Source organism: Paraburkholderia sp. SIMBA_054 (assembly GCF_046534875.1).
Taxonomy (GTDB): Bacteria; Pseudomonadota; Gammaproteobacteria; order Burkholderiales; family Burkholderiaceae; genus Paraburkholderia; species Paraburkholderia hospita.
Window position 1 is genome coordinate 57672 of record NZ_JAWRXV010000035.1, and the last position, 51355, is coordinate 109026.

Sequence of the window (51355 nt, forward strand, 5' to 3'; positions counted from 1 at the left end):
CGTTTTTTTGTGTCGTTCCGATTGCTGCCGTCGCCCTCGCCTGGAAGCTCATTAGTTTTCCGTCAATGAAAATCGCAGGCGGTCAACGTATTGGAAATGTTTTTCGCTTGATGAACCGCCGTCCTGTCGCACTGGGAATGATCGCTGTCAGCCTGTTCTTCATGGGGCAATTCTCCCTCTTCACGTATTTGAGGCCCTTCCTTGAAGCAGTAACCGATCTGAGCGTCTCGGCCCTTTCGCTTATGCTGCTGCTTATGGGAGTGGCCGGGTTCGTAGGAACAACGTTGATCGGAACGTTCCTGAAAGAACGTCTCTATCGAACGCTGGTCATCATCCCTGCACTGATGGCTCTAATCGCACTAGCGCTGATTTTGATCGGGAGCTCCGCAGGCGCCACCGCTGTCGTCTTGGTCGCTTGGGGCTTGATCGCCACGGCCGCGCCTGTGGGCTGGTGGACCTGGCTGGCAAGGACTTTGCCCCAAGACGCTGAAGCTGGTGGCGGGCTGATGGTGGCGATTATTCAACTTGCAATCACACTAGGCGCAACGATGGGTGGGGTATTGTTCGACCTCGTGGGCTATAAAGCAACGTTCGGTACGAGTGCGGGGATTCTTGTGATCGCTGCAGTGCTCGCAAGACTGGCAGGCCACGATGCTGTCAAAAGAATGGCACCGGCCCGTGGATCAGAGACGAAGCGGCATCGAGGGTAGCCACGCGGCACGTCTGCGATCCGGTGTATGCAGCAAACACCACTTCAGTCCCGGTTGTGAATTTGCAGCGTCACTTCGGTTGGCAAAAAAGTCGACCGAAACGGCCAACGCGGTAGGCCCATGCTGGGCCTTCGTCCGTCTCGTAGGCCAAAACCCCCGCCAACATACCGAAAGGCTCGATATAGCGGGCGATCTGCAACGGACCTGCATCAACAGGATCGAATCCGACCTGCACAATCAGATCTGAAGCGACAGACTTGCTGTTCGAATCGTTTCCGCAAAAAATAAGGCTTGGTCGTAGTGACTCGCTCCTGCGTTCGAAGACAGGCATTAACGCCTCGCTAGGGACAGTCTGAAAAGCAGCGACCACGTGCGCATCAGGTATCTTTTGCGAAAGGACCTCAGCTCCCGAACACGTGTGACCGATAGTCAGTTGAGTGTCTCCAGCATTTAGCGGATTGCAGCAGCTTATAACCGTCTTTCCCGCCAGACTGCCAGCCGAAGATAGCACTTCATCGATATTCAGCCAGTGTACGGCGAGTAGTACGAGGTCCGCGTCCTGCACTGCATCGCGCGGATTGCCCGAGCACGCGGAGTCACCGGCATCACGAACCAGTTGGACAAGTTTTTGCTCACTGCGAGAATAGCTGAATGTCACCTGGTGGCCCACTCGGGCGAACATTGTGCCAAGATTGCCACCCATGCGGCCAGAACCCAAAATCCCAATTTTCATCTTTCGACTCCTGGATAAGATCATCGACGCGGCAGTGGAAGAAGCGCGAGTAGTCTACCGATGCAATAGTCGTGTCTCGCCATGCCCACAACATGCGAGGGGACGAACGGCGTCGTCACGCAGCAGTACATTAGGTGGGACCTGTTCACCTCATCGTGGTAGAAGCCATCCCTGCTCTGAAATCATGCAGTGCCTTCGATTAGAAGCCGACCATGCCAGTAGAGTAAAGCGGCCTCTTTTGTATGCAACTATGAATGAGATTCATAAGTACATACGTCGATCAAGAATGAACCTTGATATATGGCCACCGCATCCATGCTAGACTTACTCCCTCATCATGCACCCGATCGATAAATGCCTCGGGAAAACTACAGCGAGCTACTTGCGCTAATCTCGGTCGCGCGTGAGCGCAGCTTCACACGTGCTGCCGCCAAACTCGGCATGTCGCAATCAATGCTCAGCCTCACGATCCGCAAACTTGAAGCGCGGCTTGGAGTGCGATTGCTCACGCGGACCACACGTAGTGTCTCGGTCACAGAGGCCGGCGAAAGACTGCTACGAGTCACTATCCCCAGGTTTGACAGCATCGAATCCGAGCTGAAATCGGTAGCGGAGCTACGGGATGTACCCGCTGGAAACATTCGAATAACGGCAACGGATCACGCAATTGACACTTTGCCATGGCCAAAGCTATCCGAGATTTTGCCAACCTATCCACAGATTAATGTTGAGCTGAGCATCGACTATATGCTGACCGACATAGTCCAAGGGCGGTACGATTTTGGGGTGCGCCTCGGCGATGAGTTAACTCAAGACATATCGGCCGTTCGCATCGGACCCGATTTTAGGTTCGCCCTCGTAGGGGCGCCGTCATATTTCGCGTCGCGCCCTATGCCGACAAAGCCAGAGGATCTTCTGAATCACGACTGCATCAATCTCCGGCTACCCACTCGAGGCAATCTCTATGCTTGGGAACTCAAGAATGGGTACCGAGAAATTAATGCCAAGGTGAATGGTCGACTGGTGTTCAACGGTATCTATCAAATACTGAACGCCGCCCTCTCCGGCTGTGGGCTGGCCTATATTCCCGAGGATCTCGCTCGGCCACACCTTGCGGCGGGAAGGTTAGTTCCTGCGCTAAAGACCTGGTGGCGGAAGTTCCCCGGTTATCACCTTTACTACTCAAATCAATGGGAAACGACGCGAGCAATGCAGGTCCTGATTGAATCACTGCGGATAGGGAAGCGAGGATAGCGCCTAAGCGTCCAGAGTACTCAACCACACATTTTCCATGCCATTGGCTTCCATCCTCACTCTCCGCGGCTTAACGAGTCGCGTTTGGTCTACTGCTCGCGCTACGCGGCTCGCACTGTTGCGGCAGTTACATCAAGTGTTGATGTAGACAGTCTTGGTGTAAAGATAGGTGTCGAGGTGTGCGCGTCCACCCTTCGCACCGTAGCCGCTGTGCTTGGTTCCGCCAAAACCGACAAGCGGATCCGTTACCCCATAGCAATTCACCCACATCATACCTGTATGAATCCCCTTGACGACCCTCAGTGCGGTAGAAAGGTCTCTCGTCCATACCGCACCGCCTAAACCGTATTCCGTCTGGTTCCCAAGTGCGATAGCTTGCTCGGCCGTGTCGAAAGGGATTACCGAAAGCACGGGACCGAAAATTTCTTCCTGCGCGATCCTCATTTCGTTGTCCACATCAGAAAATACTGTCGGGGACACGAAATATCCCTTGGCGAGGGAATCGCCGAGGCGTTCACCGCCGCATACCAGTTTGGCGCCTTCACGAGACCCAAGATCGATGTACGACATCACACGGTCGAGTTGCCGCTCTGAAATCAGAGGTCCGAGTTGCGCGTCAACGTCCAGGCTATGTCCCACGCGGACAGACTTCGCAAACTCAGCAACGCGTGCACAGAATTCCTTGACGATCGGACGTTGCACGAAAACTCGGGTTCCCGCGTAGCAAATTTGCCCCGAATTGGCGAACACGCCCATCGCCGCGCCAGGGACCGCTTTGTCAAGATCCGCGTCGGCGAAAATGATATCCGGTGACTTTCCACCGAGCTCAAGCTGTAGTTTTTTGATGTTAACAGCCGAAGCTTCAATGATTTTTCGGCCTGTCACCGTAGAACCGGTGAATGCGATACGATCAACTCCGGGATGCCGGGCCAAGGCTTCCCCGGCAACCCCGCCCATTCCTGTAACTACGTTTACAACGCCAGGCGGAAGCCCAGCCTCGTGGAGCAGCTCAACCACACGCAACATGCTCAGCGATGCATCTTCGGCCGGTTTGAGGACGATAGTGCATCCTGTGGCCATCACGGCGCCCAGCAACCACCATTGACTGACGAGTGGACCGTTCCAAGGGACAATCCCCCCGATGACACCCACTGGTGCCTTGATCGACATTGTGACGACTTCGCCGGGCAACCCGTTTTGCAATGTCTCGCCTGCGATCGTTGCTGTCTGTGACGCAAAAAAGAGGATGAACTTCAGCATCGTCGCTTTGGAGGCGCGTGTGCGAGAGATCGGCGCGCCCATGTCCATGGACTCGATCTCTGCCAGTTCATCGAAATTCTTCTCCATAAGGTCATGGACCCGATAGAGAAGCATCTGACGCTCGTAGGGACTCCAACGACTCCACGGCCCCTCGAAGGCCGCGCGTGCGCAACGAACCGCACGGTCAATATCTGCCTCGTTGCCCTCGGCCAAACGACCAATCACTTCACTGGTCGATGGGCTTCGCGTATCAAAAGATTTTTCCAGGGCGGCAGAGACTTCCTCTCCGCCAATCCAAAGTCCGTGCTTCTCGCGAGACAAGAACCTCTTTGTCGCGTCGCTGAGAGGAGCAAGCGAAGCTTGTGCTTTCATAAATTCTCCGGAACCAGATTCAGTATTGGCGAGGTAGCAGATGGCAGCGTCTCGCTGGGCGCAGAATGGAAACACGCACAACTACATCAGGAAGACGCCCTTGCCACCACTCTGCAGATCAAACTTGCGATAAGCCTCTTCGGCCTCACCTAGACTCCAGCGATCCGTGAAGAGCGCATCCAGATCGATACCCCTTTCTATTACAAAGTCCGCGCAGGCCTTCTGGGCTTGAATCGACATGGTCCACGACGTCAAGATGCGCAGTTGTGTGCGAAGCAGGTTTGCGAGGGAGAACGTAATCTCGGCACCAATCCCGACGAGACATACCGTGCCCCACGGCCTCACGCAGCTAATGGCGTCCCGCCCAGCCGCCGCCGCACCTGCCGTCTCCAGCGCCATCGTTGCGCCTCTTCCGCCCGTCAGTTCTTTGATAGCTTCCGTAACGTTTAGCTGACGTGGGTCAAGTACGTGATCCGCGCCGAAAGCCTTTGCAGTAGCTCGTCGGCTCTCATCGATGTCCAGACCGATGACGCGCGCTCCTTGCGCCTTGGCGAGAAGCGTGGCGGAAAGTCCAACGGGTCCTTGGCCGAAGATAGCGATCGTGTCCCGCCCGGTCACATCCATTCTTTCAAACGCGCCCCAAGCAGTTCCGGTGCCGCAGGAAATAGCGGCCCCTGCAGCAAAGCTAAGACGTTCATCAAGCGGCACCAAGGTGCCTGCCGGGACCTTCATATACGGTGCATGGCCCCCGTCCGAGTCGATTCCATACACCTTGACCGGGACAGCTCGACACATTTGCGGCCACCCCGCGCGACAGTCTTCGCAGCCAGAACAACCGTAGTAGTGATGCACCATCACCCTGGCACCGATGCGTGCATGAGGACTTATCGCCCCTGGCCCAACTGCCACGACCACCCCGCAAGGCTCATGTCCCCCAATCAACTGACCGGTAACCATGTTGGCCGGCCGGCGGTAGAGGTGAAGGTCACTTCCACACATTCCCGAAGCCTTCATCTCGATGACGACCTCTCCCGGGCCCGGTGTCGGGTCGGGGACTTCAACGAGCGCAACCTTACGGTCACCTTGAAAGACGATGCCACGCATAATAGGATCTGCCTCCTCTTTAGTTTCTAAATCAGATGATCATTCAAGTCTGTGGTCAAACAAGTCGTTTCTCTAGCGGGCTGACCATCCCCCGTCGATTGTCCATGCAGCTCCGCGCACTTCCTGGGCTGAGGGACCGCAGAGAAATCCAATTACAGAAGCGACGTCAGCACTTGTGATGTAATTGGCCGACGGTTGTCGTGTTGCCATTGCTGTTTCCTGCACGGTTTCGATTGACACTCCGCTTTCGCTGGCTTGCCGATGATGTCCATCGAGTACCCGCTCAGTGCTGACCAGGCCCGGACAGACTGCGTTGCAGGTGATGAGAGTACCGGCCGTCTCGAGAGCCACGGTCTTTGTCAATCCGATCAGCGCATGCTTGGTAGCCACGTACCCCGCCCTGTTTGGAACTGCAACGAGGCCAAGCACCGACGCCACGTTGACTATGCGTCCCCATCCACGTGCGCGCATCATAGGGAGGGCACAGCGTATCGTATGGAACGGGCCGCTCAAATTAAGAGCTAACTGCTTGTTCCATACATCTGCGTCGAAAGCCTCTATCGCCGAGTCGGCGTAGGCGTAGCCTGCGTTGTTAATTAGAATATCTAGATTATCGCGTCCGTGGTCTCGAGCCGCCTCCACGAGTTCCCGAACAGCGTCCGGTCGAGAAACGTCCGCGTCGCTATGGGCCACCCTGACGCCATATCGCTCCGACAAGCGATTCCGCAAGCTTGCGATCGCTTCGGGGTGTCCAAAACCGTTCAGCATGATGTCTGCTCCCATCCCCGCGAGCGTTTCAGCGGTCTGCAGTCCGATACCGGCTGTCGACCCCGTGATAAGGGCACAACGGCCTATAAGCGGTCGGCCATGATCAGCGGTCATTCGGCAATCTCTCCTTTAGTTTTTGACTCTTGACGTCAGCTGGGGGGACACATCCTGGCTCGCGACCTACTTGGTCGCAAGAATCCAATGATTCGGCGGGTCGTTCCTCGTGGTTCGCACTGCTTCCGTTCAGTCCTACACCACGGATCATCCAAGGGTCGTCCGATCGCGACAGCCCTTCATTTTTCGGGCTATCGCAACCCCTGGTCGGCGGGGCTCGTCACTCTAGGGGAGTGTGAGCGGTTTCTTTGAGCGACAGCAAAAACGGAAGAGAGATAAGCGCCGAGGCAATTGCGAACATACTGGGTGCTATATCCGAGCCTGTCAGTTTGATGAGCGCTTCTGAAATCAGAGACGCAAAGCCGCCAAAAACAGCCGCTGATACGCCAAAACCAATCGAAACGCCCGTGGTACGCAGACGGGTCGGAAACATCTCTCCCATAATCGCCGGTCCGATGCCTGCGAAGATCCCGGCCAAGACTCCGCAAAAGAGAATGGCGAGAAAGATCAGGCCCAAAGACGAGCTGTTCTGAAAAAGCAGGAACAAAGGATACGAAAGAATCATCACGCATAACGTGGCGACGATGTAGAGCGGTTTTCGACCGACCACATCCGCAATTATCGCAGCAATGAAGATGAAAATAATCTCGGTAAGCAGGCCGGCAGATGTGATCCAGAGGGAAGCCGACCGGTCCACCTTGCCATGAACTATCAGATAAGTCGGCACGTATACCAAAAAGACGTAGAAGTTTGCTACCCATACAGCCGTCACCCCCACTGTCTTGATGCCGAGCTTCCAGGTCATTGCACGGTCCGATGCACTGAGCTTAGCGCCTTCACCTTTGGCGGCTTGGACTTCGAGAAACAGCGGAGTTTCATCGGCCTTCGAACGCAACCAGAGAGCAACCGGTGCAATAACCAGCCCGCCAAAAAGGAATGGGATACGCCAACCCCAACTTTCAAGCGCCGCTGAGCCCAAGGTACCCGCCAAAACAGCAACCATGAGCGACCCGAGCAGTGTTCCGGTCGTAGCGCTTGCGTGCGACAAGCCGCTATACAAAGCGCGTTTGTTAGGTGGCGACCACTCAATCAGAAAAGTAATTGCATTCCCCATCTCGCCGCCCGCAGTAAAGCCTTGTACAAGGCGGCATACAATCAGCAAGATCGTAGCGGTTAGCCCGATCGTTTCATAAGTGGGAAGAAGACCGAGTATCAGCGTGCTGACGCCCATGAGGGGCATCGAGACCAATAGTGCGAACTTTCGACCCTTCAGATCGCCAATGCGACCAAAAACAATGGCTCCGAGGGGCCGTGCCAAGAGCCCGACGCCATACACGGCGAACGTTTGAATAAGAGCCGTAGCTGCGTCGCCATGCGCAAAAAACTTTCGGGAAATGATCGTCGCAAAAAATGCGTAGCTCGCGAAGTCGAAGAACTCGAGCCCGTTTCCGATAACTGTCAAAAAAGCGGCTCGCCTGCCTGCCGATAAAGCATCATCGGAGGTATAGGAATTGCCGTGAGCAAGTACGTTCGTGTCTGCAATATTCCTTGTCATCTTCAATGTCTCCTCCGTTGGGCACCGCGCGGATGCCTCGATGTGTTTTTCACTGATACTTCGGTAACGGCGTAGTAACCGGCCCTCCAATTCTTCATGGATGTCGCTGGCCCGACTGAACGGACAACGGCAAGCAGAGCCGACCGAAACTAGGGTAATCCGCTCTCCGGCCGATGGCAACAATAAATCTCGCTATTTAGTACTTTTCTCTATGTTGCCGATTCGCAACACCGTGCGTTTCGGGCTGCGCTGTCGGTCTTGTGCACGGCCGCGGCTTCGCACCCGGGCCGCGGGTTCAACGCTGTAAGTCCCGGAGCGGCGCCCTTGGGGAGGGCGTTGCAGCTAGTCGACGCAGCCAAACGCATCGTGTCGCCGGGTGCTCGACCGGGCCCGCCAGAAGAGCACTCTGTCGTATCGGCCGCCGAAATATTGAAAAGTTCCGCAATGTGGGATAATGTTTGACAATCGACCCGATCGATACGATGTGATAGTCAACAGAGATGACGGAGGAGCAAGCATGGACCTTGGAATTTCGCGAAAGCGCGCACTTGTTACTGGCGCAAGTAAGGGGTTGGGCTTCGCGGTTTGTGAAGCGTTGGCGAAAGAAGGCGTAAACCTGATGTTGTTCGCGCGTAGCAGTGATCAACTGGCATCGGCTAAGGCCGACTTGCAAAAGCGCTTCGCAGTCGAAGTTGATACGTTTGCCGGCGACATGACGAGCAGTGACGACATCAAGCGTCTGGCACTTGAACTGCGCGCGAAGGATGGTCCCGATATCCTTATTCTGAATACAGCTCGTCCCCCGCATCCTTTACGCGAGTTTCTCGCCGAGACGGAGCCCGAAAGGTGGGACATCGCTTACCGGACGCAACTGCTAGGAGCCTGCATGGTGCTCCAGGAAATCGCCCCACAACTTATCGACAAGGGCTGGGGACGCATCATTGCGATCACATCAGCTACGGTCAAACAGCCTCTTCCCCTTCATGCGCTCTCCACGGTTTTTCGTGCGGGGCTCATGGGCGGTCTTAAACAGCTTGCGAATGAGATCGCGCCAAGCGGGGTGACCGTAAATTCTGTCAGTCCTGCGGCGATCCGCACCGAGGCGTTCGCTGAGACCTTCGATTTGTCAGAGCGCGCGAAGCTGTCTCCGATGAAGCGGCTGGGTACGTTAGAGGAGTTCGCGGGAACGGTGGCATTCCTTGCTTCGCAGCAGGCGGGCTACATTCATGGAACGAACATTCAGGTAGACGGCGGGGCTAATGGCTCCATATTCTGAGTTGGGTTGCTCCCTGCGGTAAAAACAACCGTAGTCAATGCTTCCGTGTGCGAACGCGCTAGCCTCACTTTGACCGTGATCAGCCGGAGCGAACGCGGCTGTTCCGGCGTCTCACATGCTCCGCGGCGGCCGTTCGCCCCCGAAATACAATCTGCCAGGCAGATTGAGACATCTTCAGACCGAAGGTCACTACGCAATGCCCGAGTCCCTTTGAATGGACGCGGGTCTCAACGCACACCGGCGCCGACGCCGACGCCGATTCCGTCCCATCGCTCGATATGCCGCCGGCGTCGCCGATGCAGGCCCTGTCGCAGCTGTTCCAGCGATCATGCGCCAGGCAATCCGGACCCCGCCGTGTCCAGCATCCGTGGCCCCCATCGTTGCGAGCGCTCTCTACCGCGATGCAGCTGCACGACACCATGTTTCATGGCAAGAACGATCGGCCTCTCATCTGTGGCGAAGCCTCCGAAATCCGACCTTGCGTACCTCTTCAATTAATGCCACTATACGAGATAAGTTTACTAACTTTCGACTTTCCGCCCGGTTGTGCGCCGGGTGCCTCGGAATATGGGCGTGATCCGGCGCGGAAAGCTCAGTAGGCATTCTTGAGCACAACGTCAGTGGAGATGGCAATGAACGCAGGCGAGAGATCGCTCCGCACTTCTGTTCAGAAGTGGTTCGGATACAAAGCCGAGGCTAGCTTCCAGGTCCTTGAGTTCGGCCGCACCCTTTCGCGGAAGCGCTTTGTTCGTATCGGCATTTTGAAGCAGGAAGACCCATTAGCCATCGTCTTCTTCCGACATGATGACGGCTCGTGGAACGTCTTTCCTCCAATGCCTCGGACCCTAAGCATGCAAATCTAGCTGTCCTGTCGTCTATTAGCGCAGGCGAACGCAACCACAGCTTTAGAACACGTTAAGCCTGCTGCGGAGACGGTCGGTCCGCGCCTTATAAAAAGATCAAAGTGTTGGAGACAGAACATGCACCGTACTAACCGCCGAAGTCTCGCAGGTGGGGTCATCGGAACCTTCGTTGAATGGTATGACTTCGTCATTTACGGACTTTCAGCTCCGGTTCTCGCGGCGCATTTTTTTCCCAAATCAGTTCCTACTGCGGCGCTCCTTGGAACCTTCGCAATTTATGCGATCTCGTACTTCGCTCGTCCGTTAGGCGGCATCGTCTTCGGGGTCGTGGGAGATCGAATTGGGCGCGTAAACACACTCAGTACAACGGTGTTGCTCATGGGCGGGGCAACGTTTGGTACGGGTCTACTGCCCAATTATGAACAGGTTGGAATTGCTGCGCCGGTGATGCTACTCGCCTGTCGCGTTCTCCAAGGATTCTCTGCAGGTGGAGAAACGAGCGGAGGATTCACTTATGTCATTGAGTGCGCACCAAAACATCGTCGTGCGCTTTGGGTCTCTTTCGGCATTTGTGCGGCAGTCCTGCCCGCTGTTCTGGTCAGCTTAACCATCCTTCTTGTGAAAGCCGTGATCGGATCGGACGATTACTTTGAATGGGGTTGGCGCCTGCCTTTCCTTTGCGGTGGTCTGCTGTCACTGGTCGGACTCTGGCTGCGCCGAAGCCTGCAAGATTCTGATGAATTTGCTCTTGCCGCTTTTCAACGAATTCGAGGCGTTGGTCCTCGCCACCGGATCAAGGCTTCAACAACACTCGTAAGCACGATCCTGATTGCCGTACAGGCGGTGTCTGGTCCACTGCTGGTGAGTTATATGTATTCGTACCTCACGCAGGTCAGTAAGTTGAGTGCCAGCACAGCCATGAAGACGAATATCGCCGCGGTCCTCTTGCTAGTCATTGCCCTCCCTTGCTTCGGGGCACTCTCCGATCGCATCGGGCGCAAGCCCATGATGTTGTGTGGCGGGTTCTGGTTGGTATTGACCGCCTACCCCGCAATGAGCCTCGTATCGTCAGGAACGGTGTGGTCGGCGTTCGCTGGCCAGGCACTCATCGCTATCGGTCACGCTATGTTCGGTGCTGGCGGCTTTGTTGCAGTTTTGGAACTGCTGCCAACATCTGTACGTTACACGGGACACGCCATTTCCTACAACATGGCTTATGCGATTTTCGGTGGTACTGCGCCGATCGTCTTTCAAACACTCGTCACCACCGTAGGCACACCGACCGCACCATCTTATTACGTCATTGCGATTGCGGCTCTGGCACTCATCGTTATTCGGTTTACGCCTGAAACCCAGAACGTTCATCTACGCGATGCTGCGGAGGCGGAATCCCAGACAGATAACCGACCGGGCAAAGGTCCGGTGCACGTCAGTCAGTAATCAAAAACCGATAACCCAACCTCAGATGTCAATATGGCAAATACCGTCCAGATCGAAAAGATAGTTGATGAGCAGCAGATGACGGCGTTCCAGATCTGGATGCTCGTCTTCAGCTTCCTCGTGCTCATCGTCGATAGTTACGACGCGTACTCGATAGCATACGTTGCGCCATCGATTATTGCCGAATGGAAAGTCCCCCGCGTCGCGTTCACCTCGGTATTCACGGCCAACGTTGCAGGTTTGGCTTTCGGTGCAATCCTCTTTGGTATGCTCGCAACGCGCATCGGGAGCAGGCGCGTTCTCTTTACGAGCATGCTTCTTTTCGGATTTTTAACGCTAGCCAAGACGGTTGTGAGTTCTGTTCTTTGGCTTGCGATCTTTCAATTCCTGGCGGCGCTCCCCGTCGGCGGAATCTACCCTATTGCGCTATCGATCGTAGCAGAGCATACGCCACTGCGGCGGCGCGCAGCCATGCTAGTCATCGTGGCACTAGGTTTCGCGTTCGGCGCCTCGTTGGCTGGTTTCATTGCCGCTCCAGTAATTCAACATCTCGGCTGGCGGTGGATGTTCTACATCGGTGCGGCGTTCCCAATAATCTTGACGACCGTCGCCGCGCCATTTGTGCCGGAATCCTTGCGACGACTTGTACAGGAGGGTGCGTCGCGTGCACGAGTGCTGATAGCAGTTCGCCGTATCGCCCCATCGTTCACCCTCCCAGCAGACGCGAAATTTGTAACAGCTTCACCTGACCAGCACGCCCCATTCAGGCAGTTGTTTGCCGGCGGCCGGGCGCGAATGACGATCCTTCTCTGGACTGGCTTCATTACAGCATACCTGGTCTACTACTTCCTCTTCAGCTGGATTCCAGTCCTTTTGAACGCCGCTGGAATGTCGATCAACAAGTCACTGATGGGTGGAGCTGTATACCCATCCCCTTATACGGAAGTGTCGTAGCCGTCGCGCAAGATCTGGATGGTGATCACGGCATCCATGACCCGCTGCATACCGATCCACAGCGTCTTCGCGCCCGGTTCACCGTCGCTCTTACGCCCGAGGAATCCGCCTAGTGATGCGATCATCCGTATCATCTGATTCAGCGTTGGTGTCTTTTTCGGGCGTGGCTTTTTTGAGAGTACATGAGCACCATGTATCTCGTCAGCCGCAAAGAAGAGTGACGCGTCCAACTCCGGACACGTCCTGCCCAGACGCATGAGCCGTGCAATACGCCACGATACGACCATGTACAGCGCGAGTGCCTTCTCGATCCGCTCCATCTGCGAGAGCTGCAGCGCCTCAACCCGGCAGGCGTTCTTCAGGACATTAAAGTACATTTCGATCTCCCACCTCGCTCGGTACCAGTCAACGAGTTCGATGAGCGCATCCGCATCAGCCGCTTCGCGGTTGGTCACAAGACGCCAGATAACGGGTTTTCCGCCCGCTGGCGCATCCACCTCGCACGCCTCGACGCAGGTGAGTGTGACACCGGCCCGCCCGGGCAGCGTGATGCGCTGGCTACGCAGTTCCTGCTTCACTTCACGCGCCTTTTGGCCACTGCGTCCCGGCAACACGAAGCTGATATGGCCGAGCACATTACTCGCGTGCACCTTGTCCCACAGCTTTTCTTCGTCCTGCAGGGCACGATTGTGCTGGGAGCGGATCAGCCAGTCAGCCGGATTACCCTGTTCCTGCGCACACTGCATGAGCGCGGCGATATCGCCTTCGCGGTCGGCCACGTACACCAGCCGCGCGTCAGGCAGGGCCTGTGCCTGTTCGGCCACGATCTCATAACTTTCAACCCACCGTGTACTTTCCCTGACACCACCACGCCTGCCGTTTGCATCGCGTGGCTCGCGCGCCCACATCCAGGAATTGATGACACCCAGCGGCTCCCGATCCGGTGTCACCGCATAGGTCGCATGAAGATACATGCCCACCTGGGCTTCATAACTGAGCGGGCCGGCCCCCTCGATGTCCTGACCGTTAAAGTTCAGCTCTGTCGTATCGGCAATACACAGCACCACCGGCAACTGCCCCATGCGTGCTGTGGTGCGATCCCAATGCGGCTGCATCATGTCGCGCCAGTCGATGCGCTCATTGCCCAGAAAGCGATAGGCCGCCATCGTCTCGGCCCAGCCTTCGCACGCGCCCGGGATACTGGCCGTCGGCCGGCTGGCAAACCGCTTGACCAGCTCCTTCGCGCGCCGGTCTCGCCGCGGATCACCCAGATCCAGCGTTTCGAATTCCTCGTCCACCCATGCCCCCGCGTCGTCCTGGATCTTCATGCCGAAAATCCGAGAGTAAACGCGAAATTCGCATTGGTAACAACCCCCCTCTGACTGCTTTGCTATTCCTCTCCTAACGTCAACTTGTGTATAACCACATGCTGTATACCCCGCCGGTGGGTTCATCGCTGGTTTGCTATTCGCCTGTCTCAGCATGAAACGGTCCGTTCCGGTAATCACTTGTATGTACTTCGTGGTGTCCGCGCTGAGCTTGGTGTCGCTCGCGTACGCCAACGCAACGATAGTCGCTCCCATACTGTTCGTTGTTGGTGCAGGCTCAATTGGCGGCATTCTCGCCGGAAATGCTTTGGTCAGCCTTGCCTACCCTGCGGAATTGAGAACGACTGGGCTCGGTTGGGCTTTCGGACTTGGTCGATTTGGTTCAATGCTCGGCCCCTTGGTCGGCGGCGTCATGCTTGAACTGAGGCTTCCGCTCGGAGCAATGTGCATGGTTCTGGCTGTGCCTGCATTGCTCAGCGCGATCGCGTTCTATCTTGTAGGTAAGGTCAACGGGTTGCCAGGAGTTCAGCAGGATCCTGCGCTCGCCTACCGGACCGTCGACGCACGGGACTGACGGTCGCTATTCGTGGCCGCCACGATTGCAATCATCTTGCGCGCGAATATCGGTGAATCAACTTCGCTGACTCGTGAGGTCTGCGCTCAAATCCTGGCGGCGGCGCGATAGCCTGCTGGCCGGGGCATGCGCCCCTCCATGAGTGTTGCTTTCAGCCTCCGCGTCCCGGATACCGACAGGCGGACAGTATTTGGCTGTCTACTGTACAGCGGACTTTGTCACGTACCGAGGACGCGATGCGTTCGAAGAAAGCGGCGAACGCACAAAGAGTTGCAAAAGCTCAGACAGACAGTTCAGGACTTACAGTCTTCAGAGGCCATGTACTCTGCGCGCGTGCGAAACCATCGCACTGGGCGAGTTCCGTCCCAGTTATCGGCGAGTGCCTTCAGCCCAGCGAAATGTTTGGCACGCTCGGGAGTCATCGGCGCTATTTCAAACATTGCCCCGATGTGTGCGGGACCATTGTGATAGGTGACCTTGTTGCCTCCGTTGGAGGCCTGAATGACCAGCACCTCTTCGAATCCACATCGGTCCAGCTCGAGCCGTGCTTTTTCACAGTCATCTGGCCAGAATCCAATGTGATGCAGACCCTGACGTCCTCCGTCGAGAAAGTCTGTGTAGGGTGACGCCGCAGAATTAATTTGCTCAATGAGCTCAATCTGCGTGTCTCCTACGTATGAAAATCCAATCAGAATCTTGACCGGAGTCTCCTTGCCGCGATAGAAGAAGTGCCGATCACCGAGATCTTCTATCACGACAAATGGGCCGACCTTGACGGTTTCTGTCCAGAATTTCAGCGCTACTTGAAGATTTGGCACGACAAATGAAAGCTGCATCCGCCCCCCCAGCAAGTTCGGCGCGGCTTCGCCATTGGTAATTGTCCCGAGAGATTCCATCGTTATGCTCCATCTGCGACGAAGCCGGGAGGGCCACGCTCAAGTCTTTCCGAGTAGCTCCATCCCGGCGTCTGCTAGTTTATTGAAGTATCGCTTATGTCTCGCGCGCGCGCAGAACTATCAGCCCATCAACAGCGACAACACCCTCTCCTTCGCGTCGAACCAGCAACGGGTTAATTTCTGCTTCGCTTACATCCTGTTCTGGTAGCCGGGCCAGCTGCGACATGGCAGTGATGGCTGCCGCCAAAGCCTCGCAATCGCCTTTGGGCAGCCCTCGGTAGCCACGAATGATTGCCAAACCCTTTACCTCGTCGATCATCTTTCTCGCTTCTTCGAGCCCGACCGGCGCCATACGAACCGAAATGTCTTCGTAGATTTCCGCAAGTACGCCACCCACTCCCAATACAACGACGGGACCAACCTGAGGATCGCAACGGTATCCCAGAATCACTTCAGCCAGGCCCTTCTCCATGCGTTGAACGAGAATGCCATCGATCGAGGCATCAGGATGCCGCTCATTCACGCGCGTAAGAATCGATTGGGCCGCCCTCGAAAGCTCAGAAGCGTCCTTGATGTTTAACACGACTCCGCCCGCATCGGTCTTGTGGGGAATATCTGCGGAGAGGACCTTTGCTACGACAGGAAATCCCAGGCTGACTTCATCTCGAGGGTCATGGATGATTTCGCTCTGCGCTGACGGCACCCCAAGCGCAGAGAATACGGCGCAGGCTTGGGTTTCATTCATCTTTTGGCCTCGCAAGGCTGAAACAGATGCCGAAACCGCAGCGAGTTGTGCGACAGGTGGCGCGGCGACATCAACAGGGGACGTCCATTGAGACCACGCTCGGATCGCATCCGCACACGCCTCCGGGGTGCGGAATCCGGCTACCCCCGCATCAGCAAGTTGCTTCAAGGCCGTTTCGGCATGCGGAGCAATGAACATAGCCAGCGGCTTGCCATGACGGTCCGCACGCGTGACAGGACCAACAGAAATTTCGGGTTGAAACTGGGCCGAACTACCAGCGATCGCGAGCACCAGGTCACAATGATCCGACGCCAGCATTTCGCTCACCACTGCACCGTAGACTTCCTCCTTGGTGCCGGCGTGTGTGAGATCCGTGAGCCGGTTGCGGTTGATCTTGATACCCTTCTTTGCGAGGTTCTCCACCACAGTTTCGCTTGGCGATACCACGTCCACCCCCAGCGTACCAAGGCGATCGGCAACGGTAGCTGCCCCTCCGCCCGTAGTTGTCATGACGGCGACGCGATGACGTGCGCTCGGGCGCTGCCCGGACAACATGACCGGCAGTTCGAACAGCGACTCGAGGCTGTCCACACGCAGAATTCCATTGGCTCGGAAGAATGCGTCTGCGACCTCGTCTGCGCCCGCCATCGCTCCTGTATGCGACGCCGCAAGGTCGCGGCCGACTTCGGACCGACCTAGCTTGTAGACAATCACCGGCTTGCCCGCCGCCACCGCGCGTCGCGCGGCGAGCGCTAGCCGCGGTGCATCACGAATTGTCTCAAGGAACAACAGGATTGCTCCGGTCTCCGGATCATCTACGAGCCAGTCGGAAATCTCACCCACGGAAAGATCGCATTCGTTCCCGATCGAAACGACACGCGAAAAGCCTACCCCACGACCAAGTCCTCGCGAGATCAGGCCACCGGTCATGCTCCCCGATTGTGAAATGACAGCAAGGGGACCGGGCGCAATGTCCAGTCTCTCGAGCGCAGCGTTAACCGTCAGCGCACAGGAAGGGGTACTGCTGTAGATACCACTGCAATTCGGCCCAAGGAGACGCACTCCTGACTCATTCGCCTGCCGCAGAAGTTCGGCCTGTCGATGCTGCCCTTCCTCTCCCGCTTCGGCGAAACCATCAGTGTAGATTGTCGCGATGGGCACATTGCGCTCCGCGCACTGTGCAACGGCGTCAGCCACTGCATCCGCCGGAACCATGATGAAGGCCTGGTCGATCGTGCCCGGTACGTCGCGCAGTGTGGGATAGGCTCGCTCCCCGAAAATCTCGTCGTAACGCGGGTTAATTGGAATCACACGTCCCGGATAGCCATGCGTTCGCAGACTCCTCTGCGGACGTGCGGTGTGCTTCTTTGCATCTCCGGAGGCACCAATCAACGCGATGGTGCGCGGAATGAAAAGAGCCTCAAACAACTTACGATCATGCTCGCTCACGATAAGCCTCGGTGTCTAATACGGGCGCTTACCTTTGCCGCGACGGGTGCATGAAGCTGCGCCCGCGCAGTGTGTCGGCAAGCGCGCAAAAGTTGAATAGGTTGTGTAGACGCTTGCCCCTGGCCGTCTTTCTCGGTCGCGAGGCAAGCTGTATGAGCCATCTCCTAGGCCTGCATGCCGCCAAGGCAGATATACTTCACATCAAGGTAGTCTTCGATTCCGTAGTGAGATCCTTCCCGTCCAACGCCTGATTCTTTGATTCCACCGAAAGGGACGGCCTCATTGGCCATGAGGCCTACGTTCACGCCTACCATTCCTGCCTCCAACGCCTCGGCGACCCGCCAGATCCGCGCAACGTCGCGGCTATACAGGTAGGACGCGAGCCCAAATTCAGTATCGTTCGCAGCTTCGATCAGTTCGCGCTCATCAGTGAAACGGAACAGCGGCGCGAGCGGACCGAACGTCTCTTCTTTGGCAACCTTCATGCTGGCGTTGGCATCGGCGATCACAGTAGGCTCGAAGAACGAACCTCCGAGCGCATGACGCCGCCCCCCGACCAGCACGCGCCCGCCCTTCGCAGTCGCGTCAGCGATGTGCTCCTCTACCTTTTCGACGGCACGAACGTCGATGAGCGGGCCAACGGTCACGCCGTTTTCAGCGCCATCGCCAATCCTTAGCGCTTGTACCTTCGAAACCAGCTTTTGCGCGAACTCGTCGTACACACTGGCGTGAACATAGAAACGATTGGCGCCGACACAAGCTTGACCGACATTGCGAAACTTGGAGGCAACAGCGCCGTCGACTGCGGCGTCGATGTCAGCATCTTCGAAGATGATGAACGGGGCATTCCCGCCAAGCTCGAGAGACACTTTCTTAATCGTGCCAGCGCACTGCTCCATGAGCTTCCGACCGATCCCTGTCGACCCTGTGAACGTAAGCTTGCGTACAATCGGGTTGGTGGTCAGTTCGCGCCCAATCGGCTCGGCTGATCCTGTGATGACGTTGAAAACTCCTGGCGGAATGCCCGCTCGCGCAGACAGTTCTGCAAGGGCGAGTGCGGAAAATGGCGTATTGTTTGCCGGCCGCAAAACCATCGTGCATCCCGCAGCTAACGCGGCTCCCGCTTTTCGCGTGATGATCGTATTTGGAAAGTTCCAGGGCGTGATTGCAGCGCACACGCCGACTGGCTGCTTTACGACTACGACCCGTCTATCCGCCGCAGGCGCTGGAATCGTCTCACCGTACACCCGACGCCCTTCTTCTGCGAACCACTCGATGAATGCGGCCCCGTTGACTACCTCGGATCGCGCCTCCTTGAGAGGTTTGCCCTGCTCCGCGGTGAGAATCGCAGCGAGGTCTTCTTGGTTGTCGATGATCAAATCGAACCATTTGCGCAGCAAGCGACCGCGCTCCTTCGCTAACATGCCACGCCAAGCCCGAAACGCGATGTTGGCCGCTTCGATCGCCCGGCGCGTCTCCGCGGCACCCAGATTTGGAACGGTGCCGACGATCCCGCCAGTGGCAGGATTGGTCACCGGAACAGTCTTACCTTCCTCCCCGTCGATCCATTGACCGTCTACGTAAGCTTGCGTACGCAGCAAACTGGAATCTTTCAAGACAAACCCGCTCATAGCAACCTCCTCACTGTTCTGGCTTGGTGAAGGTGGGCATCACGAAACCATGGTTTTCCTGACCCGCGATAGGACCCGGCTTCCACGTATCGTTGAAATCCTTCGGATACGGGTACCAAGCCGACCGATACTGGGGTGTCTCGATTTCGGTCGCAACACTGATCACAGTAGGCTGGCCGCTCGCTAGGGCTGCCTCGAATGCAGCCTTGAATTCCTCGGCTTTGTTGACGCGCACCCCGACGCAGCCCATGCCTTCTGCCATCTTGGCAAAATCCGGCCCCCACAGTTCGCTCTCGCCCTTCTTGCGGTAGTCGCAGAGCGATTCGCGGCCGTAAATCTTGAACATAGCTTCACGCTCAATCTGCAGCGACTTGTTGTCGAAGACCACTGCAATCACCGGGAGCTTCTGCTCAACAGCCGTGAGCATGACCGTGGAGCGCATGATAAAAGCGCCGTCGCCCAAAAGCGCAACCGCCGGCTTGCCGCCGCTAGCCAAACTTGCACCAATCGCCGCTGATGCGCTCCAACCCATGCGATGCATGAAGCTGCTGTGATAGACGTTACGCGATGAGGCACGCACGAACGGCGGACCGTAGCTGAGCATGTGGCCGGTATCGAAGAATACTGACATTTCAGGACATTTTTCTTCGATGACCTGACTTACATCTTCGCAGACGCGCGCATAGTGGAGCGGCGAGATGTTCGATGTACGCAGCGGCTTAACCGCCTCGTTAAAGGCATCACGCTCCTTGTCGAGTTCTGCTGTCCAGTCTACGTTCTCCTTAATCCCAGCGTCCTTCGCCGCTTTGGTGAAGGCTTCCAGCGCGAGACGCGCGTCAGAATTCAAGGCTACATCGGTCGGATAAGCACGCCCCAATTCGTTCTCGTCGATGTCGACGTGAATCAGCTTGGCATTACCGGGGATGTCAAACAATGTCCAGCCGCCAGTATCAATGTCCGTGAAGTGAGTCCCGATCCCGATAATGAGGTCGGATCGACGCGCCATGTGGTTGCCATGCAGGGTTCCGGCTCGACCCATGACGCCCGCCGAAAGCCGATGCTTTTCAGGGAATGCTGCCTTGCCTGCAGAGGTCGCAACAACCGGCGTCCCCGTCGATTCTGCGAAATCGAGGAGCGCTTGGTGCGCGCCACTGTTGGCGATACCGCTGCCAAATACCACCAGCGGTCGCTTGGCCTTTTTCAGCATGCCAATCGCTTCCGACACACCATCAATATCCGGGCCGGGACGGCGGATGCGCATATAAGGACGCGGATCCGGCAGGCTATCCTCATCGATCAACGCGTGCTGGATGTCAAACGGGATCGCCATAACCACCGGCCCCGGGCGCCCCGTCAAAGCCGTCTTATACGCGCGCAGGAACATGTCGATGCAGGTGTCCGGTCGTGTCGCCATGACCGCCTTCTTGCATATGGGCCGGATGGCTCCGGCGAAATCCTCGGGCCCTTCCCGATAGGCCTCCTCAATACCACCTCGGTCGAACCAATGCGTCGCACCGACGCCGACAAGCGCGAGCATTGCGATGGATTCGTAGAATGCCGTCGCGATCGCGGGCATGATATTGGCGTTGCCGGGACCCACGCTCGTGGTCACAATTGGGAGCGGGCCGCCTCGCTTGAAGCGCCAATAACCGTCCGCCAATTCCACCGCCTGGTCTTCCATACGAGCGCTGATACATTCGATCTTGGTCTCGTAGACCAGTGCATCGAGCAGTCCCCAGTTACCATGTCCATTGAGGCCGAAGACGAACTCCGTTCCCATCTGTTCAAGCAGTCGCGCAATGGCTGCCGATACCGTAATTTGTCCCATGATTTCGTTCTCGTTTCGCTAGTCAGTGCTGCCAACCGCTGGTCGGGGCAGCGGGATGGATATCACTCGTTAAAGATCGACGCGCAGGTTGGCAACTGCTTGGCAGAGTCCAACGAATCGATTTTTTGCAGCAGTTCAAACAACTCACGTGCTTGCGTTTCGTTGTGAGTCTTTTCTGTGCACTCAGCAAACTTGCCCCAGAGTTCCTCCGTCGTGAGAGGTTCACCGGCATATCCCGGAATCGTAGAGATCGGACCGCTCTTAAGAACCTCGCCACTTTTCAACGTCATCGTGACCGACTCGGTCGGCGAGAACACCGGGTCGCGTGGATCAACCTCGTCCACCGGCTTTAGCTTGACCTTCGAGAAGAACGCCTGCATGTCGGGGCGTTGAACGACTTCATCGGCCGTTTCAGCGACACCAAGCTTGCCGAGAATGACGGCCGCGGCGATAGCGTACTCTCCGCTGAACTGCGCCTGGAATCGGTCTTGCGGATTGTGATGAACGAGCACTGTTACCTGGTTCCGGCCCATTTCAACTTCGACAGACTCGATTTCGTTCGGGTCGACTCGACGACCGTTGAGCATTTTCAGAGTCGCGTGAAACGAACGGTGCTCGAAGAAGCACGTTGGGTGCATCTTGAACTGCAACTTGTGCTTTGGCAGATACCACTCCTCGCCAAGCTTGGACGGCGACTCACGATCCGGCGTGCCGTTAGAGGAAAATGCCGTCAGGAATCCCTGTTCGTTCTCAAGCGCATCGGGGCCGCCTGTCATACCAGCGACCGCGAGACGAGCCGCGACCACACCGTTGCGCGAAGCCATGCCCGAGTGGTAACCCTTCGTCATCGAACCGAAATTTGAGAAGAGACCGCCCGAATGACTGGCGGCAATGGCCAGCGCCATGGAGGCTTTGTTCGCCGGCAGGCGACGGAGCACGGAGCACGCTGCGGCAGACGCAAGCGCACCAAAAATGGAAGTCGGGTGCCAGCCAGCCTTGTGATAGTGCCTGTTGCGGCGCCACATCTCGCACCAGACTTCATAGCCTGCAACGAATGCCGTGGTCATCTCCTTTCCGGTTGAACCCAGCACTTCGCCCTCCGCAAGGATGGCTGGCACCAAAACACCTGCGGGATGTCCCGACAATGATTGCGCGCCGTAATCGAGACAGTGAGCAATTGCTCCACCGAGTAGAGCCGCTTCTGGACCCTCGACCAAGTGTGAAGACAGGCAGACGCGCGATTCCTGTCGGCCAGCTGGCTCTACCAGTGTCTTCCTCAATATGTCCGAAATCGGCTGGTCGATACCGGCCATGATCACCCCGATCGTGTCCGTAAAAGCGTCGCGCACGGTGGGCAATACTTCTGTAGGAATCTTCTCGTAAGTAATGTTGGCAAGGAAGCGACCCGCTTGGGCGGTTAATGACTTCATAGCGCAGGGCCTTTTTTAAAAGTTCATCGGAACGGCGATTCGTCAATTTATCCCACAGTGCTGGATTTCTGTCAACGAACAGCCGAATGCGTGTTTTCACCTAGTTTGGTCTCACCCGCCGATCTGCTTGTGGAACCATTACCCACTTTTCCCAATTGCACATCATAAACAAATCCCGTATTGTGGTTTATATTCACACAACAGGAGGCGATTATGGACTTAGGGTTGAACGACAAGGTCGCAATTGTTACGGGTGCGGGACACGGCCTCGGAGCGGCAATCGCCGCCCGATTCGCCCAGGAGGGCGCCGCGGTAGCACTGGTAGATATCGATGAATCAGCTGCAGAAGCTCAGGCGTCAACGCTAAGGCAGTCAGGCGCTCGCGTTCTCGCGCTGGGCGCAGATGTCACAAACGAGACGGCTGTCGCGGCGATGGTTGGCCGGGTCGTCGAACATTTCGGCGGCGTCCACGTTCTCGTCAACAACGCTGGCTTCACGCGAGACATGCGCATCACGAAGATGAAAGTGGATGACTGGGACGCGGTTGTCGACGTCATTCTGAAGGGCGCATTTCTCTGTACCCGCGCGGTCATGCCTCACATGACCGAGCAGCGCTGGGGGCGCGTCATCAACGTCTCGTCGCGTGCCCACTTGGGGAATCCGGGCCAGGCTAACTATTCCGCGGCGAAGGCAGGCGTGATTGGCTTCACTCGCGCGATGTCGCTCGAAGCAGGACGTTCGTTCATCACCGTCAATGCGGTCGCACCTGGAATTATCGACACAGAAGCCGTACGCAGACTGGCGCATTATGAAAAGGTGAAGGAAAACGCAGAGAAGACTACCCCTATTCCGCGGCTCGGCCAACCCGAAGACGTGGCCGACGTTGTTGCCTTTCTCGCATCTGAGCGAGCCGCGTATGTGAGTGGCGACGTCTTGCACGTCAGCGGCGGCCGATACTGAGTTCAACCCGCGGAAACCAGTTTCCCGGCTATTCCTATCCCGCGAGTGAGACGGACAGCGTTCTCTCTCACAAGCTGGTCCATCTAAGTTTGACGAAGTGAATCTTTGGAGCTATTGATGAGTGAAGCCTACATTGTCGGCGTCGGAATGACCCCACTTGGCAAACACTGGGACAAAAGCGTAAAGCAGTTGACCGCGCAAGCCGTCGACCTCGCTCTCGCCGACGCAGGCATTGCCAAAGACGCGATCGAGGTTGCATGGTTTTGCAACACGCGTCAGGGCGTGCTGGAGGGACAACATAATATTCGTGGACAGTGCGCTCTGCGCGCTCACGGATTCGAGCGCCTGCCCATCTTCAACACTGACAACGCGTGCGCCAGCTCCAGTTCGGGTCTGGCGCAGGCTTGGGCCGCTGTCAGGTCGGGAACCTACGATGTAGCCCTGGTTGTCGGTACGGAAAAGATGAACTTCCGTGACAAGAATCAGGAGATGTTCGAAGCGTTCAAGGGGAGTTGGGACCGCGAACTGGCCGACGCACAGATGGCGAAGCTACTGGCAATGGGTGATGGCCTGCCTCTTCCAGAGGAGGCACGCGATGCCGGCGGGCAGCGATCGGTTTTCATGGACATCTACGCTGCGCAGGCCCGTTATCACATGGCGCGGTTCGGGACGACCCAGCGCCAGATCGCCGAAGTCGCAGCCAAGAATCACTGGCATTCCCAATGGAACCCTAATGCTCAATATCGCGAGCCGATGACGGCGGATGAAGTCTTGCAGGACAAGCTCATTTCGTGGCCCATGACGCGCTCCATGTGCGCGCCGATGAGCGACGGGTCCGGAGCGATCATTGTTGTGTCGGAAAAGGCTCTACAGCGCTTCGACCGGAAGCGCGCTATTCGGATTCGCGGGATTGGCGCCAGTAGTGGATCAAACCGGACGCCGGATGAAGTCGAGCATCATCTTACGCGACATGCCGCATTGCGCGCGTACGAGTTCGCTGGTCTCGGCCCTGAGGATGTATCAGTCGCTGAATTGCATGACGCGTCAGCATTTGCCGAAATCCTCCAGAGTGAAAACTGTGGTTTCGCACCATACGGCGATGGCGGACCTCTCGTCGAGAGCGGTGCCACGCGCCTTGGCGGCCGGCTGCCGATCAATGTTTCGGGCGGTCTTTTGTCGAAAGGACATCCCATCGGCGCGACTGGCGCAATCCAGATCCACGAGCTCGTGACGCAGCTTCGCGGCGAAGCCGGTGAACGCCAAGTGGCTAACGCACGTATCGGCCTGGCCGAAAACGGCGGCGGGTTCCATGGGCTTGAAGAGGCCGCGTGTGTGGTCACACTGCTTGAATCCCCGGGGAAACCGTGACATGCCTATCGACGCGGAGAAACTTCTAGGCTATCGCGTACCTGAAGTCAGACAAACTTACACCAGTCACCAGAGTGCGTTCTATGCCTTAACAACAGGGATGGCGCAGAATCCGCTAGATCAGCGCCACCTCGACTTTGTGGATCCAAATCGAGGCGACGCACAACGCGTGCTCCCGTCGATGGCATTGGTACTGGGCTACCCCGGCTTTTGGCTGGTGCACCCTGATACCACCGTTGATCCGACACGGGTTTTGCACGGAACTCAAGAGATCGAGTGGCATCATGCGCTTCCGGCTTCTGGTGAGGTCATCGGGAGAACTCGGGTGACCAGACTGGTGGACCGCGGCGAAGGTAAACATGCCATGGTTCAATCCGAACGAGAGGTCGTGGATGCGCACACCGGTGAACGTTACGCGACGCTGAGACAGGTCCACGTCCTGCGTGGTCAGGGTGGCTTCGGCGGAGACTCGTCGTCGCTTCCAGCCGCGCATGTCATCCCTGATAGCGCGCCCGAAATGACCGCGGAAGTGCAAACCCGTCCAGAACATGCTCTGTTCTATCGTCTCAATGGCGACCTGTTTGCATTGCATGCGGACCCAGAGATGGCAGCTCGCTCCGGATTTCCTCGGCCCATTCTGCACGGCATGTGTGTGGCAGGCATTGCGACTCAGGCGTTGATGCGCCTTCTAGCAGCAGACGACCCTCTTCGCATGCGGTCCCTTCAGTTGCGGTTTTCTGCTGTCGTGTACCCGGGCGAAACCGTCAGAGTCGAGGCGTGGCGCGACGGATCCTTCAGAGCACGCGTGGCGGAGCGCAATGAGGTTGTCTTAGATAACGGGCATGTCGAAATTGAATCAATCGCCCGTTGAGAACGACAACGACGAATGGATGATCCGGACTGACTTGATGTCTAGCATTCTGCGACGACTTTCATTGCCAGATGAAGATGGACTCGTAGATAGCACCGCAAGGTTGTCGAATTCATCGTGACAACAGTTCAACGAAGCAGGATTATCGAGTTCCAGCGGGTTGTAGGGGAAAAGCGTTGAAGGTACAACAGCGTCATATGGGCCCTCCAATCTCACTCTACAGAAGTGAAGTCGGCCACTTGAATCAAATTGTTCAACTTTGGGGCTTTGACAACTACGCCGACCTGGAAACCCGCCGGCTCGCGAGAAGCCGGGACTCGGAATGGAACGAATACCTTAAAGCTGTCGAACCGATGATCGTAGATGAACATATCAGGCTTCTGCGTCGAGTTCCGGTTCTCTGAGGAATCTCCACCACTCTCTTGCCTCGTCCCCGAGTGTTATAGAGCCCGCCTCCGCTCAATTGCAGTGCGGTAAGCGGGCTCAATAACTTCACGATGCAATTTTGGTCAGACTATCGACAGAAAGACTGATTGATATGTCTGTTGACGTGGGATTCACGGACGTTCGTCGAAAGACGAAGCATCGTCAGACCTTGTAGTCCTCGGACGACATGTAGTCTGAACGAGTGCAATACGTCCGAATCGGACGGCTTCCGTCCCACGTCTCGGCAAGTCTCTTCATGCCGCCATAGTATTTTTCGCGCAGCGGCGTCATTGGGAGCACCTCCACCATGACGCCGAGATAAGAAGGACCATCGTAATAGATGAGATTCTTCGCACCGTCGGCCGTACGAACCGACGAGACCTCCCGGAAACCCTTTTCTTTCAGATTTTGACACGCTCCTTCGAACTCATCAGGCCAAAAGGCAATATGATGAAGCCCTTCCCGTCCGCTATCGAGAAACTCCCTATAGGGCGACGGCGCCGAGTTCCTCTGTGCGATGACCTCGATCTGTACATCTCCGAGATAGGAATACGCGATAGACATCTCTACCGTGCTTTGAACGCCACGATGCACGAACAGCCGGTCCCCCAGCGATTCTTCAATCACAACAAACGGCCCTACTTTCATCGTCGCCGTCCAGAAGTGCAACGCCTCTTCCAAGTGCCGTACAACAAACGCTACCTGCATTTTCTTACCGCGCAGCGTCGGCAAGATTACTCCGTCACCAGCCGAAATCACGTCGAAGTCCTCACCTGAAATTAAAAGTGTTCATGCCGTAGCACAGGAAGTATCGTGCCTGCGCTGCGGCTGCCAGCGAACAATCTAGTCGCGACGGAGTAAAGCCGTAAGGTCTGTCACAGGTCTGCTTGGATCCAACTGCTCTATCAGACCAAACAGTTCCTCCGCCCGCTCGACACCGATAACCTCATGTGTCAGGTCATCGAGCTTCCTGCGATGTTCTTGTGGCGTGAATGGGTTACCAGGCATTCCTTTCGCAGACTCGATGAATATTTTCTGGGTCGTACCATCGCTGTAATGCACAGCGACTTCTGCGACGAAGTTGTAGGGGTAACGCCGGTCAAGCTCCGCGGAGCGCTGAATTTTAATGCGCCGCGCAAACTGCACGACATCCGAATCCTCGGGGACGAATAACTTACCCTCGAGAAATGCGCGATGTGTCGCGTTTCCATTGCCCTTGCCCAAAGCGGCCAGGGCCATCTGCAGCGCAAGACTGAATTGCAGTTCTTCGATGTTGCGCGGACCGTGAGTTTGAGCATGTGGGTTGTCCCCGAGCGCAGCCGTCATCGTCTGAACGTACGCGTCCACAGCTACCATTTCAGCAGCCCGATGTTGGACGCTCTCCATCGCCTCAATGTATCCGTGATGTGCACCGCAACAACAGTACGCTTTCAGCCAAGCGTCGTTGATCCTCAGCCGTTGTCCGGGCTCGAAAGCAGCGATTGCGTCGGCGTCGACTGCAGGTCGGCGGATGAAAGTTTGGAAGAAGCCCTTTCTGCCAGTGAGATAGCGGGACGGTCCGGTAATACCCGCACGTGCAAGGCCTACGGATTCGATACCGTTGCGTGCAGCGATCCCAGCATGCACGCGTTTGATGGAGCCACCGCTCGCGGTGTATTCCGTCGTACCCGAGGCGTGGCTTAGCGCAATGGCCAATGTGTGTAACGCGCGTGCGGCGTCGAGTCCGTGCATCCGTGCGGCGGCCGCAGCAGAGCCGAAATTGCCAAGGACCGCATGCGCATGCCAGCCTGCGTTCACCAGATCCGGCGCCGCCAATCGACCAATGCGGGCGTAGACTTCGTATCCGGCAACAATAGCCTCGACCACCTGTCCGAGCGTAGCGCCGATTTCCTCGCCGATCGCGATTGCCGTAGGCACAACGCTACAGCCAGGATGTCCGTTACTAGCCACATCGTCGTATTCGAACCCATGTCCGTATGACGCGTTCAGATAGGCTGCGTCTGCGGCGTCCATCCGCGTAGATTCCGCAATGACACTGGACGAGCCGGGCCGCGGCTTGCGCAGAGAACTCCGTAAATCTTGCGACCAGGGCAGCCGCACTGCTCCGATTTGACACGCAAGCTGATCCTTCAGCAATCCTTTCACCGCCGTCAGCGCACCGGCATCGACGTCCTTCAAACTGAAGCCGACAAGAAAACGCGCAACTGCCTCCTCTAAGGTCGACTCTTCAACTCGTGTCTCACTCACAAAGCACCTCACAGTAGTTATCCAACCGGGTAACAATCGGCGCGCTTTCCGGACCTCCGGCCTGAACGCCCCTCGTTCGCACCCCGGGCACCAACGCCTTACCTAGCAATTGTCCCGCAATGTCGGATTCAGTTCAACTCTTTGCCCCGGGCCGCCGCATATCTTGCCGGCATCATTGTTTCGTCGCCAATCTATGGATAACCATGGGCAACCTATCAGGGTTGCGTCTAATTGAATATTATCCAATATTGTGGGATAACATAACGCAAGCGTAGCTTTTCATCGCGTTCCGACCCCTCTCTTGCCTTGGTCGCTCTGGCTAGAGAGACGCTACGGTCAATTCGGCCACCACGACCTTGAAGCCATGCTTGAGCCGTGACGGAGTGGTCAGGCTCTGCTGACCGTCTTGCGCGACTACAGAAGGTTTTTTCAACTTGTCTGCCTGCGAAGGTAGGCCAGACGGACAAAACGCAATAGGAGATTCATCTTGGACTTCAAGTTAACGGAACCTCAGCAGATCTTCCGCGACTCAGTGCGTACTTTCGCCCAACGTGAGTTGGCAGACGGAGCCCTTTCCCGCGCCCACTCAGGCGAGTATCCGTGGGAGATAGCGTCGAAGATGGCGGAGACCGGCCTGATCGGGATTACGATTGATGAGAAAGATGGCGGGATCGGCGGCACCCTGATGGATGCTACTCTCGCCATTGAGCAAATCGCAGCGGTGTGTCCGCGCAGCGCCGACGTAATCCAAGCCGGCAACTTCGGCGCCGTTCGCGTTCTCGCACAGTTCGGGACCCCAGACCAGAAAGAGCGCTATCTTGCGCCGTTGCTGGCCGGCAAGGGATTGATCTGCGTAGCGATGACCGAACCTGGCGCAGGTTCGGCGATGACGGAACTCGCGACGACTGCCAAACCGGACGGTGACGGCTACCGGATTACCGGCAGCAAGATCTTTACCACGCATGGCCTACACGCGTCGGTATTTCTCGTATACGTACGGTTTGGCCCTGGGCTGGACGGCATCGGCTCCGTCCTTATCGAACGAGGCGCTGACGGTTTCACTTTTGGCAAACCCTCGCGTTTCCTCGGCGGAGAAGACTGGAATCCGCTTTTCTTTGACAACGTCTACGTCCCGAAGGAAAACGTGCTTCTCGGGCCAGGCGGCTTCAAGCAACAGATGTCGGGATTCAATGTGGAGCGGATTGGCAACAGCGCCCGATCCCTTGCGCTCGGCCGCTATTCGTACGACTTTGCGCGTGAACATGCATTGACCCGAAACCAGTTCGGAAAGCCATTGTGCGATTTTCAAGGCATTCAATGGAAGTTCTCGAACATGAAAATTCAACTCGATGCCGCACAACTGCTCCTTTACCGGGCTGCTGTGAATGCTGATAGCGGCTTTCCTTCGGCGGAGGAAACCGCAATTGCGAAAGTGATGTGCAACCGCGTTGGTTTTGAGGTCGCCAATGAGGCTTTGCAGGTCATGGGCGGTATGGGCTACAGCGACGAGACACTCGTCGAATACTGCTTGCGGCGTACACGCGGATGGATGATTGCCGGCGGCACGATCGAGATGATGCTCAACCGCATCGCCGAAACTATCTTTGATCGTCGTTTTCCGCAGCGAGCTCCAAAGAGCGCTGACCACTCCGTTAAGTAGCATTTCCGCATCAGGCCACTCGGCACGTGGCCGCTGCCGCACCCTGCTCGTTTAGCGAGGCATGCTGAAAAGGCCGGGCTCGTTCAGACAAACTGTGCAGCCGCTCCCGATGCGAGATGTCCGATTCGTCCGGGAGAGGCGACACACAGGAGGAGACAAGTGAAACGGCCAACAACGAAGCGCACCTTAAGCGCTGCCTCAATCGGGAACTTCGGTGAGCTCTATGACTTCGCCGTGTTCGGGTTCTCAGTACCTTTTATCGCGGCACATTTCTTCCCACGGAGTGACCCTAACGCCGCGATACTCAATACCTTCGCTATCTATGCTGTCGCATTCTTCGCGCGGCCAGTCGGTGGTCTTATGTTCGGCTATCTTCTTGACAGAGTCGGTCGAGTCAAGGTGCTGGCCATCACCATCTGGCTGATGGCGGGTGGAACTGCGATGATCGGCATGCTACCCACGTACGAAAGCATAGGTATCGCAGCGCCTGCCCTGCTCGTAGCGTGTCGATTCGTACAAGGCCTTGCGGTTGGAGGAGAGACCACAGGAAGCACGAGTTTTGTGCTCGAATCAGCTCCAGAGAAAAGAAGAGGGTTCTGGGTCGGGATCGTCTATTTTTTTGGCAACATCCCCAACGCTTTCGTCGCATTCATGCTTATTGGCCTTCAATTGCTGACCGGCAAAGCGGCCTACATCGACTGGGCGTGGCGAGTTCCATTTTTGATGGGTGGTCTGATTGGCATTGTCGGCTATTGGGTTAGACGCAACCTCGAGGACCCCGAGGAATACAAGCAGGCGGCGAAAAAAGACCCTTCCGCGACCCCGCTGCGAGTCCTCACGCGATCCGGCTTGAAGTCGATTCTGTGCGTTTCGATGATCATGTCGCTACAGTCGGTAGCCTCGTATTATCTGCTCGGATTCACGTACACCTTTCTTGTCAAACAGGCAGGTCTCGAATCCAAGATGGCGCTCCTATCCAACGCAATTGCCATCGCAGCATATGCGGTCACGATCCCGATTGGTGGAGCCCTTAGCGATCGGTTTGGCCGAAAAACAGTGCTCACCGGCGGGGCGCTATGGATTGCCTTGATTGCCTGGCTTTCGATCCGCCTTGCCTCGAACGGCACCCTTCTGGATGCGATTCTCGGCCAGGCACTCATCGCCATCGGCATCGGATTCTATGGAAGTGCCACATTCGTTGCTTCGGCCGAATTTTTTCCGACTTCATTCCGCGCGACGGGTCATGCTATCGCCTACCAAGCGACGGTGGCGATTTTGGGTGGGACTTCGCCGCTCGTCTGTGCATGGTTGGTGCGCGCTCTTCAGTCACCTCTTGCTCCCGGATGGTACGTAACCGCTGTCGCTGCCGCGACGGTCATTTTGGTCAGGTTCATACCGGAAACCAAGGACGTCGACCTCCGAACGTCTATCGGAGACATTACGCCCGACAGCCCGTCACAATTCTGCCCCCAACCCGCTGCCTCGCGCAGCACCGGAGACGCCCGGTAAGGAACACGATCTATGGAAATCTACGACTACATTATCGTTGGCGCAGGCTCCGCCGGTTGCGTTGTCGCGCGCGAACTTTCCAGCAACCCCGAGAACAAGGTACTGCTCCTTGAAGTGGGTCCCGACTCTGATCGCTTCTGGGTTCACACGCCAGCCGGTATGGCCAAGCTCTTTTTCGACAAGGAGCTCAACTGGAACTATTTTACGGAGCCTATGCCCGCACTTCGCGGACGCAAAATGTACTGGCCTCGCGGGAAGGGCCTGGGAGGATCAAGTTCTATCAATGGGATGATATACATTCGCGGGCATCCGTATGACTTCGACAACTGGGAAAAACTTGGCAACCCAGGATGGGGTTACGACGATGTGCTTCCGTACTTTAAGGCAATCGAACACAATGAACGCGGTGCGGATGCATATCGAGGCGCAGAAGGTCCTCTGTGGGTCAGCGACCCCGCGGTTAAAGTATCGAGCTCATTCGATTTCATCGAGTCCGCATGCAGGCATGGAATCGAAAAGACCGATGACATCAACGGCAAAGTCCATGATGGCGTTGGCTTCATGCAGCATACTATTCGTGACGGACGCAGACAGTCTGCCTATTTCGCCTTTCTGCAGCCTGTCATGAATCGACCGAACCTCACAGTGCGAACCGGCTGTCGGGTTCATCGCCTACTCTTGGCAAACGGAGAGGCAACCGGCGTCGAGATCGAATGCGAGGGAACAAAGCACACTATTGTGGCTGCCAAAGAGGTCATCCTCTCGGCCGGCTCGTTTAATTCACCTCAGTTGCTGATGCTCTCCGGTCTTGGGCCGGCCGAAGAACTTCAAAGCCATGGAATATCGACTGTGCTGGATTTACCAGGGGTCGGCAAAAATCTTCAAGACCATTTTTACGTTCACACTGCCTATCGGTCGACCGGCTCGAGTTCATACAACAGCAAAATAAGAGGGATGTGGAAGTATCTCGAGGGAGCCCGTTATCTTCTGACAAAGGGCGGCTACCTCGCGTTGGGAACCTCGCAGGTTGCTGCATTCATCAAGAGCAGTCCAGACGTTGACTATGCCGATCTTCAGATCAGCTTTCGCCCGATGACCTTCAATTTTCATCCAAACGGCCACGTTGAGGTTGATCGAGATCCAGGCCTGGGCGTGTCTGTGTTCATTCTGCGTCCGAAAACAACTGGGAGTGTGACGCTACACTCTGCAAACCCAGCGCAAGCCCCAAAGCTCACTCCGAACTTTCTGACGGACGACGAGGATATTCGTGCAATGATCAGCGGCGTAAAGCAGATTCGCCAAATCATGGCATTAAAACCTATTGCATCGCGGGTCCTGAGCGAGCAGTTGCCGGGACCACATATTCAAAGCGACGAGCAACTGTTTGATTTCATGGCAGAGACCGGAAACACCGCATCTCATCAGACCAGTACGTGCAAGATGGGTGGGGACTCCATGTCAGTGGTTGATGAACGACTGCGTGTGAGAGGCATTAAACGGTTACGTGTTGTCGATGCATCCGTCATGCCGCATGTAACGTCCGGAAATACCAACGCGCCCACGCTCATGATCGCAGCCAAAGGAGCGGCCATGATCAAGGAGGACGCGTTGGCGCGGCGACCAATCAGCGCATGATTGACGGTGCATCATCACAACGTTGAAACCGCCGGAGGCGCCACGCATGACACAATCGGCTACGTGGGTGGTTTCAGCGTATCAAGGAGGTATCTTAAATGACGAAGCAGACAGAAAATTCCCCAACCGTGGGAACCGAAAAAGATTACCCAAAAATCGGCTTGTTCCTGAATGGTGAATGGATCTACGATCGCGAATCCTATGCCGACGTCATCAACCCGAGCAACGAGCGTAAACTGGCACGCGTGCCTAAAGCTTCGGACGCCGATCTGCAGTGCGCGCTGAAAGCCGCTGAGAAAGGATTTGTCATCTGGCGGGATACCCCTCCGCAGCAGCGTGTGGCGATTATTCAAAAAGCAGTGAAACTCGCTCGAGAGCGCATAGACGCGATTGCAACGATCCTTTCACTTGAGAACGGCAAACCTTTCGACCATGCGCGGGCCGAAATCGATCGTTCGATGAATTTCTTTGAGTGGGAGATGGGCCAGGCACTGCGCGCTTACGGAATGATTGTACCTGGCGCGCCGCAGATGCAGAAGTTCATCATCCGACAGCCTATCGGCCCTGTATTCGCAGTCACGCCCTGGAACGTCCCCATGAGCTCAGCTGCCCGCAAGACCAGCGCAGCTCTGGCGGCCGGTTGTTCCGTCGTCCTTAAGCCGGCAGAGGAAACGCCGGGGACCGCGTGCGAGCTTGTGAGATGCTTTGAGGAGGCAGGCTTACCTCCCGGCGTTCTTAACCTGGTACTCGGCGATCCAGCGCATATCTCTTCGACACTTATTGCTTCTCCTGTGATTCGCATGGTGACGTTCACGGGCTCCGTTCACGTCGGAAAACATCTTACTCAACTCGCTGCCCGCGAGATGAAACCGGTCTTGATGGAATTGGGGGGACATGCACCGGTGCTGGTTGGCGCAGACGTAAACGCGACCGAAGTCGGCAGGATCTCAGCACTGGCGAAAACGCGAGCCGCCGGGCAGATTTGTGCATCACCCTCCCGATTTATCGTGCATCGCAATTCCTACGCCGACTTTGTGTCCTCATTCGCCGAGACTCTAAATGAACTGCGCGTCGGTGACGGTTTGGAGCGCGGGGTCGAGATGGGGCCGGTTGCGAATGTACGACGGTTGGCTGCGGCGCAGGCTTTGGTCGACGATGCGAGAAATCGGGGAGCGACTGTTGCGGCTGGAGGGCAGAGACTGGGCGAACAAGGCTATTTCTTCGCACCTACACTCCTTACCGACGTGCCGCTCGATGCGGACGTCATGACTATCGAGCCCTTCAGTCCCGTTGCCGCCTGCGTCGCGGCTGAGAGCCTTGATAAGGCCATTTCCATCGCAAATAGCCTTCCCGTGGGCCTGGCGGCATATGCCTTCACCAACTCGCTCGAGGAAGCGGAACAGATTGGGCGACGACTGGAATGCGGGGTTCTATCCATCAACCACTTCGACACGCCCGACGCGGATACCCCGTTCGGTGGTGTCAAAGAGACCGGTATTGGACGCGAGGGTGGCCCGACGAGCCTTGATGCCTATCTCGTCACGAAGACCATTCTGCAAAGTACCGTGAAGGTCTGAGATCTTTGCTCGGGCATCTGGCAGCGAAATCGCAACACCTCATGGGCTGCGATTTCGCTGATTCTTGATTACGAAAGTTCGTTGACAAACTCGGGGATAGCGGAGAAAAGGTCTTGCACCACGCCGAAGTCCGCGACGCTGAAGATCGGCGCTTCTTCGTCCTTGTTGATCGCGACGATGACCTTCGAGTCCTTCATGCCCGCCAAGTGCTGGATCGCACCCGAAATGCCGACCGCGATATAGAGCTGCGGCGCGACGATCTTGCCCGTCTGACCGACCTGATAGTCGTTCGGCACGTAGCCCGCATCGACGGCTGCACGCGACGCGCCCATGGCTGCGCCGAGCTTGTCGGCCAAAGGCTCGAGAACCTTCGTGTAGTTCTCGCCGCTGCCCAATCCACGGCCGCCCGACACGATGATGTTCGCCGACGTCAGTTCCGGACGGTCCAGCTTCGTCACCTCACGGCTCACGAACTGCGAGATGCCGGCATCGGCTGTTGCATCGATCTTCTCGACAGAGGCGCTGCTGCCTTCTGCTGCCACCGGGTCGAAGCCCGTCGCACGCACCGTGATGACTTTGACCGGATCGGCGGATTGCACGACGGCAATCGCATTGCCCGCGTAGATCGGGCGCTCGAACGTATCGGCGCTATCGACTGCCGTGATGTCGCTGATCTGTGCAACGTCGAGTTTCGCAGCGATGCGCGGCGCGATGTTCTTGCCGTAGGCCGTTGCGGGTGCAAGGATGTGCGAGTAGTTCTTCGCGATGTGCAGCACCGTCGCTTCGACGTTCTCCGCGAGGCCTTCGGCCAATTGCGGCGCATCTGCGAGCAGCACCTTTGCCACCCCTGCGATTTTTGCAGCAGCATTGGCAGCGGCCTGTGCGTTGTGGCCCGCCACCAGCACATGAATGTCGCCACCGATCTTCTGCGCAGCAGCCACAGTGTTCAGCGTCGCCGCCTTGATCGACGCGTTGTCATGTTCAGCAATTACCAGAATCGTCATTTGATAAGTCTCCGCTATTCCTTGATCCGTCCGCGATCAAAGCACCTTGGCTTCGGTCTTGAGCTTGTCGACCAGCGTCTTCACGTCAGGCACCTTCACGCCGGCGCTACGCTTCGGCGGTTCGCTGACCTTCAGGGTCTTCAGACGCGGCGTCACATCGACGCCAAGGTCTTCCGGCTTCGCGGTTTCGAGCGGCTTCTTCTTCGCCTTCATGATGTTCGGCAGCGTCACATAGCGCGGCTCGTTCAGGCGCAGATCTGTCGTCACGACTGCTGGCAGCGTGAGCGACAGCGTTTCCGCGCCGCCATCGACTTCGCGTGACACGGTTGCCTTGCCATCCGCAACCACAACCTTCGATGCAAACGTCGCTTGGGGCAAATCAGCCAAAGCAGCCAGCATCTGACCGGTCTGGTTCGAATCGTCATCGATCGCCTGCTTGCCCAATATGACGAGCGAAGGCTGTTCCTTGTCGACCAGCGCCTTCAGCAGCTTGGCCACGGCCAGCGGCTGCAGGTCTTCATTCGATTCAATCAGTATCGCGCGATCCGCGCCGATCGCCAGCGCCGTGCGCAGCGTTTCCTGGCATTGCGTCACGCCCGCCGACACGACGATCACTTCCGTCGCCACGCCTGCTTCCTTCAGACGCACGGCTTCTTCGACGGCGATTTCGTCGAACGGATTCATCGACATCTTCACATTCGCGAGATCGACGCCCGTATTGTCCGTCTTCACGCGGACCTTCACGTTGTAATCAACCACTCTTTTTACTGCTACAAGTACTTTCATATAGATTTCTCTTCTCTGATACATTGTATTGAAGCACGGTCCGGGCGCCCATTCTCACAGTCCATTACAACGACAGAGACAAAGCTCTCGACAGGAAACGGCTCGACTTAGCCTTAGAATATCGGGCAAACCGAAGTCTTCCACTTGCGGATCCTGTTGACCGGTCGCATTAGCGACCTTTGCAGCTATGCGCATTGCACACGTTCGCTCTCGCAAGAGAGCCGCCAACGCGTCCTCCAAGACTTGAAAGTCGGCGTCCGAGATGAAGCCACCGAACCTTTCAGGAATTTGTGCTGGGTTGCTCGCCCTCATGCGGCGCCTCCATGTTCCCGCAATGGAATTTGTTTCAATCGGGAAGTGCGTTCCCTTATATGACGGTCACTCCGGAGACGTCCAGGACGACGTACTTGCTATCAAGTACGTCGAATTTGCGCAAAGCAGCATGCCATGGTGGGACGTCCGGGTGCTCGATATGTCGTTCAAGGCATTTTCGGTCGTCCCAGAGTTCAGACACTCGGACTACACCCGCTTCGAAGCAGTCCTCCGCCACGTCATATGCAATGCATCCCTCATGCAGTCGCGATGCTTCAACCAAGGTTCTCAGGTGCGGCATCAGGTTTTGTACTTGCTCCGGCAGGACTTTGAGCGTGCCGATAACGGCCACCTTGGCTTTCATGATTGCGCTCCGGTGGTTGATCGCATCATCGTCCACGCGAGAAGCCTATCCCGGGTACATCTACTTCGACCTGAAATAGTGCTCCAAGGCGCTTGCCCGCGCCCATGTCGTCAATGGATCCGGTATAGGCACTGCAGAAAAGCGTTTTTCCGTCCGTGCCGCCGAGGACACATGCGATCGCGTGGGGTCCGCAGGTAATCCGGTCCGTCACCTCGCCGCCGTCCAGGACCCGCACAAACTCACCTGTGTTAAAGCTTGCCGCCCAGATCGCGTTTTCCGCGTCAGCACAGATGCCGTCCGGCTGCCGGTTGCCCAGATCAGCGTATAACCGCGCGTTAGACAGGGTGCCATCTGGGCTACGATCAAACGCTGTGAGTCGCGACACCCACGTCTCAGCAACTACCAGGGTACGGCCGTCGTTAATAATCACCATACCGTTCGGGAACTCGACACCGCTCGCGGCTACGTGAATGCCCCCGTTGGGGTCAACGACATGCATATCGGTCGGCTTGCTGGGCGCTCCGCCATGATGATCGTAACCAAAATTTCCGGTGTAGACCCAGCCTCGCTCGTCAACCACCAGGTCATTCAAATCTCCCGCGGCGATGCCTGACAAGTCCCCATGCACCATTGGCGCGCCATCCACCAATTTCAGAAGCTTGCGATCCTGCATCGAAACGACAATGGGCGTCCCGTCTGGCAAAAAGCCGATGCCGGCCGGTCGATGCGGCACGTCACACAAGTGCGTACGCGTTCCATCCGACTGAACTGTGTATAGCTTCTTATCGAACACATCGGAAACCCACAGTCGATTCTGGTGCCAACGAGGTGCTTCGAGAAATGCAAAATCATCGACCCACAGAGTTGGATGGTAGTTTGGCATGGTACTCGTCCCCAAAAACAGTTTGTCCGACGACCGAGTCCGGCTAACGCGACTCCCTTCGCCCTATGCTGCGGCGCTTAGTGGCTGGCCGTATTTCAGATACCTGTCGACTGGCCTCCATCGACGACCATGGCATGACCTGTGGTGAACAACGAGTCGTCCGAGCACAGGAACAACACGGCTGCAGCAATTTCTTCAGGCTTACCCATCCGTCCAATAGGCTCTTGGGCGACAACACGGGCAATTCCTTGGGGCGTATCTCCGGTAATGCGCGACATCATTGCTGTGTCGGTGATGCCCGGGCACAGCGCATTTACACGAATATTCGATTTAGCGTATTCAAGCGCGGCGACCTTGCTGATGGCGGTAACACCGAACTTCGATGCACAGTAGGCACCCTGCCCCTGGATGGCCATGAAGCCTGCAGTCGACGACGTGTTGACGATGACACCGCCCTTGCCGTTTCGAAGCATCAGCTCGACCTGATACTTCATGCAGATATAGACACTGCGGAGATTCACCCGAATTACGCGATCCCACTCCTCTTCAGGCGTTTCATTCAGTTTTTTAACCTGGTGTTCGATTCCCGCATTGTTGAAGGCGATGTCGAGGCCTCCGAACGCCTCCATTCCCTTCGCCAGCGCAGACTTAACATCGCCCCCATCAGCCACGTCGCAGCGTACGGCGATTGCACGCGCGCCAGCTTCCTCGACCAGTCCCGCAGTGGCCCGATTCGACTCTTCCGAAATATCCGCGAGCACCAGGTTCGCACCCTCACGAGCGAAAGCGAGTGCCGTGGCGCGCCCGATCCCGCTACCCGCCCCGGTTACGAATGCGACCTTATCGGTGAAGCGCTTATGCTGGGTTGCAACCATTTTCATCTCCTTGACTGTTGAGCTAGGCCCACGAATTAGTCGCCGCTGGACCCTCGATGGATCTGGTGGAAAGCGCAAGCGGTACGCGCAACAAGTGCGGTAGGCAGGTCGCATCGGCTCATGTACGACCGCGTGACGCTTAATTTACTCTCATAATACGAGATTTTATTACATTTTGGATTGACGTTACACCAGGGGATTTCCAGCAGTTGGGGGATGCGCGGCGTCTGGAACGCGGGAGCGGTCGCGTCACGACCAGCGCCGCATATGGGCTGTAACTACGATGATCTCGCCCCGCTGTCTCTGTGAGACGGCGAAGCATGCGAGCGAACTCGGCCCCATTTCTGGGTTTACGAGTTCGTCCTGGTCAGGTATGCACGGAGCTTAAAAGCGGTGAACGATTCCAACGATCCCGGCGAACATGCTGCGTGAGGACGACGGCGTTGAGTTGAAGCCGTCCCCGATCGTCGCAGTTGCGTCGATCACATTGCCCGCCCCGTTCGTTCCAAGGGTCTTCCCGTTTGCACGCGTGAACGCCTGCAGTGCGTAGAGTCCAGTGCGCTTGGAAAGCGCATAGTATTCGCCGAGACTAACTTGCTGATACTGAGCGCTGTCTGCAATGCCGTTCGCTTTTGTCGCGCGGGTGTAGCTGTAACCTGCAGCAAGATCCCAAGCGACGGTCGGCTTCCAATGCAGCGCCAGCCCTCCCGTATTGAAGATAGCCTCATCGTGATAGCGAGACCCTATGCCCGGGATGTATTGGACGTTGGTGTAGACCGCTCTGACGTCAAACGTGCTGCCAAACGCATAGCTTGCACCGACCGCGAAGCGTTGCTGGCCCTGTGCAGTCTGATAGCCGTTCGTCAACGCAGATACGCCCGCTTGCGCACCGGCATTGGAGGTAGTCGAGTCGGCGCCGAATGGACCGCCTCCCAATGTGGAGTTGTTGATCCTCGAGATACCGACGCCGAATCCGATGGGCCCTTGCATGTACTGCACCGCCGCACTCCAGGTCGAACCGCGGTTAATGCTGCCCGGTACACCGCCCAAAGAGTACGAGCCGCTGACCGTGATACCGTATAGTTGCGGTGACATGTACAGGAGCGTGTTATTCGTGCGATACCCTGTATCTAGCCCATCAACGTCCCCCGGGTGAGCGCCGGAAAATCCCGACAAAAATTGCGTCGGGCCGAACGGGAACATCAACTGATAGTATGACTGGTACTGACGGCCTGCGGTCAGTGACCCGTATGTTTGATTGGTCACCCCGACAAACACCTGGCGGGAGAACATCAGGCCGTTTGTCGCGAGAGCACCTGTTGCACTATTGAATCCTTCTTCCAGAGTGAAGATGGCCTTTGTGCCACCGCCCAGGTCTTCTGCGCCCTTCAAACCAAATCGGCTTCCGTTCCATACGCCATTTGACATCTTGACGGCTGAGCGTCCCCCGGACGTCGATCCAAGGCTGGTCTGGCTGCTCTGGTAGCTGAAGCCGGTGTCAACAATGCCATAGAGAGTAACGCTAGATTGTGCTGCAGCTGACGAACATACGCCAACTGCAATACTTGCCAGAGCCAATTTAGTCTCAACGCGCCGAATTTTCATAGCAGTCCTATTTTTTTGACATGAACTCATTTAATTAAACCACCCATCAGACTGGGCAAAGTTTTACTGCCATCACAACACTTCAATCGTCTTGACGACAGCGTTTTTAACCGCGACGTCAAGGACCTATGTCCACATCGCAAGCGAAGCAATTGCCATGTACTGATTTAGCCCTGCATTCTCTCTCCACATTCCTGGCGGAGATACATTGTGCTTTTTCAGGCAAGTGCCTTTATCAACTCGGTTGAATCATCCATCTGATCAAGCGACTTGGCCATTTCCACTGCACGCTTACTCACAGCGGCGGAAATCGGATTCGCCGCCAACGATGCACATTCAGAAAATTTTCTCCCAATGAGGTCCCAGTCCATCGGTCTGTCTTTCCCGCCCGGCGTCCCCTCTCCAGAACCGGTCAGAATCGCGCCGCTCTTGGTTACGATATCCACGCGCGCGTTAGGCATGTCGCCCTTCCAGTCGAAGCCGGGGTCATCTACCGGAACAACTTTCTGGGCCGCTGCCAGCACCGCCTCGTCCCGAAGCCCGTCCGCCGTAAATTGTCGAATTCTCATTTCGCCATACACCGCGGCCGCGGCAAGGCAAAACGGAATGCTAAAGCGTGCATCCATCGCAGAGGCTGGACGGCGTCGTGCCTCCAGTGGGTACGACATTTGTTGTGCGAAATCGCCCACATACGGGCGAATCTCCGCAATGTCGCCCGCTTTTAGTTCATGCTTTCGGATGAGCTCTAGCGTGGCATGGATATATGTATGCGAGATGCCGCACGTCGGCCAGGGCTTGTATTGAATCGTGCTACCCTCGAAGCGGCTGCCCAGCCCATTCAGTATTCTGGCGCGATCATATTCGCCTTGAAAGTAGACGTTCATCACCCCGGCTTTCCCTTCGAAGACACTCTGTGTCCCCGTCACACCTTTCTGAGCAAGCCATGCTGAAAGAACCGCGCTTTTGGCTACGAACCCTGCGTACAATTCTCCCAGATCGCTGTTCGTGCCAAAGCGCATCTCAAGGGTGCCGCACGAGCCGAGGCTTGCAATGCCTAGAGCATTCGCGACCTGCTCTTTGTTCAGGCGAAGTACGTACGCCACGGCCGCCGTGGCGGAGAAGACGCCCAGCACTGTGGTGACGAGCCAGTCCAAACGCTGTTGAAGGCTGCGACGCGTCCGGAAAAACAGATCCTGACCGATGGCAACCGCGCTGATCAGCTGCTTCCCGCTGATACCACCGACATGCTCAGCCGCAGCAAACACTGCCGGGATGAGGTAGCTGCTCGAGTGATTGCCATCTGGTCCCATATCATCAAAGTCCAGACAGTGCGCCATAGCTCCGTTTGCAAAAGCAGCCATAAGCGGAGGAGCGCGGTCGCCGAAGCCCAGAATGCTGCACTCCGGCTGCCCTCCACTCTCGCGGACAATCTCGACGACGCTTTGAATCGCTGGAACGGATCCGCTAGCCGCCAGACACACACCCAGCACATCAAGAATGCTCTTCTTCGCCGCCTCAATCGCATCAGCCGGAAGATCTTCGAAACGGCAGGCCGATATGTAGGATGCGAACTCGTGTGAAAGATCTTTGGATTCCATTGAATTTATTCGCTGTACAAGATGGTTCAGTTTCGAGCAATGTCGCGTAAGGCGCGGCTGCCACCGTTCATCGTCCCTGGAAGCTAGGGGTTCTTTTGTCCAGAAACGCTGTCATGCCCTCTTTCTGATCTGCAGAGTCGAACAACACCTGGAAGGCTCTTCGTTCAAGCATCATTGCCGTCTCGATTGGAGCGTCGGCTCCGACGTGCACAACTTCCTTAATTGCACGCACAGCGAGGGTAGGCATTTCCGCGATCGTGCTGGCGACTTCGAGCGAACGCTTGAGTACGCTCCCGTCCGGCGACAGTTCGGACACGAGGCCTAAGGCGTAAGCCGTGCGGGCATCGATTCTTTCCCCAGTGAGCAAAAGACGTAGCGTTTGATACTTCCCGATCGTTCTCACCATGTGCTGGGTGGCGCCCGCGCCAGGCATCACCCCGAGCCGAACCTCAGGTTGAGCGAACTGCGCGCTTTCACCGGCGATAATGATGTCGCAACTTAGGGCAAGTTCGCATCCACCGCCGAGCGCATAGCTTTCGACCGCGGCAATTACCGGCTTGCTGCACCGCCGAACCGCTTGGAACATCCTGTCGGTAGCCCTCAAGGTGTGTTCGATTGGTGTCAGTGCTTGCATTTCAGCAACGTCACTGCCCGCAACAAACGAAGATCCGGCGCCCGCAATAACGATTACGCGAACCTGAGTGTCCCTGTCGAGGGCCTCGATAGCATCAGCCAACAGCTGCTTGATTTCGAAGTTGAGCGCATTACGGCGTTCTGGTCGATTGATGGTTATCAAAGAGACACCAGGCGCGGGTTGCTGGATTTCGACGAGCGTTTCGTTCATTCTTTTACCTTCAGCGGTAGCTCGCCGTCATCCCGCCGTCAACGACGACGGTTGTGCCGGTGACATAGCTTGCAAAGTCCGAAAGGAGGAAGAGCGTGACGTTCGCAACTTCTTCTGGTGTACCGATGCGCTTCAAGGCAACGCCTTCGGCGATGTTTTGAAACGTGCCACGATTCCGATTCTGGATTGGCGTATCAATGACACCCGGTGCGACGGCATTTACCCGAACGCCGAATCCACCCAGATCAATTGCCATCGCGCGAGTCATGTTGATCATGGCCGCCTTCGAAGCGACGTAGCTAACTCGACTTTCCCTCGCCGACAAGCCACCGATGGATGCAATGTTAACAATGGAGCCTCGTTTAGCTTCGGCCAGTTGCCGCGCTGCTGCGCGACAGAAATACATCGCGCCATTCAGGTTGACGTCCAATACCTGCTGCCAGCTTTCATCCGTGAGGCTCAAGATGTCCGCCGGGTTAACAATGCCAGCGGCAGCCACTGCATGCGTCGCCGGGCCATGAGTGCGCGCGATGTTTGCAAAACATTCGTCGACGGCACGTGAGTTCCGGACGTCAACCAGGTAGCAATAGGGAGCGCTTCCATCCGAGTCGTGATAGAGCTTTTCTGCCGCTGCGTGCAGCTTCTGCTCGTCCCAATCGAGCAGGAGCGGAGTTGCTCCTTCTGCGCGCAACCGCTCGCACACAGCGAGGCCAATGCCGGACGCTGCACCCGTCACAGGTACGACAGCCGATTCCATGTTCCACGTGCTCATTCAGATTTTTGCCTTTAAGAGGATGAAGTGAATTTCAGATTTGCCGCGTCACGAAACTCGTTCTCACTTGCCCCGCCGACGTGTTCCACCGACTGTATAAATCGCAGCGGCTGCTACAACGACCGTTCCTTCGAGGAGACCTTGATAGTTCACGCCGAGGTTCAAAATGTTGAATCCATTGGTCAGTGTGAAAAGCAACAACGCACCGGCGACGGTCTTTCCGACACTTCCTGCGCCCCCGAATAATGAGGTGCCGCCAAGAATGGCTGCAGCAATGACCGTCAGCTCCGCGCCAGTCAACGCTGCTGGATTGACAGAGCGCAGACGGCTTCCGAAGAGGATCCCGGCGAACCCAGCCGCCGCACTGCAAAGAACGAACGCGGCAAGTTTGTACCGTACGACGTTGATGCCCGAAAGCCTTGCAGCTTCAGGATTTCCACCCACCGCATATACACGCCTTCCGACCATTGTGAACGACAGGACAAACCAGACGACAGTCGAGAAAGCAACCATATAGATCACGATTTTCGGAAGAGCGAGTTCCCGCCCACCGGCCCAGGCCATCGCCAGCAGGCACACGGCACAGACGCCCATGCCCACTGAAACTGGCGAGACTCCTCTGCCGCTCCGACGCGCCTTAAGAAGCATCCAGAGGCTCTCGGCAGCTAACAGCAAGCCAATCGCTGTGAGCGCAGTTCCGATGGGCCAACGTCCGGTCTCGAACGCCCGCATAGCGCCGATCACGCGTGGATTGTCAACAGAAACGGTTCTACCGTCTGTCACGATCAGAACCACCCCACGCAAGGCTGTCATTGTTCCGAGAGTAACGATAAAAGCGTTAATACCTAGATATTGAACGATTACCCCGTTCAACAGGCCGGCACCGACCGCGACGAGCATTGCGACCAGACAAGCCGGTACGAATCCGATTGAGTCGGCGAGTCCCACCATGACGGCAGCCGAAAGTGCAGCAACCGATCCGACTGACAGATCGAAGTTTCCCGTGATAAGGATGACAGTCATCGCTACCGCGATGATCGCCATTAGAGAAGACTGCTGCAGAACATTCGACAGGTTCTGAAAGCTCAGATAACTCACGTCGCCAGAATATGCTGCGGCGACAGATAGCAAGGCAACAACAAGGGCCAGCGCGTAATACACGCCCATTTCGCGGAGCCCTAATACGCGACGCCAGTTTGTCGTTGCTGCGCGCGAATCCGATGGCACATTATCGGATGAAATGACCTTATACATATCGTCAACCTCACGTTGTGATTGAGGCAATGGGTTACGAAAGGGATTGCGCACGATGCTCCATTGACCCATTGCCTGCATCATCACCCAGTGCACCGGCGACCTGTCCGCCCGCGAGCAGGACGAGCTCATGTTCCGACGTCTCGTGACCCACTCGCTCTGCAACGCATTTGCCATCGCGCATGACAACAATCCGGTCCGACACGGCAAGCAATTCTTCTAATTCGGAAGACACAATAATCACCACCATCCCGGCGTCTGCGAGGTCTCGCACGAGGCGCAGGATATCGGTCTTTGCGCCAATGTCGATGCCCGCGGTCGGCTCATCAAGGAGTAGCACCCTGACATTCCCAAACAACCACTTCGCGATGGTCACCTTTTGTGCGTTGCCGCCACTCAACTCAGTGACAAGGACATCTGGAGACTGTGCCTTGATCTTCAGGCGCTCGATGGCCTCATTCGCACGCTGCATTTCCATCTCGCGCACTGGCAAGCAGTTTCTCCATGAAACACCGCCAAGCGCCGGCAGCGTTGTATTGCGCCAGACCTCGAAGCCAGGGATTAGGCCCTGCCCCATCCGATCTTCCGGCACCAAGGCAATACCCGCACCTACAGCGGCGACCGTCGAACGCGCAATTGGAGTACCAAGGACCTCGACTGCGCCTGTCGCGTGCCGATCTGCTCCGAAAATGGCGTGCAACAGTTCCGTTCTTCCTGAGCCCAGCAGCCCCGCAATGCCCAGCACCTCGCCGGTCCGGAGAGCAAGAGAGACAGGCGAAAGCTTTCCAGGAGAACAAAGATTCTTGATATTGAGAACCACCTCTGCGTCGTCCGAAAGCTTTTTCGGTTCGGCTCGTACCATTGCCACGATTTGACGACCGACAATTGCTTCTGCAATACGTGCCTCGTCAACGTCGCAGGTCTCCGCGCGCATGACCGCCTCGCCATCCCGCAGGATCGTGACGCAGTCCGTGAGAGATATCACTTCATCAAGGAAGTGCGAAACAAAGAGGATGGCTTTCTTTTCGACCCCAGCGAGACGACGGACCGTCTGATACACGACCTCGCGCTCTTCCATTGCAAGGGATGCCGTAGGTTCGTCCATGACAATCAGTTCTGCGCCGCTTCCCAGTGCCTGGAAAATTGCCACCATCTGGCGTTGGCCAATAGATAGGTCACCGACCTTTGAGTCGGGGTTCAGCCAGTAACCCACTCGCTCACAAAGGTCGCTAAATGCCTTGCGAGATGCCATAGTCTGGCGCCAGCCTCCTTTCGCGCCCAGGAAAACGTTCTCGAGCACCGACAACGTCGGAACGATAGGGATGTGCTGATGAATCGTTGCGACACCCATATCGAGTGCTTCCTTTGGACTAGAGCACTCGACTACAGAGCCTTTCCAGAGGATTCTTCCGCCAGTAGCAGCGAAGGCACCGGACAGAATTTTGATCAACGTGGACTTGCCGGCGCCATTCGCACCGAGCAAGCCATGAACCTTTCCGCGCTCGACGGAAAGATCTACACCACGCAGGGCGACCGTCCCATTCGGAAATGTCTTCGCGACTCGCTCAAGCTTCAGGAGCGGCGCTTCCTCGCTAGTCGTCATACCATGTCTCCAAACCCCGGGCGCACCGTTTTCTAGAACTGAGGCACACACTCGGATAGGTTGTCCTTGGTCACCCCGACCTGCTTATATGTGATCAGCTGAGCTTTTGGCGAGCTCTTGTTTGTAGCCGCGTCGTAAAGCGCCTTGGCTGAAAGCCGACCCATCGTTTCTGGCTTGGAGCAGACGGAGCCTGACATCTCACCAGCTTTGATGGCATCAATGCCGCGCCTTGAACCGCCGTCAGCCGCAACGACTTTTGCGTGAGCGCCCATATTGCGGATCGCACGACTGCACCCGAGACCCAAGTCGTCGTACTGGGCGAAGAAAAGGTCTACATCAGGATGAGCGGTGAGGATATTCTGGCAAACGGCTTCGCCCTTCACTTCCGTCCAGTCCGTCGGCTGAGAGGCAACGATCTTGTACTTGACGCCGGCTTTCTTCAGACCTTCCTCGAACCCTTGGCTACGCTGCTTCACGGCGGCCACGCCAGCCGACCCTTCGACAATTCCGATTTGCGCGACGCGGTCCTTTGGCAGGAATTTCGCTGCCATCAGACCCGCGATCACACCGCTTTCCACGTCATCGCGAGTAACCAGGGCGGTCAGTTTCGGATAGACATCCTTTAGCGGAACCTTCTCGGGATCGCCCACCTGCACACCCACAGAGACGAACGGGATGTTGCTTTCATTTGCGCGATCGATCCATGTCTTCGCTACCACAGAGTCGAGAAGGATAGATCCGATGCCGTCCACCTTCCGCGTGATGAGATCGTCGACTGCGTTCCCTTGCTTCTCAACGCTACCTTTCGGATCGAGAACAATGGACTTGACGCCGAGTTCCTTCGCCTCGGCCTGAAATCCCCGCACCTCTGCGGCGTTAAACGGGTACTCCATGTTCGCGGCCACGATGGCAATCGTGACTTCCTTCGCCACGGCTGTCCCTGCGATCAAGGTGAGCGCTACGGATGCGCTAGCCATGCCGAACCGCTGAATTGCCGATGAGAATTTCATCTGTCTCCTCCATGGTTTTAGGGGCGAGATAGTTCGCTGCCAGCGCTGGGATGCGCACTTCGAGGCTCCCGGACCGGCCATGGTCATGTATTAAACGTAGTCCATAAACTAATCCCGTCATTTGAGAGTTTATACAACACCTCGACGGATGCAACTAGGGGTTGTCACCGGGTACAAGGCGCTGGCAGAGCAGGAGATGATTGGAGAAAGTCAAGCACTAAGGGCTGCGTGGCGGCATCCGGAGCCGATGTCAGCTACCAGTCTGCGAGGCGCCCGGCCATGGTTGTTTACAACTCTGTGGAGTGCTGTGCTCCGCGGCACGGACCAGAAGGACGCGAACGCTCGAGGGCCGGATGCTGGCCAGACAGAAACAGACGGAAAATTTAAGCATTTAGATTATGTTAAAATCTCACAAGCCGGGAATTGCTAAGACCACATCGCGGTGGCTCCCCATCGTTTTATACAAATCCAGCCGAAAGATCGAATCATGGACACCAAGCGTTCGCTGAAGAAAAATAAACCTCTCTCGGTTGAGCCTGTGGACACGATAGAGGACGGCGCGGCTCTCGCTGCATCAAACAGCTTGGCGCGAACCCTCGGGATTCTGAACCTTTTCACACCGGCCGCGCCCCTTTGGTCGACTGAAGCGATCATTCAGTCCCACGGGATGTCTCGTTCGTCGGGATATCGGTACATCAAGGCGCTGGCGGACGTCGGATTAATTGCGCCAGTGTCCAATGGCTACTACATCCTCGGCCCGAGAATCGTCGAACTCGATCGGCAGATTCGGCAATGCGATCCCTTGTATATCGCAGGTGGGCCAGTAATGAAGGAACTGGTGACAGAAACCAAGCACTCGGCGCATCTGTGTGCGTTGTTTAGCGGAGCAGTGCTTTGCGTTCGGGAACGGCTGACGGATGACAGCCCAGCGAACCTGTTCACGCGCGGCCAGACGCGCCCGCTCTTTCAAGGGGCCGCATCCAAGATCATCCTCCCTTACCTGCGCCCTCACCAGCTGCGCAGTTTGCACGCCAAGCATGCTTCTGCAATAGCGGCCGCTGGACTGGGATCCGACTGGTCGGCCTTTCGCGCTACGCTCGCGAAAATCCGAACCGCAGGCTATACGATGACGGTTGGCGAGTTCAACCCTGGGGTTATCGGTATCTCAGCGCCCGTCTTCAACAGTGAAGGACACATCCTTGGAAGCATTGGCATTGCGGGTGCCGAGTCTCACTTCACACGCGCAGAGAAGGATCGCTGTGTGACCGCCGTCATTCAGGCTGGTGAGCAGATCAGTGAGCGCATTGGAGCCATCAGCGTCGGTATTGACAAGCCGGCACGGGCCGTTGGCTAATCAGGCAATCCAATCATTCAGTTGCTTCGAAAGGCGGCTTTGATTGCTCGTCAGCGATGCCCGCCGCCAGGCGCCGACGATCCGTTATTGTTTTGAGTGGACTGGGCGCTGACCATTTAACAGGTCAGCGCCTCGTCGAGATCCGAATCGTCCGGGCGGAAGGACGCGCTACCCGGATGTCGACCTGCCGACGCCCTAGAAGATTTCTAGCGTTGCGAACACCGCGTCTGCGGAGATATCTGTGGAAGGGTCCTGAAATTCGTTGATGGCGAAGATCCACAGTAAATATCGGCGGAGTGTACCGGGGCAAAGACGCATTTTTGACATGTAAGTCCTTTGTGCTGACGTTAGGTCGCTCCTCTCTTCCTGCTGCCTGCAAGACCGCTTCCCGCCGACAGAACGCAAGCGAAGACTAGCGCGAAGTCCCTTCCTCGCTCAATAAATATTTCCCCGTAAGGTGAGCTTTTCTTACACATAACAATGGTCGGCCGCGAGGAGTCGGCCCAGAGCCCCCGTTGTTTTCGGGCGGGGATGTCTACGATCTCAGCAAATCTTCTGTTGCATAAAATCCCACAATAAAAGACAATATTTCAAACCATCTCAAGAACGTCGATGCGGTCAGCGCGTCCGCCAGTACGAATCGGGAAAGCACTACTGTTTCGTCCTGTTGACGGCAACGGTTAGCCCGACCGCGACGCTGGTCGTTGACGAACGCTGATTTCGCGGTAGCGGGCGGCTTGGTGGGCAAACTCGTGCGCCGCAGGGCGCTCACTTGTTTTCGAGGAGATCAAATGACCGAAGCGCAATCTGTTGCTCCAACGACTCCGAAACCAAAGAAATCCGTCGCACTGTCCGGCGTCACTGCGGGCAACACCGCACTGTGTACGGTAGGTAGAACCGGAAATGACTTGCATTATCGGGGCTACGACATTCTCGACATTGCCACCACTAGCGAGTTCGAGGAGATTGCCTACTTGCTCGTACACGGCAAGTTGCCGAACATCGCGGAATTGAAGGCATACAAAGCAAAGCTGAAGGCGCTGCGCGGCTTGCCCGCAAATCTCAGAGCCGCATTGGAATGCATCCCAGCGTCGGCACATCCGATGGATGTGACGCGCACCGGTGCCTCGCTTCTTGGGACGATCCTTCCGGAGAATGACGATCACAATATTCCGGGTGCGAAAGACATCGCCGATCGTCTGATGGCCTCGTTCGGCTCGATGCTGCTCTACTGGTTCCACTTTTCGCATAACGGCAAGCGCATCGAAGTAGAAACCGACGACGATTCTATTGGCGGCCACTTCCTTCACCTGCTGCATGGAACAAAGCCGCCGAAGGCGTGGGTCGACGCGATGCACGTTTCCCTTAACTTGTATGCCGAACACGAGTTCAATGCCTCAACGTTCACTGCACGGGTGGTAGCCGGCACGGGCTCTGACATCTACTCGGCTATCACCGGTGCAATCGGCGCGCTCCGAGGTCCAAAGCACGGTGGTGCGAACGAGGCGGCATTTGAAGTGCAAACCCGTTACCAGACGCCGGATGAAGCTGAAGCCGACATTAAGCGTCGCGTTGAGAATAAAGAAGTGGTAATTGGCTTCGGACATCCCGTATACACGATCTCCGATCCCCGAAACAGCGTAATCAAGGAGGTCGCAAAAAGTCTCTCGAAGGAAGCGGGCGACACCAGGCTATTCGATATCGCCGCGCGGATCGAATCGGTGATGTGGGACGCTAAAAAGATGTTCTCGAACCTTGATTGGTTCAGCGCCGTGTCGTACCACATGATGGGCGTGCCCACTGCCCTGTTCACACCATTGTTCGTGATCTCGCGAACTTCCGGCTGGAGTGCACACATTATCGAGCAACGAGTCGATAACAAGATTATCCGCCCCAGTGCGAACTATGTCGGGCCGGAAGATCAACAGTTTGTTTCGCTGGAAACCCGTGCATAACCGCCAGTTGCCACTTCTTGGCGACCGTCTCGAGGCCTTGATTCATTTGGGGGTCAAATCCAACTGTCTTCCTAGCCCGTGCTTAATCATCTCCTGAGGACTTGTCCCGCCACCCGGCGGGATTTTTTCCGTCATAGTGACTCAATGAGCGCAGCGAAGGGAGGAACACGTGGGTCTGCTGTAATGCATCACAGGTCTAACAGGACACGCAATCGCGCAGCGCACGGACCCTATCCCTACGCCAGCCATTCTCGTGGGCTCGAGCCCCAAACGCCCCATAGAGGAGACTGTGGTTCTCGTTATTTGCGGTCGCAAACGTCGTTGTCCGCACTATCATCGGTGCCTGAGGAGAACGCTGCGCTCCGACGTGTCTCAAGGTCTGCTTCGCTTTGCTGTGCCGCGTAAAACTCGACCGTGCCGGCCGCGGCCTGCAGCGGCGCCTTCGCCCCTTGGGAAGCTGCCCTCAGCCGCATATCGCGGGCCTTTCTCCTCAATGGCTCCGGGAGCCAGGTCCGTTCATGTCGGCGTTGTTGCATAAATCGGTGTACCGCGCGCCGATCTGACGTTTACGCGCAACGGTAGTGACGGCACCCCTGTTA

Annotated in this window: 41 protein-coding genes (1 of these 41 running past the window's edge); 16 read left to right on the forward strand and 25 right to left on the reverse strand. The window is 56.7% G+C overall.

What is annotated here, in order from left to right; translation table 11 throughout:
* A protein-coding gene (locus SB822_RS34170) for an MFS transporter (RefSeq protein ID WP_410856639.1) crosses the window boundary here: on the forward strand, positions 1–710 show its 3' portion. 529 nt of this gene lie to the left of the window's left edge; 710 of the gene's 1239 nt are visible here — the last part of the coding sequence; its start codon lies off the left edge, out of view; the stop codon is at positions 708–710.
* 70 nt (positions 711–780) lie between these two features.
* Here the strand turns inward: SB822_RS34170 and SB822_RS34175 are convergent, their stop codons facing one another.
* Positions 781–1443, reverse strand: coding sequence for an NADPH-dependent F420 reductase (locus SB822_RS34175; protein WP_410856640.1), 663 nt, complete (start codon positions 1441–1443; stop codon positions 781–783).
* Between the two features lie 354 nt (positions 1444–1797).
* On the opposite strand from SB822_RS34175, the gene SB822_RS34180 reads away from it, so the two are divergent.
* A complete protein-coding gene (locus SB822_RS34180) occupies positions 1798–2697 on the forward strand; it encodes a LysR family transcriptional regulator (RefSeq protein ID WP_410856641.1) in 900 nt (299 codons plus the stop codon).
* A gap of 132 nt (positions 2698–2829) precedes the next feature.
* On the opposite strand, the gene SB822_RS34185 is transcribed toward SB822_RS34180, so the two are convergent.
* The 4 genes from SB822_RS34185 to SB822_RS34200 form a co-directional block, all read right to left on the reverse strand.
* Complete coding sequence (locus SB822_RS34185; protein ID WP_410856642.1) at positions 2830–4329, reverse strand: aldehyde dehydrogenase family protein; 1500 nt, start codon at positions 4327–4329, stop codon at positions 2830–2832.
* Between the two features lie 81 nt (positions 4330–4410).
* Positions 4411–5433 (reverse strand): zinc-dependent alcohol dehydrogenase family protein, encoded by a 1023-nt coding sequence (locus SB822_RS34190; RefSeq protein WP_410856643.1) that lies wholly within the window; start codon positions 5431–5433, stop codon positions 4411–4413.
* A gap of 72 nt (positions 5434–5505) precedes the next feature.
* Entirely contained in the window at positions 5506–6315 is an 810-nt protein-coding gene (locus SB822_RS34195; RefSeq protein WP_410856644.1) for an SDR family NAD(P)-dependent oxidoreductase, read from the reverse strand.
* Positions 6316–6535: 220 nt separating this feature from the next.
* Positions 6536–7870 carry an MFS transporter gene (locus SB822_RS34200; protein WP_410856645.1) on the reverse strand — a complete coding sequence of 445 codons (1335 nt, stop codon included), beginning with the start codon at positions 7868–7870 and terminating at the stop codon, positions 6536–6538.
* 517 nt (positions 7871–8387) lie between these two features.
* Here SB822_RS34200 and SB822_RS34205 point away from each other — a divergent pair.
* The 3 genes from SB822_RS34205 to SB822_RS34215 all read left to right on the forward strand — a co-directional run bounded on the left by SB822_RS34205 (position 8388) and on the right by SB822_RS34215 (position 12403).
* Entirely contained in the window at positions 8388–9146 is a 759-nt protein-coding gene (locus tag SB822_RS34205; protein WP_410856646.1) for an SDR family oxidoreductase, read from the forward strand.
* 980 nt (positions 9147–10126) lie between these two features.
* The gene (locus tag SB822_RS34210) at positions 10127–11449 is read left to right on the forward strand and encodes an MFS transporter (RefSeq protein ID WP_410856647.1); all 1323 of its coding nucleotides are present in this window, start codon (positions 10127–10129) and stop codon (positions 11447–11449) included.
* Positions 11450–11482: 33 nt separating this feature from the next.
* Complete coding sequence (locus tag SB822_RS34215; protein ID WP_410856648.1) at positions 11483–12403, forward strand: MFS transporter; 921 nt, start codon at positions 11483–11485, stop codon at positions 12401–12403.
* Here the strand turns inward: SB822_RS34215 and SB822_RS34220 are convergent.
* A complete protein-coding gene (locus tag SB822_RS34220) occupies positions 12385–13731 on the reverse strand; it encodes an IS4 family transposase (protein ID WP_410856649.1) in 1347 nt (448 codons plus the stop codon). The two genes, SB822_RS34215 and SB822_RS34220, sit on opposite strands and share 19 nt — an antisense overlap.
* Positions 13732–13915: 184 nt before the next feature.
* On the opposite strand from SB822_RS34220, the gene SB822_RS34225 reads away from it, so the two are divergent.
* Positions 13916–14305 (forward strand): hypothetical protein, encoded by a 390-nt coding sequence (locus tag SB822_RS34225; RefSeq protein ID WP_410856650.1) that lies wholly within the window; start codon positions 13916–13918, stop codon positions 14303–14305.
* Between the two features lie 293 nt (positions 14306–14598).
* On the opposite strand, the gene SB822_RS34230 is transcribed toward SB822_RS34225, so the two are convergent.
* From SB822_RS34230 to SB822_RS34250, 5 genes are all read right to left on the reverse strand, one after another.
* Entirely contained in the window at positions 14599–15201 is a 603-nt protein-coding gene (locus SB822_RS34230; RefSeq protein ID WP_410856651.1) for a VOC family protein, read from the reverse strand.
* 94 nt (positions 15202–15295) lie between these two features.
* Positions 15296–17395 carry an acetate--CoA ligase family protein gene (locus SB822_RS34235; RefSeq protein WP_410856652.1) on the reverse strand — a complete coding sequence of 700 codons (2100 nt, stop codon included), beginning with the start codon at positions 17393–17395 and terminating at the stop codon, positions 15296–15298.
* Between the two features lie 164 nt (positions 17396–17559).
* Positions 17560–19026: an NAD-dependent succinate-semialdehyde dehydrogenase gene (locus tag SB822_RS34240; RefSeq protein ID WP_410856653.1), complete on the reverse strand. Its 1467-nt coding sequence runs from the start codon at positions 19024–19026 to the stop codon at positions 17560–17562.
* 10 nt (positions 19027–19036) lie between these two features.
* Complete coding sequence (locus tag SB822_RS34245; protein WP_410856654.1) at positions 19037–20854, reverse strand: thiamine pyrophosphate-binding protein; 1818 nt, start codon at positions 20852–20854, stop codon at positions 19037–19039.
* Positions 20855–20916: 62 nt separating this feature from the next.
* Positions 20917–22284, reverse strand: coding sequence for an MmgE/PrpD family protein (locus tag SB822_RS34250; RefSeq protein ID WP_410856655.1), 1368 nt, complete (start codon positions 22282–22284; stop codon positions 20917–20919).
* A 213-nt stretch (positions 22285–22497) separates the two neighbouring features.
* Here SB822_RS34250 and SB822_RS34255 point away from each other — a divergent pair, with 213 nt between their 5' ends.
* From SB822_RS34255 to SB822_RS34270, 4 genes are all read left to right on the forward strand, one after another.
* The gene (locus SB822_RS34255) at positions 22498–23244 is read left to right on the forward strand and encodes an SDR family oxidoreductase (RefSeq protein ID WP_410856684.1); all 747 of its coding nucleotides are present in this window, start codon (positions 22498–22500) and stop codon (positions 23242–23244) included.
* A 117-nt stretch (positions 23245–23361) separates the two neighbouring features.
* On the forward strand, positions 23362–24612 hold the full coding sequence (locus tag SB822_RS34260; protein WP_410856656.1) for a thiolase family protein: 1251 nt from the start codon (positions 23362–23364) through the stop codon (positions 24610–24612).
* Between the two features lies 1 nt (position 24613).
* Positions 24614–25483, forward strand: a complete 870-nt coding sequence (locus tag SB822_RS34265) for a MaoC/PaaZ C-terminal domain-containing protein (protein WP_410856657.1) — start codon at positions 24614–24616, stop codon at positions 25481–25483.
* 176 nt (positions 25484–25659) lie between these two features.
* Complete coding sequence (locus SB822_RS34270) at positions 25660–25887, forward strand: NIPSNAP family protein (protein WP_410856658.1); 228 nt, start codon at positions 25660–25662, stop codon at positions 25885–25887.
* Positions 25888–26071: 184 nt separating this feature from the next.
* On the opposite strand, the gene SB822_RS34275 is transcribed toward SB822_RS34270, so the two are convergent.
* Entirely contained in the window at positions 26072–26641 is a 570-nt protein-coding gene (locus SB822_RS34275) for a VOC family protein (protein ID WP_410856659.1), read from the reverse strand.
* A 111-nt stretch (positions 26642–26752) separates the two neighbouring features.
* Entirely contained in the window at positions 26753–28156 is a 1404-nt protein-coding gene (locus SB822_RS34280; protein ID WP_410856660.1) for an MmgE/PrpD family protein, read from the reverse strand.
* 487 nt (positions 28157–28643) lie between these two features.
* Here SB822_RS34280 and SB822_RS34285 point away from each other — a divergent pair, with 487 nt between their 5' ends.
* From SB822_RS34285 to SB822_RS34300, 4 genes are all read left to right on the forward strand, one after another.
* Positions 28644–29816 (forward strand): acyl-CoA dehydrogenase family protein, encoded by a 1173-nt coding sequence (locus SB822_RS34285; RefSeq protein WP_410856661.1) that lies wholly within the window; start codon positions 28644–28646, stop codon positions 29814–29816.
* Between the two features lie 159 nt (positions 29817–29975).
* Complete coding sequence (locus SB822_RS34290) at positions 29976–31325, forward strand: MFS transporter (protein ID WP_410856662.1); 1350 nt, start codon at positions 29976–29978, stop codon at positions 31323–31325.
* Between the two features lie 12 nt (positions 31326–31337).
* Positions 31338–32960, forward strand: coding sequence for a GMC family oxidoreductase (locus tag SB822_RS34295; RefSeq protein WP_410856663.1), 1623 nt, complete (start codon positions 31338–31340; stop codon positions 32958–32960).
* A 98-nt stretch (positions 32961–33058) separates the two neighbouring features.
* Complete coding sequence (locus SB822_RS34300; RefSeq protein WP_410856664.1) at positions 33059–34537, forward strand: NAD-dependent succinate-semialdehyde dehydrogenase; 1479 nt, start codon at positions 33059–33061, stop codon at positions 34535–34537.
* A gap of 68 nt (positions 34538–34605) precedes the next feature.
* On the opposite strand, the gene SB822_RS34305 is transcribed toward SB822_RS34300, so the two are convergent.
* From SB822_RS34305 to SB822_RS34360, 12 genes are all read right to left on the reverse strand, one after another.
* Positions 34606–35541, reverse strand: a complete 936-nt coding sequence (locus SB822_RS34305; protein WP_410856665.1) for an electron transfer flavoprotein subunit alpha/FixB family protein — start codon at positions 35539–35541, stop codon at positions 34606–34608.
* A 36-nt stretch (positions 35542–35577) separates the two neighbouring features.
* Positions 35578–36327 carry an electron transfer flavoprotein subunit beta/FixA family protein gene (locus SB822_RS34310; protein WP_410856666.1) on the reverse strand — a complete coding sequence of 250 codons (750 nt, stop codon included), beginning with the start codon at positions 36325–36327 and terminating at the stop codon, positions 35578–35580.
* A 367-nt stretch (positions 36328–36694) separates the two neighbouring features.
* The gene (locus SB822_RS34315; RefSeq protein ID WP_410856667.1) at positions 36695–37003 is read right to left on the reverse strand and encodes a putative quinol monooxygenase; all 309 of its coding nucleotides are present in this window, start codon (positions 37001–37003) and stop codon (positions 36695–36697) included.
* Between the two features lie 25 nt (positions 37004–37028).
* Positions 37029–37886, reverse strand: a complete 858-nt coding sequence (locus SB822_RS34320) for an SMP-30/gluconolactonase/LRE family protein (RefSeq protein ID WP_410856668.1) — start codon at positions 37884–37886, stop codon at positions 37029–37031.
* A 95-nt stretch (positions 37887–37981) separates the two neighbouring features.
* Complete coding sequence (locus tag SB822_RS34325; RefSeq protein ID WP_410856669.1) at positions 37982–38761, reverse strand: SDR family NAD(P)-dependent oxidoreductase; 780 nt, start codon at positions 38759–38761, stop codon at positions 37982–37984.
* A gap of 384 nt (positions 38762–39145) precedes the next feature.
* Positions 39146–40366 carry a porin gene (locus SB822_RS34330; RefSeq protein WP_410856670.1) on the reverse strand — a complete coding sequence of 407 codons (1221 nt, stop codon included), beginning with the start codon at positions 40364–40366 and terminating at the stop codon, positions 39146–39148.
* A gap of 218 nt (positions 40367–40584) precedes the next feature.
* Positions 40585–41964, reverse strand: a complete 1380-nt coding sequence (locus tag SB822_RS34335; protein WP_410856671.1) for an MmgE/PrpD family protein — start codon at positions 41962–41964, stop codon at positions 40585–40587.
* A gap of 67 nt (positions 41965–42031) precedes the next feature.
* Positions 42032–42808: an enoyl-CoA hydratase-related protein gene (locus SB822_RS34340; protein WP_410856672.1), complete on the reverse strand. Its 777-nt coding sequence runs from the start codon at positions 42806–42808 to the stop codon at positions 42032–42034.
* A 10-nt stretch (positions 42809–42818) separates the two neighbouring features.
* On the reverse strand, positions 42819–43580 hold the full coding sequence (locus tag SB822_RS34345) for an SDR family NAD(P)-dependent oxidoreductase (protein WP_410856673.1): 762 nt from the start codon (positions 43578–43580) through the stop codon (positions 42819–42821).
* 63 nt (positions 43581–43643) lie between these two features.
* Entirely contained in the window at positions 43644–44966 is a 1323-nt protein-coding gene (locus SB822_RS34350) for an ABC transporter permease (protein ID WP_410856674.1), read from the reverse strand.
* Complete coding sequence (locus tag SB822_RS34355; protein WP_410856675.1) at positions 44869–46437, reverse strand: sugar ABC transporter ATP-binding protein; 1569 nt, start codon at positions 46435–46437, stop codon at positions 44869–44871. The genes SB822_RS34350 and SB822_RS34355 overlap by 98 nt, the downstream gene beginning before the upstream one ends.
* A 32-nt stretch (positions 46438–46469) precedes the next feature.
* On the reverse strand, positions 46470–47447 hold the full coding sequence (locus tag SB822_RS34360; RefSeq protein WP_410856676.1) for a sugar ABC transporter substrate-binding protein: 978 nt from the start codon (positions 47445–47447) through the stop codon (positions 46470–46472).
* A gap of 487 nt (positions 47448–47934) precedes the next feature.
* On the opposite strand from SB822_RS34360, the gene SB822_RS34365 reads away from it, so the two are divergent.
* Both SB822_RS34365 and prpC read left to right on the forward strand, forming a co-directional pair.
* Positions 47935–48801: an IclR family transcriptional regulator gene (locus SB822_RS34365; RefSeq protein ID WP_410856677.1), complete on the forward strand. Its 867-nt coding sequence runs from the start codon at positions 47935–47937 to the stop codon at positions 48799–48801.
* Positions 48802–49592: 791 nt separating this feature from the next.
* Positions 49593–50756: a 2-methylcitrate synthase gene (gene prpC, locus SB822_RS34370; protein WP_410856678.1), complete on the forward strand. Its 1164-nt coding sequence runs from the start codon at positions 49593–49595 to the stop codon at positions 50754–50756.
* Positions 50757–51355 lie beyond the last annotated feature (599 nt).

Coding starts and splice junctions, on each gene's coding strand:
- SB822_RS34305 (WP_410856665.1), bottom strand. CDS start 35,541: ATGACGATTCTGGTAATTGCTGAACATGACAACGCGTCGATCAAGGCG.
- SB822_RS34255 (WP_410856684.1), top strand. CDS start 22,498: ATGGACTTAGGGTTGAACGACAAGGTCGCAATTGTTACGGGTGCGGGA.
- SB822_RS34220 (WP_410856649.1), bottom strand. CDS start 13,731: ATGAAGATCCAGGACGACGCGGGGGCATGGGTGGACGAGGAATTCGAA.
- SB822_RS34200 (WP_410856645.1), bottom strand. CDS start 7,870: ATGACAAGGAATATTGCAGACACGAACGTACTTGCTCACGGCAATTCC.
- SB822_RS34230 (WP_410856651.1), bottom strand. CDS start 15,201: ATGGAATCTCTCGGGACAATTACCAATGGCGAAGCCGCGCCGAACTTG.
- SB822_RS34340 (WP_410856672.1), bottom strand. CDS start 42,808: ATGAACGAAACGCTCGTCGAAATCCAGCAACCCGCGCCTGGTGTCTCT.
- SB822_RS34350 (WP_410856674.1), bottom strand. CDS start 44,966: ATGAGCTCGTCCTGCTCGCGGGCGGACAGGTCGCCGGTGCACTGGGTG.
- SB822_RS34300 (WP_410856664.1), top strand. CDS start 33,059: ATGACGAAGCAGACAGAAAATTCCCCAACCGTGGGAACCGAAAAAGAT.
- SB822_RS34265 (WP_410856657.1), top strand. CDS start 24,614: ATGCCTATCGACGCGGAGAAACTTCTAGGCTATCGCGTACCTGAAGTC.
- SB822_RS34345 (WP_410856673.1), bottom strand. CDS start 43,580: ATGAGCACGTGGAACATGGAATCGGCTGTCGTACCTGTGACGGGTGCA.
- SB822_RS34180 (WP_410856641.1), top strand. CDS start 1,798: ATGCCTCGGGAAAACTACAGCGAGCTACTTGCGCTAATCTCGGTCGCG.
- SB822_RS34325 (WP_410856669.1), bottom strand. CDS start 38,761: ATGGTTGCAACCCAGCATAAGCGCTTCACCGATAAGGTCGCATTCGTA.
- SB822_RS34250 (WP_410856655.1), bottom strand. CDS start 22,284: ATGAAGTCATTAACCGCCCAAGCGGGTCGCTTCCTTGCCAACATTACT.
- SB822_RS34185 (WP_410856642.1), bottom strand. CDS start 4,329: ATGAAAGCACAAGCTTCGCTTGCTCCTCTCAGCGACGCGACAAAGAGG.
- SB822_RS34310 (WP_410856666.1), bottom strand. CDS start 36,327: ATGAAAGTACTTGTAGCAGTAAAAAGAGTGGTTGATTACAACGTGAAG.
- SB822_RS34245 (WP_410856654.1), bottom strand. CDS start 20,854: ATGGGACAAATTACGGTATCGGCAGCCATTGCGCGACTGCTTGAACAG.
- SB822_RS34315 (WP_410856667.1), bottom strand. CDS start 37,003: ATGAAAGCCAAGGTGGCCGTTATCGGCACGCTCAAAGTCCTGCCGGAG.
- SB822_RS34195 (WP_410856644.1), bottom strand. CDS start 6,315: ATGACCGCTGATCATGGCCGACCGCTTATAGGCCGTTGTGCCCTTATC.
- SB822_RS34355 (WP_410856675.1), bottom strand. CDS start 46,437: ATGACGACTAGCGAGGAAGCGCCGCTCCTGAAGCTTGAGCGAGTCGCG.
- SB822_RS34215 (WP_410856648.1), top strand. CDS start 11,483: ATGGCAAATACCGTCCAGATCGAAAAGATAGTTGATGAGCAGCAGATG.
- SB822_RS34295 (WP_410856663.1), top strand. CDS start 31,338: ATGGAAATCTACGACTACATTATCGTTGGCGCAGGCTCCGCCGGTTGC.
- SB822_RS34190 (WP_410856643.1), bottom strand. CDS start 5,433: ATGCGTGGCATCGTCTTTCAAGGTGACCGTAAGGTTGCGCTCGTTGAA.
- SB822_RS34335 (WP_410856671.1), bottom strand. CDS start 41,964: ATGGAATCCAAAGATCTTTCACACGAGTTCGCATCCTACATATCGGCC.
- SB822_RS34320 (WP_410856668.1), bottom strand. CDS start 37,886: ATGCCAAACTACCATCCAACTCTGTGGGTCGATGATTTTGCATTTCTC.
- SB822_RS34360 (WP_410856676.1), bottom strand. CDS start 47,447: ATGAAATTCTCATCGGCAATTCAGCGGTTCGGCATGGCTAGCGCATCC.
- SB822_RS34365 (WP_410856677.1), top strand. CDS start 47,935: ATGGACACCAAGCGTTCGCTGAAGAAAAATAAACCTCTCTCGGTTGAG.
- SB822_RS34330 (WP_410856670.1), bottom strand. CDS start 40,366: ATGAAAATTCGGCGCGTTGAGACTAAATTGGCTCTGGCAAGTATTGCA.
- SB822_RS34225 (WP_410856650.1), top strand. CDS start 13,916: ATGTACTTCGTGGTGTCCGCGCTGAGCTTGGTGTCGCTCGCGTACGCC.
- prpC (WP_410856678.1), top strand. CDS start 49,593: ATGACCGAAGCGCAATCTGTTGCTCCAACGACTCCGAAACCAAAGAAA.
- SB822_RS34260 (WP_410856656.1), top strand. CDS start 23,362: ATGAGTGAAGCCTACATTGTCGGCGTCGGAATGACCCCACTTGGCAAA.
- SB822_RS34240 (WP_410856653.1), bottom strand. CDS start 19,026: ATGAGCGGGTTTGTCTTGAAAGATTCCAGTTTGCTGCGTACGCAAGCT.
- SB822_RS34205 (WP_410856646.1), top strand. CDS start 8,388: ATGGACCTTGGAATTTCGCGAAAGCGCGCACTTGTTACTGGCGCAAGT.
- SB822_RS34175 (WP_410856640.1), bottom strand. CDS start 1,443: ATGAAAATTGGGATTTTGGGTTCTGGCCGCATGGGTGGCAATCTTGGC.
- SB822_RS34210 (WP_410856647.1), top strand. CDS start 10,127: ATGCACCGTACTAACCGCCGAAGTCTCGCAGGTGGGGTCATCGGAACC.